Annotated in this window: 29 protein-coding genes and 2 pseudogenes (1 of these 31 running past the window's edge); 8 read left to right on the top strand and 23 right to left on the bottom strand. The window is 41.2% G+C overall.

The features are described 5' to 3' along the window. Positions 1–166: 166 nt before the first annotated feature. The 9 genes and pseudogenes from HCG69_RS14490 to HCG69_RS14535 form a co-directional block, all read right to left on the bottom strand. A pseudogene (locus tag HCG69_RS14490) lies at positions 167–343 on the bottom strand (glycosyl hydrolase family 43); the annotation flags it as partial. Positions 344–399: 56 nt separating this feature from the next. Then, entirely contained in the window at positions 400–3,408 is a 3,009-nt protein-coding gene (locus HCG69_RS14495; protein ID WP_221650618.1) for a chondroitinase family polysaccharide lyase, read from the bottom strand. Between the two features lie 16 nt (positions 3,409–3,424). After that, the gene (locus tag HCG69_RS14500; RefSeq protein WP_221650619.1) at positions 3,425–5,932 is read right to left on the bottom strand and encodes a glycoside hydrolase family 3 N-terminal domain-containing protein; all 2,508 of its coding nucleotides are present in this window, start codon (positions 5,930–5,932) and stop codon (positions 3,425–3,427) included. Between the two features lie 98 nt (positions 5,933–6,030). Then, positions 6,031–8,334: a glycoside hydrolase gene (locus HCG69_RS14505; protein ID WP_221650620.1), complete on the bottom strand. Its 2,304-nt coding sequence runs from the start codon at positions 8,332–8,334 to the stop codon at positions 6,031–6,033. Positions 8,335–8,420: 86 nt separating this feature from the next. Further along, a pseudogene (locus HCG69_RS20730) lies at positions 8,421–8,837 on the bottom strand (glycoside hydrolase family 3 N-terminal domain-containing protein). Between the two features lie 257 nt (positions 8,838–9,094). Beyond that, entirely contained in the window at positions 9,095–13,105 is a 4,011-nt protein-coding gene (locus tag HCG69_RS14520) for a two-component regulator propeller domain-containing protein (protein WP_221650621.1), read from the bottom strand. A 129-nt stretch (positions 13,106–13,234) separates the two neighbouring features. Beyond that, positions 13,235–16,276, bottom strand: a complete 3,042-nt coding sequence (locus HCG69_RS14525) for a chondroitinase family polysaccharide lyase (protein WP_221650622.1) — start codon at positions 16,274–16,276, stop codon at positions 13,235–13,237. A 27-nt stretch (positions 16,277–16,303) separates the two neighbouring features. Next, positions 16,304–17,839, bottom strand: a complete 1,536-nt coding sequence (locus HCG69_RS14530) for a sulfatase-like hydrolase/transferase (protein WP_221650623.1) — start codon at positions 17,837–17,839, stop codon at positions 16,304–16,306. Between the two features lie 227 nt (positions 17,840–18,066). Beyond that, positions 18,067–22,137 carry a two-component regulator propeller domain-containing protein gene (locus HCG69_RS14535; RefSeq protein WP_221650624.1) on the bottom strand — a complete coding sequence of 1,357 codons (4,071 nt, stop codon included), beginning with the start codon at positions 22,135–22,137 and terminating at the stop codon, positions 18,067–18,069. 73 nt (positions 22,138–22,210) lie between these two features. On the opposite strand from HCG69_RS14535, the gene HCG69_RS14540 reads away from it, so the two are divergent. Together HCG69_RS14540 and HCG69_RS14545 are read left to right on the top strand one after the other, a co-directional pair. Then, the gene (locus tag HCG69_RS14540) at positions 22,211–22,852 is read left to right on the top strand and encodes a carbohydrate-binding family 9-like protein (protein ID WP_221650625.1); all 642 of its coding nucleotides are present in this window, start codon (positions 22,211–22,213) and stop codon (positions 22,850–22,852) included. 595 nt (positions 22,853–23,447) lie between these two features. Continuing rightward, complete coding sequence (locus tag HCG69_RS14545; RefSeq protein WP_221650626.1) at positions 23,448–24,221, top strand: hypothetical protein; 774 nt, start codon at positions 23,448–23,450, stop codon at positions 24,219–24,221. A gap of 665 nt (positions 24,222–24,886) precedes the next feature. Here the strand turns inward: HCG69_RS14545 and HCG69_RS14550 are convergent. The 5 genes from HCG69_RS14550 to HCG69_RS14570 all read right to left on the bottom strand — a co-directional run bounded on the left by HCG69_RS14550 (position 24,887) and on the right by HCG69_RS14570 (position 32,841). Continuing rightward, on the bottom strand, positions 24,887–25,816 hold the full coding sequence (locus HCG69_RS14550; RefSeq protein ID WP_221650627.1) for a site-specific integrase: 930 nt from the start codon (positions 25,814–25,816) through the stop codon (positions 24,887–24,889). 339 nt (positions 25,817–26,155) lie between these two features. After that, positions 26,156–26,926 (bottom strand): acyl-ACP--UDP-N-acetylglucosamine O-acyltransferase, encoded by a 771-nt coding sequence (lpxA, locus tag HCG69_RS14555; RefSeq protein WP_221650628.1) that lies wholly within the window; start codon positions 26,924–26,926, stop codon positions 26,156–26,158. 49 nt (positions 26,927–26,975) lie between these two features. Next, complete coding sequence (locus HCG69_RS14560; protein ID WP_221650629.1) at positions 26,976–28,361, bottom strand: efflux transporter outer membrane subunit; 1,386 nt, start codon at positions 28,359–28,361, stop codon at positions 26,976–26,978. Between the two features lie 98 nt (positions 28,362–28,459). Next, a complete protein-coding gene (locus HCG69_RS14565) occupies positions 28,460–31,663 on the bottom strand; it encodes an efflux RND transporter permease subunit (RefSeq protein ID WP_221650630.1) in 3,204 nt (1,067 codons plus the stop codon). 29 nt (positions 31,664–31,692) lie between these two features. Further along, a complete protein-coding gene (locus HCG69_RS14570) occupies positions 31,693–32,841 on the bottom strand; it encodes an efflux RND transporter periplasmic adaptor subunit (protein WP_221650631.1) in 1,149 nt (382 codons plus the stop codon). A gap of 1,203 nt (positions 32,842–34,044) precedes the next feature. Between HCG69_RS14570 and HCG69_RS14575 the strand changes: the two genes are divergently transcribed. Further along, positions 34,045–35,916 carry an Ig-like domain-containing protein gene (locus HCG69_RS14575; protein ID WP_322933374.1) on the top strand — a complete coding sequence of 624 codons (1,872 nt, stop codon included), beginning with the start codon at positions 34,045–34,047 and terminating at the stop codon, positions 35,914–35,916. Beyond that, positions 35,870–36,736: a DUF3108 domain-containing protein gene (locus tag HCG69_RS14580; protein ID WP_002558658.1), complete on the top strand. Its 867-nt coding sequence runs from the start codon at positions 35,870–35,872 to the stop codon at positions 36,734–36,736. The genes HCG69_RS14575 and HCG69_RS14580 overlap by 47 nt, the downstream gene beginning before the upstream one ends. On the opposite strand, the gene HCG69_RS14585 is transcribed toward HCG69_RS14580, so the two are convergent. Further along, on the bottom strand, positions 36,723–37,130 hold the full coding sequence (locus tag HCG69_RS14585) for a PaaI family thioesterase (protein WP_221650633.1): 408 nt from the start codon (positions 37,128–37,130) through the stop codon (positions 36,723–36,725). The genes HCG69_RS14580 and HCG69_RS14585 overlap by 14 nt on opposite strands. Positions 37,131–37,349: 219 nt before the next feature. On the opposite strand from HCG69_RS14585, the gene HCG69_RS14590 reads away from it, so the two are divergent. After that, on the top strand, positions 37,350–38,555 hold the full coding sequence (locus HCG69_RS14590; RefSeq protein ID WP_221650634.1) for a glycoside hydrolase family 88 protein: 1,206 nt from the start codon (positions 37,350–37,352) through the stop codon (positions 38,553–38,555). Between the two features lie 122 nt (positions 38,556–38,677). Next, positions 38,678–40,222: a sulfatase gene (locus tag HCG69_RS14595; RefSeq protein WP_221650635.1), complete on the top strand. Its 1,545-nt coding sequence runs from the start codon at positions 38,678–38,680 to the stop codon at positions 40,220–40,222. Positions 40,223–40,461: 239 nt separating this feature from the next. Here HCG69_RS14595 and cysS read toward each other — a convergent pair whose 3' ends face one another. From cysS to HCG69_RS14615, 4 genes are all read right to left on the bottom strand, one after another. Continuing rightward, positions 40,462–41,937: a cysteine--tRNA ligase gene (cysS, locus tag HCG69_RS14600; RefSeq protein ID WP_221650636.1), complete on the bottom strand. Its 1,476-nt coding sequence runs from the start codon at positions 41,935–41,937 to the stop codon at positions 40,462–40,464. 58 nt (positions 41,938–41,995) lie between these two features. Continuing rightward, on the bottom strand, positions 41,996–42,811 hold the full coding sequence (locus tag HCG69_RS14605) for a Cof-type HAD-IIB family hydrolase (RefSeq protein WP_221650637.1): 816 nt from the start codon (positions 42,809–42,811) through the stop codon (positions 41,996–41,998). A 329-nt stretch (positions 42,812–43,140) separates the two neighbouring features. Continuing rightward, a complete protein-coding gene (locus tag HCG69_RS14610; protein ID WP_221650638.1) occupies positions 43,141–47,448 on the bottom strand; it encodes a pectinesterase family protein in 4,308 nt (1,435 codons plus the stop codon). 154 nt (positions 47,449–47,602) lie between these two features. After that, positions 47,603–50,650: a DEAD/DEAH box helicase gene (locus tag HCG69_RS14615; RefSeq protein ID WP_221650639.1), complete on the bottom strand. Its 3,048-nt coding sequence runs from the start codon at positions 50,648–50,650 to the stop codon at positions 47,603–47,605. 54 nt (positions 50,651–50,704) lie between these two features. On the opposite strand from HCG69_RS14615, the gene mnmA reads away from it, so the two are divergent. Further along, on the top strand, positions 50,705–51,772 hold the full coding sequence (gene mnmA / locus HCG69_RS14620; protein WP_221650663.1) for a tRNA 2-thiouridine(34) synthase MnmA: 1,068 nt from the start codon (positions 50,705–50,707) through the stop codon (positions 51,770–51,772). Between the two features lie 244 nt (positions 51,773–52,016). On the opposite strand, the gene HCG69_RS14625 is transcribed toward mnmA, so the two are convergent. Beyond that, on the bottom strand, positions 52,017–53,528 hold the full coding sequence (locus HCG69_RS14625; protein ID WP_221650640.1) for a GH3 auxin-responsive promoter family protein: 1,512 nt from the start codon (positions 53,526–53,528) through the stop codon (positions 52,017–52,019). A 136-nt stretch (positions 53,529–53,664) separates the two neighbouring features. Here HCG69_RS14625 and HCG69_RS14630 point away from each other — a divergent pair, with 136 nt between their 5' ends. Continuing rightward, on the top strand, positions 53,665–54,678 hold the full coding sequence (locus tag HCG69_RS14630) for an ATP-dependent 6-phosphofructokinase (RefSeq protein ID WP_221650641.1): 1,014 nt from the start codon (positions 53,665–53,667) through the stop codon (positions 54,676–54,678). A gap of 5 nt (positions 54,679–54,683) precedes the next feature. Here the strand turns inward: HCG69_RS14630 and HCG69_RS14635 are convergent, their stop codons facing one another. The 3 genes in view from HCG69_RS14635 to fabF are tightly spaced (at most 4 nt apart) and all read right to left on the bottom strand, a layout consistent with a single transcriptional unit that may run on beyond the window. Continuing rightward, the gene (locus HCG69_RS14635; protein WP_221650642.1) at positions 54,684–55,631 is read right to left on the bottom strand and encodes a glycosyltransferase family 10 domain-containing protein; all 948 of its coding nucleotides are present in this window, start codon (positions 55,629–55,631) and stop codon (positions 54,684–54,686) included. Beyond that, entirely contained in the window at positions 55,628–56,527 is a 900-nt protein-coding gene (rnc, locus tag HCG69_RS14640) for a ribonuclease III (protein WP_221650643.1), read from the bottom strand. Before rnc ends, HCG69_RS14635 begins: the two co-directional genes overlap by 4 nt. A 4-nt stretch (positions 56,528–56,531) precedes the next feature. Next, positions 56,532–57,671, bottom strand: the 3' portion of a protein-coding gene (gene fabF / locus HCG69_RS14645; protein WP_221650644.1) for a beta-ketoacyl-ACP synthase II. The gene runs 123 nt beyond the window's last position; the window shows 1,140 of its 1,263 coding nt (coding positions 124–1,263); its start codon lies off the right edge, out of view — the gene reads right to left on this strand; it ends in the stop codon at positions 56,532–56,534.

Raw genomic sequence — 57,671 nt, forward strand, 5'->3', positions numbered from 1 at the left:
CGCCCAGCGGCAAGGGGCGGGACCACCCGTCCCGACGAGCGTTGGTTTTCAGTGTTTACAAACATAGTAACTATTATTTTATAAATGATTTAATGTTCTTTTGAGTAGTAGAGTTTTACTTTTCTAAGATCAGTTTGAAAAATTGCGGCTTTGGTAAAAATGACTTTTACTTCATAATCGGAATTACCATATTCCATGACCGTGTTGCATTTTCAAATCCTCCGGGACCATCCATCGTTGCGAAGAATATATAAGCCGGTTTACCATCCTCAAACAAAATGAAGGGACGTTCCAGTTGCCCTTGGGTAGTTACCGTACCATCCTCCCATTCCAGTGTTTTGGACAACAAAAGATACACAATAAATAGAAGGCCGTTTTTCATACTTAATCTCCTTCGTTTTATTTCTTATGAAGTTTAACTTCCAGGCTTGCTGCATCTGTGCAGGTAAACTCTAATACTGTTTTTTTAGTATCTGATGAGACTGTTTTACACCCGGGAGTTTCATTGATTTCCCATTTGCCTTTTAGTTCGATACGGACGGGGATCGATTGGCTTGGATTTCCTATCCAGGGACGGGAGTAAATACTGCGTTCGATGCGTTTTCCCTGCTCATCGTATATATCATCAGAAGGCCCCCGATAGAGTGCCAGGTCGGGTTGGCATACGGTAAGTACCGTTTCCTGCTTATGCTCGCGTAACATGATGAGACAGGAGGTATCTACCTTTTGTATGAGACCTTTCGGCAACATATCCGGAGTTTCAAATAAGATATAGGAAGTAGTATTACTCTTCAGATCGCGTACGATATGTGCATTACGATCTTTTTGAAGTACCTTATAAGATGGCTTTTTAGCGAAACTGCTTATCTCTGTCTGGGTTGTCTGGGGAAGAATCGCATATTCATAGGAGCCTCCTTTGGGTGCTTTGCCATGATCGACAGTTAGTGATACCCAGTCTCCTTCGGTTTTCTCTCCGGTATTTTGCTTACTTGAGTATTGCGGAAAGTTTTTTTCGAACTTGGCAATGACAGGAACATAATAACCTGTTCCGATGTGATCTATCCAGTACTTTCCATTTCCTTTGTAATTTTTCCAGAAATTGTGTTCGGCCTCATTTTTTACTGCAAGCTGGAAGATGGTTGTTTCTGTAGGATATTCATTGTTTGTATTTTCAATATCCGAGCCAAGGCATACAATCACTCCGTCAAAGAAATGAAAAGATTTACGGGCGCGGTGTGAGCCATTGTATTTATCATGTTCATGAAGCTTCATACCGAATGCTCCGTTCCGGTGTTCCTGTGAGATACCTCCTGCAAACGCTTCATCCGAATATAGCATTTCTTCATATCCCGAAAACACGTCTACATTAAGAATGTTGGCTTCCAGCTGATCTACCGGGAGATGAATGGCTGTAGTTCCTGGGATACGTCCCCAGTCAAAACCTTCTTCCTGCCATCCGCCGCTGGTAGACGATACCTCTTCTCCTTGAGGAGCAGTCATGATTTGCAGACTGCCGTGTGCCAGATAACGTCCGAAAAGGTTTGCACCACGATAGTGCTCGGCAGCCCATAGATAACGCGAATGACCGCGGGCTACTGCCGACCAGTTATTACGACGTTGTATGGATACACAAGCGTATCCCATTGCTTTATTTCCTTCAGGATCGGTTTCGGCATAGTATCCTTTATCTTTCAACACTTTTTCCTGATGATTGTTTTTTAAATCCCCTTTAATAAGACGTAAATAAGCTGTCGCCATTTCACGATCAATCTCATCGGTTCCATCGGGTGAACCGGCACGTGCCATAGTGGCATAATGGATGGGAGACAGTGCTTCCTTTCCACTGGGATGACGTCCGGACATAGATAAAGGCAAATGACGCTTATTACAGTAAAAACGCATCGTAAGTAATACATTTTTCACAATCTGATGTGCCTCGGGGGATACTGCAAACGGAGTACCATGCAATATATAAATCATATTGGTGACTCCTCCCAAGGCTCCGATTCCATAAGCCGGATAATTATTACAATGATGATAAGCGGAACCATCTTCTTTGAATACTTCGGTCAGTCCCTGAGATGGAAGACAACCATTATTAACCCAACGGGAGAAGCATTTCAGATATTGCACTTTCTCAGGCGTATCCTCCATAATCAATATCCCGGCAAGCCGGCCTACACTCAACGTGTTGAAAATGTCGGCATTCTCACCCTGGCTTTTAGGCATGTGAAACGTTTCGTTACACATCGAGTACCACTGCATGGTTCTTCCTGCCGCTTTCTGTCTTCCTGTTTCATGTAAGACACTTTTCATTAGGAAATAGGCTGTAAAGAAGTTACGGAAACTATATCCATGAAGCGTAAGGGTACCCAGACAACTTCCATAGTCCCATCCTTGGTCGGTCAGATGATCATACATAGCAAGAAACATCTGTTTCAATTCTTCTTTTTCCATTGGAATCAATGTATTGTTATAAGCTACAGCAATCCGATTCATCAGGTTAAAATAACCTACAGCATCCATATTAAGGGCTGCCAAGTTGTTCCAATCAGGTAAAATGCGTCTGAAAGCATTGCTTACGGCAGCCCCGTAATAGATGGGACGACCGATGACAGAACCGTTTTTATAGGTAATATTATACAAAGAGTAAGTATCTCTTAAAGTTTTCATTACATGCGGAGTAACTTCACTCGAAGGGCAAATGAGTCCGAGAAAACGTTCTTCAATTACTTTCATATGCTTCTTTTGAACGTCGCTGATTACGGTTTCAACTGGTATATCAGGAACTAACGTAGCACGTTTTGCAAATGATCCCCACGAACTGTTGGAGTTTTTATTGATAAATGGCACTTGGAGATCGGCAGTAGGGCAACGATGATCTATTTTAGCTGCTGTCAGGAGATGATCGATGTATAGTTCACCGGCAACACCGGGGGCCGTAATTCGTATTTCATTCATTCCTTCTTCAGGCTCTCCTTCCATATCTCTTTCGTAAATAACCCAGCCCGTACGCCATCCGTTGAAACCGAGCTTATACGGGAAAGAACAACATTCTTTACCGTTTTTCAGGAAAACGAAACGCAATTGTCCATTCACTGTTTCTTTTCCGTATATCCAAACCATAAAAGTTGACAAGAACTTATCGACGCCCGTCGGATCTTTCGGTTCAAAGCCAAGCTCTTTTTTTATTGAAAGCACTCCGTTGGGCTGAAATTTCCATAGTAAAGAGCTTTCCCCATCTTTATAATGATCGCTGGAAATAGACACTTCGGAATCAGAGGCCGTAACAAAAACAGGTACTCCCTGATCTTCAAATGACAGCAACCTCTCATGTTTAATAAATTGTGCCGGCACTGCCGTAGACATAAGCAGGTACAATATTAACAAAAAACTATTTTTTTTCATGTGTATAGATATATAATTACTGATTCTTATACTGATTCTTACCTTCTTTATCGGGGTCGCGCATCATCAACTTATGGTACGTGTCTTTAGTTACCACTTTCTCTTTTTTCTTATAAGTCTTTGCACCGTTGGTAACAAAAAAACTGTCTTCCAATCGGATATCTTCAATAGAGGCACCAATCATCACTTTGAATTCTCCCGATTCCACCACTTTCTGGTTTTGAAGATTAATGAGTTTCAAATCGTCCGGTACAATACTGAAACGAACCACTTTAGACTCGCCCGGTAATAGATGCACACGTTCAAAGCCACGGAGGTTCTTTTCATAAGTAGTAGTGGAGCTTATCACATCATTCAGGTAGAGTTGTACCACTTCGTCTCCCGCCACTTTTCCAGTATTGGTAATGCGACAGGAAATATTTACATTACCCGTCTTGGATTGTATACTATCGATAGCCAAAGCATCATATTCAAAAGTCGTGTACGACAAACCATACCCAAAGCAATAAAGTAATCCGCAAACACAGGCATTCGGGTAGCTTAATGGAGGCTCGTCATTAGCTCCCGGCTTGCATGGAACATTCATAGGTAATTGCCCTATCGATCGGGGCCAAGTACTATTCAATTTCCCTCCGGGATTATACTCTCCCATCAAGGTTTCCGCAATAGCCTGTCCGCCTTGTGCACCGGGATAAGGTGCGGCCAGAATGGCCGATGCATACCTGTCGGCATAATTAATGGTAGCCGGACGACCCCATATCAAAACCACTACTACAGGTTTTCCGGTTTCAATAACCGCCTCGAGCAATTGTTCCTGATGACCGGGTAAATCGAGGCTGGTACGTGTACGGCTTTCACCGGAAGTTGCTGTCCCGTCACCCAATACAAGTACGGCCACATCGCTTTGTTTTGCCAATTCGACAGCTTCGGCAATGCTTTCTTTCTCTTCTTTGGATAAGGGCTGCGGAAACAATTCGCTCTCAGGCCAACCTTCATTTACCAAACCAATACCTAACGTATAATTAACTTCAATGTTTTTTTTATCACAAATATTTTTCAAACCGTCATAAACACTTACAAAATGAAAATCCATCGGACCGTAGTGTGTCGGTACGTAATTGCAAGTATTGGCATTAGGCCCGATTAAAGCTATCTTCTTAATATCGGAAGATAACGGCAATGTATTATTGTCATTCTTTAGCAATACCATACATTCGCGTGATGCCTGCAAAGCAGTCTCCATGTGATCATCACATTTCAGCAAAGCCTGTGCTTGTACGGCATCACCGGTATATGGTTGATCGAACAATCCGATCCAGAACTTAACATATAGCACCTGAGAAACCAGCTCATCCAGCTTTTCGACCGACAATCGCCCCTCTTTTACTAAAGTGCGAATGTGATTGATGTATACATCCGGACTATCAAAACGGGTACGGACATTCAGTCCGGCCTGCAAGGCTCGTAAAGTAGATTCTTCCAAGTCTTCACATACATTGTGGAAGACAGTCATACGTTCAATGGCATAGCTATCGGAAACTACATATCCTTTAAATCCCATTTCACCCCGTAATTTTCGGGTCAGGAATTCATAACTTCCGGCTATCGGATCACCATCATAGTCATTCAGAGCGCACATCACACCGAGAGCACCGGCTTCCTGAAATACTTTACGGAAGGGATATTCGTGGATATAATACATCTCTGAAGGAGTAATGTGCGGATCTGTACGCGTGAAATACTGTCTGGCAGCCTTACAATCGCCATAACCGACAAAATGTTTGGGAGTTGACACCACGCGCTGGTCCTGGATTCCTTTCGCCATTTCCACTCCCATACGTGCCACCAGATAAGGGTCCTCACCAATCGTTCCTTCAAAACGTCCCCAACGCTGATCGCGAACCACATCCAGAATGGGAGCATATACATTGGTATATCCCAGTGCGCGTGCTTCTTTACCCTGAATAGCCCCTTGTAAATAAGCTATCTTTTTATTCCAAGTACATCCTAACGCATTCATAGACGGGAAACTGGTGGCATGCCGGGCAGCTAGACCACGAATGCCTTCATTTGTAAAATCCACAGGTATGCCTAAGCGGGTGTACTCAACGAAAAAGCGCTGTGTTTCGCGGATGGCATTTGCCATATTGTACGGAGAAGAATTTTCCTTGATCATCGGCTTGAGAGAAATATGCTCATCGATATTGCATATTCCGTCTTTGAATATCATATTTTTCCATTCGGCCGTAGGCAGACTGTCTTTCAGGCATTTGCGATGCCCATAATAAGTAGCCAATTGGCAAGTCTTCTCTTCCAAAGTCATCTGTTTCAACAGGTCCTTGATACGATTCTCGATCGGTTGTTTCGGATCTTCATAAACATCGAGTTTTCCATTTTTATTAAAATCGATCCAACCTTTATGATACATTTGTTTTTTAGGAGGATACAACTTTGTTGATTGAGCCTCCACCCAAACTGCCGTCAACAAGAGTGAAGACAGCATTACTAATTTAAGTTTCATCATACTATATATTTTGTACATTAATAATCACTATATACCTACACATCTACATATAAAAGTAATCAGATATAGTAGAAGGGAGAACAGCAAGCACTATGTCTCTACTTCCCTGACAAATCGAAATACAGAACTCCATTTCCCGCCGTCGCCACATAAATACGTTGCTGGTTGGCATTGGTAACAACAGATAGAAACCGGGCACAACCTATGGAATAATCATATATATCTTTCCACGAACCGCCATTATCGTAGCTAATCCATAAAGCGGTATCAGTATCTCCTAACGGATGATTAGAGCAACCCAGCGCCATTAGTTCTCCACCTTTCTCATCACGATTTATCGACATAGAAGATGCATTACAATTCTTGTTGCCTCCCAATTCTATTTGTTGCCAGGTGATTCCAAAGTCACTGCTTTTCCATAAACCTTTATTCCAAAATCCGGCATAAACAACTCCTGCACGATATGGGTCGGCATAAACAAATTGCAATATCTCATTTTTCTGTTTGTCAAAAGGAAGTCCACCTCCTATATTTTCCCAATTATTTCCTCCATCAAGCGTGCGATAGATTCCAGTGGTCCATTCCCCGGCATATATTACACCTGCTTGTTGAGAATCAATGGCCAACATTTGCCCTGTACCACATCCATTTTTATATTGATGATTCACAATTGGAGTTAAGTCCCTATCAATCTTAAATTCATCTTCAGGAACCGATTTCAGATTAATAAAGGGATTAGTGTCAGTTGTATTCCATGTTTCTCCCCAATCATTCGAGACATAGACACCAGGATGATATTGCGAATTGGAATCTCCCTCAACATATGCCCAAAAACGCCCTTTTACAATAGGATCTTCCTTTATATCCTGAATAAAATTTTTATTTTCCATCTCCCACTTCTTCTCCGCACTCTTTCCATTATCTTCACTCTTGTATAATCGAATGTACTCTCCCTTTCTCTCATCTACAAAAAGCAACAGGTCTGGATTGAACCGAGACAGACAGACTGTACGTGCCGGACCGTAATTAGCAGGAATAGTTGAAAAGGTTTTGCCACAGTCGGTAGATAGAGCCGGAGCGTGGTCACATACCCCTGAAATGAGTTGATCGGGACGGGAGGGATGCTGCAACAATGTCTCGCAACAGATAATTCCAATTCCCTTAAAATAATTGCCACAATAGTTTTTGCCTAGATCCTCAGTAACCGTTATCCCCCACCAGTTGGCAATGTATAGTTTGTTTGGATTAACGTTATCCGGCAGAATATGCGATATGCGCGAATCACCCAACCTTCTGGTATCATTTCCATGCCAAGCGGGGAAACATGACAAATTTTCAGAACTACAATTTGGAGAAATTAATTGCCAAGTACGTCCCTTATCGGCAGAACGATAAATGGGAATATCTGCCTTTCCCGATGGTATCATCTCAGCAGCATAGAATACGGACGGTTCAAGGGAAGATTGTACCAAAGTACGATAACAGTTTTCTGATGGTAGATCGGAGATGAGTTTAAATGATTTTCCACCGTTCTCGCTACGATATACTCCCACATCTGCCGTAAATAACACAGTGTTTCCATGATCAGTAACAATTATCTCATATATAGCAGCTAATTTATTACTCTCATATAAAACTTGCCAACTTTCCCCGCAGTCGTTTGACGTATATATACGAGTCTTTTTATTTCTCCTAAAATCTTGTAGTGATTTGGGATCTTCGCTAAATCTATAAGATTTAGGATCATTACTATATTTATCGGAGATTGTACACACATAAATACGATTATCACAGAATTGTACAGAAGACATACGCTCTCCTTCTAACCCTTTGCAGGTCCATGTCTCACCATTGTCATGGCTCATCCAAAGGCCTTTGGAGAAACTTCCTGCTACGACCTCACCTTTTCTGTCCGGATTGAAAACAATAAGCTCTCCAAACATACGTGTCGGGCCATTACCGTAATAATCGAGTCCATCTTTTACAAGATACCAACTTTCTCCTCCATCATCAGAACGGTGAATACGTCCTGTGAAGCGAAAACTGCGCACATCACCGGATGCGCGTAGCAGTCTTTTATTATCGAATGGATCTATAGCGAGAGAATGGCAATAATGATCACTCATCTTATTCATACCGGAATTCTTTACAGCCCAGCTTTTACCACCATCCACACTCTTAAAAATACCGGCAACATCACTTCGAGCATACAGTATATTACTATTCAGAGGATCTTGTACAATACCGGTTATATATCCACCACCACCCATATCAGACTGATAAACAGTGATATTCTGATTCCCTTTTTTATAAGTACTAAGTTTCACAGATGAAACCTGACTATAACTTAATGATGAATAGCAAGTCAACAACACTATTATTAAAAATGATTTAGACTTCATATTTCTATATTTTATTCAAATTACAACCAACTGTATCCTATTATTCACTTATACTTTCCGATCTATTAATCTTACAAAATCAATTGTTAATTAAAGATATAGCTTTTACCTTCAATTGCATTGTATGTAGCCATCAATGACTTGGACTTCGCTTCTATAACAGCTGCCCGATAGGGTACCATATGTAATTCATGTAGTTCTCTTTCGTTCAAAGCGATATTCCCGGTATCACATCCTCCATCTGCTACGAAATCTGTTAAAAGATGTTTGGGATTACAGATTACTCCGTTCCCCTGTACACCTTTTATAAATTCAACACCAAATCAAGCTGCCAAATAAGAATCTTCCCCGTACGTCTCTTTCATTCTTCCATGACGCGGATCACGTGCAAGGTCTAAAGTTGGAGATAATACCTGACGAATCCCCCGACTATAGGTCTCTTTTCCAATAGCATTTCCTATCCTACGGATCAAATCTAAATCCCAAGTACCAGATAGTACAATAGGCTGTGGATAGGGCCATGTAAAGCTTCATCATTAATTATAACAGGAATCCCCAACCGGGTTTCTTCAATTGCTACTCTTTGAATTTCATTCTTTATCGTATTTTAATTTACTGCCATTTGCGAATATGCAAAAATACACATAGGAAAAGATTAAGAACACCTGTGTCAGTACAAAACAGGGGTAGGATAAGTACAAAATCACCCATTTCAACGATATTGCATGAGATTAAAGCGTATTATAGAACTAAAATCATTCTAATCATCTTTACGGTAATTTAGCGGAGCTACATGGTATCGGTCTTTAAAGCATTTAGTAAAATATTTGGGAGAACTAAATCCAAGTCGATCCGATATCTCCGAAATAGCTAATTCCTGACTAGATTTGAGCATTATAGCAGCTTTCTTGAGACGGTATGTCATAATAAATTCATAAGGCGTTTGTCCCGCAATGGCTTTCATCTTGGTGAAAAGTTTGGTACGTGCCATCCCAAGCTCAGAAGCAAATGAGTCCATATTGAATTCAAAATCATCCAAATGCTGCTCTACGACCGCTACTGCTCTATCTAAAAATTCTTTATCAAAGGCATTTGTTGCAAGCACCTGAGCCATAGCCTGAGGCTGTTTGCTGAATTTTTCCTGAAGCATAATCCGATTATTGACAAGATTATTGCATCTGGAAAGAAGAATATTAACATTAAACGGTTTTGTGATATAGTCATCCGCTCCTATCCGTAATCCTTCCAAATTATTTTCTACGGTTGTTTTAGCTGTTAGAAGAATAACCGGAATATGGCACGTGTCTAAATCTTTTTTTATAATCTGACATAATTCAATTCCGGACATCCCCGGCATGACGATATCACTAAGCACAATGTCGGGCATCTCACTACGTAATATTTCCAATCCTTCCAACCCGTTCGAAGATGATAGAACCATATAAAACGGTCTAAAAATCTGAATTAACATATTTCTCAAAGAGAGATTGTCCTCAATAATCAATATCTTAACGCTACTCGTATTTACTTCCTCTACATTATTATCAGAAGATACTGCATCTTCCTGTAACAAGAGTGATTGGAATGACTCCGGCATAGAAATTTGTCTTAAGTAATCGATATTTTCCTCCTTTTCACCGATCTGTTCTTTCTGAAAATGATTATTTCCAATCTTAAGATATATGCGAAAAGTCGTTCCCATTCCTAATCCTTCACTTCGAACTTCAATTCTACCATGATGTAAATCAACAATACCTTTTGATAGAGCAAGTCCAATGCCTGTCCCCTGAAATGAAGAATCTTGATCTACTTGATAAAACCTATTAAATATTCTATCCATATCTTTCGGAGCAATGCCGACACCGGTATCGATAATTTCAATAACAACTTCCTCGTTCTCCTTCTGAATCGAAATTTTGATATCTTCACCTTCCTTCGTATACTTAAAAGCATTTGAGATGAGGTTGTTGAATACTTTATGCATCTGTTTGGGATCAAACCAGACTTTCAAGTCGTCTACTTCTTTACAGAATTGAAAATGAATACGCCTATGTAAGGCATATTCATTAAAAAGTAAATAGTGCTCATATAAAAAACTAACTATATTACTCTCAACTACCTTAATCTTCAAATACCCTTGATCTTGCTTTCTAAAATCAAGTAGCTCGGTTAGTAGCTCTCTTAGATGCAAGCAACTTTTGTATATACTTAAAATTTTATTAAATCCGCCCGGAACCAGTGAACGTGTTTGTAGAAGTATCTCTATCTGTCCGATAATTAATGTCAAAGGGGTTCGGAATTCATGTGAAATATCTGTGAAGAAACGCAACTTAGCCTGATTTAGTTTCTCAAGATCTTCTGTATGCTTTTTCTCATATTTAAGAGATTCTTGCAATTCAATACGCTTTTTATACACGCGAACCAGATAAAAACTTAAAATTGCCAGGCAAAAAAAGTAAGCCGAATAAGCCCATATCGTTCGGTAATAAGGAGGTAAAACTTCTATCTCCAAACGGCTTTCTGGTACCAAACTACTATTTTCACCTTGAGCCTTCACTACAAGGACATATTTACCTGGAGACAAATTTTCATAGGTTACTGTATTTTTACTACGCATACTTGTCCATGATTTGGAAAATCCCTCTAAGAAATACACAATATCCTCTCTGTAAGAAGGCAGATAGTCAGTAAAAGCGTATTCGATATCAATTCTGTTTTGATGGGATTTTAATACAATGCGCTTAGTTAAAGACAAACTTTGTGATAAAATGCCGTCTTGACCATTGACAGCAACTTTCTCTCCATTAATAAAAAGTTGATAAGGCAAAATGGAATATGAATGAAAAACAGGTTTAAGGCGTTCGGGCTTAAAAGAAAACATACCGTCTACTCCCCCAATGAATATTTCTCCATCACTTGTTTTACATAACGATTTCTTCCTTACATCAATCATGGGAAGTCCATTTTCCTTGCCATAGTTCTCTGCCCGTTTTTCTTTTAAATTAAAAATCGAAAAACCGTGGTCAGTAGTTAGTAACAACTCATCTTGCGAAAGTTCACATATATTATAAATGATATTACTGGCAAAGTTATTATTGCGTTTATCAAAATTCTCAAAACTGTCGGTAAGAGGGTCATATAAGTCAAGTCCGTTCTCATTTGTACAAAACCAAAGTCTTTTCCGGCTATCTTCAAAAATATGGTTGATAACCGTACTACTTATGCTATTTGCTTTGGGACTTGAAACATATCTTTTCAACTTCTTTGTAGAAAAATTATAGGCAAAGATACCTTCCAACTCGTCACTACCTGTAATCCACAACACTCCCCGAGAGTCGATTTTCAATTCAATAGCTGAATGTAAGCCCGAATCGTATAATATTATTTCTCCTTCTGTAGTTTCTGAATCAAACATGAATATGCCTCGGTTAGTAGCCAGTATTAATTTGTTTTGATATGGAACTATCGTTCGAATTACATTTGACGGTAATGATTTACTATCGTTCGGATCAGATAAATAATGAGTAAAATGTCCTGTAGTAATATCCAGCTTATTCAATCCACCCAAGTGGGTACCAATCCACAAAACGTTTCTGTTTCTATCGTAAAAAAGTGCCTTGACATTATTATGCGACAGGCTATTCGATACTTTAGTGGACTTATACCAAGTAAATGTATTTGTTGTCCTGTCGAATTTATTAAGTCCTCCACCTTCCGTACATATCCATAAATGATGCTCTTTATCTTCAATAATTTGCCCAACAACTTGGAAGCTAAGTCCTTCTGATTCAATTAAAGATGTATTATACTTTGTATATATCTGATTATTCGGATTAAAATAATTGATTCCGCCATAATAAGTGCCGGCCCAGATCGTACCTTGCTCATCACACAGTAAACTCCATATGGAAGGGTATGAGAGCGCTGTCCTTTTATCACTTTTGGTATAACTTGTAAAAGTTTCCGTTTCGTTATGATATAGATTTAAACCATTAAATGTCCCGACCCAAATATTTCCTTTTTTATCTTCACAACATTTATAGACAAAATCAGAGCTGATCGAAGACGGATCATCCGTTTTGCAACGAAAGTTTTTAAGTGTTTTTCCTTGTAACATATACAAACCATGTTCCCATGTTGGAATCCAAAAACGCCCGGAGCTATCTTTCAACAAATCACAAACTCGTGCATGAGGAATCAAATGGTTTATTTTACTATCTTTACCTACTATATAAATTCCTTTATTCATAGTACCAATCATAATTGAATCGTTTTGCAAACAAATATGATTAATTAATGCGTCTTTATCCGGTAAACTATAATAAAGTTCGAACTCTTTACCATTATATTGATAAATAGAATTCTTCATACTGATATATAGTGCCTCTTTATAATACATGCCTAATACATTATTATAAATTAAGGTCGTAAAGGTTTCTTTTTTTATATCAAACGCAGATACCCCTTTACTCGTCATAAAAAAGACAGTCCCTTTCCTATCGCCTACAATCTGGGCTACATGGTTATAATGCAAGCTGTTTGAATTGTCTTTATCGTATTGATAGACATTAAAGTTTCTTCCATTATATAAATTAACACCATTACGTGTGCCTATCCATATGAATCCCCGTTCATCCTGATACATAGACATGACCGAATTATTAGATAAACCATCCTCAGTAGTAAGATGATTAAACGAAATTTCTTCTCCCACTCCCTGTAAAGAGAAGATGAAAGAAATAAAGATACTTACTAATAATCTTTTATGCATAAGTTTATGAGAGTAGATCAGGTATTAATTCATACTAACTATACAATTTTAAATAGTCATTTTAAATTAGTTTATACAATGTACTACTTCTTTAAACTCCCGTTTATAGTATTTATTGGGAATTAGTTCTTATTCCTTTTTAATTAGTTTAACTTCCAGATTTGCTGCATCTGTGCAGGTAAACTCTAATACTGTTTTTTTAGTATCTGATGAGACTGTTTTACACCCGGGAGTTTCATTGATTCCCCATTTGCCTTTTAGCTCGATACGGACGGGGATTGATTGGCTTGGATTTCCTATCCAGGGACGGGAGTAAATACTGCGTTCGATGCGTTTTCCCTGCTCATCGTATATATCATCGGAAGGCCCCCGATAGAGTGCCAGGTCAGGTTGGCATACGGTAAGTACCGCTTCCTGCTTATGCTCGCGTAACATGATGAGACAAGAGGTATCTACCTTTTGTATGAGACCTTTCGGTAACATATCCGGAGTTTCAAATAAGATATAGGAAGTAGTATTACTCTTCAGATCGCGTACGATATGTGCATTACGATCTTTTTGAAGTACCTTATAAGATGGCTTTTTAGCGAAACTGCTTATCTCTGTCTGGGTTGTCTGGGGAAGAATCGCATATTCATAGGAGCCTCCTTTGGGTGCTTTACCATGATCGACAGTTAGTGATACCCAGTCTCCTTCGGTTTTCTCTCCGGTATTTTGCTTACGTGAGTATTGCGGAAAGTTTTTTTCGAACTTGGCAACGACAGGAACATAATAACCTGTTCCGATGTGATCTATCCAGTACTTTCCATTTCCTTGGTAATTTTTCCAGAAATTGTGTTCGGCCTCATTTTTTACTGCAAGCTGGAAGATGGTTGTTTCTGTAGGATATTCATTGTTTGTATTTTCAATATCCGAGCCAAGGCATACAATCACTCCGTCAAAGAAATGAAAAGATTTACGGGCGCGGTGTGAGCCATTGTATTTATCATGTTCATGAAGCTTCATACCGAATGCTCCGTTCCGGTGTTCCTGTGAGATACCTCCTGCAAACGCTTCATCCGAATATAGCATTTCTTCATATCCCGAAAACACGTCTACATTAAGAATGTTGGCTTCCAGCTGATCTACCGGGAGATGAATGGCTGTAGTTCCTGGGATACGTCCCCAGTCAAAACCTTCTTCCTGCCATCCGCCGCTGGTAGACGATACCTCTTCTCCCTGAGGAGCAGTCATGATTTGCAGACTGCCGTGTGCCAGATAACGTCCGAAAAGGTTTGCACCACGATAGTGTTCGGCAGCCCATAGATAACGCGAATGACCGCGGGCTACTGCCGACCAGTTATTACGACGTTGTATGGATACACAAGCGTATCCCATTGCTTTATTTCCTTCAGGATCCTGTTCCGGACTAAATCCTTTAGCAGTAAATAGATTTCTGAAGGATTCTTCTTGTTTGTTGCATTTATACGGTGCTTCTGTAAGGCGTAAATAGGCATTGGCCATATCTGTGTCGATATCTTGTTTTCTGTCAGGGGAGCCTGCCAGAGCCATTAGAATATAATGCTCGGGAATTAACTCTCCTTTCCCATTGGGATGACGCCCGGACATTGAGAGAGGGAAACTACGTTTGTTACAATAGAAACGCATGGTGAGAAGTACCTCTTTTACTGTCTGATGAGCTAATTCTGATACTGCAAAATTGGTATGACTTAATAGGTAAATCATGTTGGTAGCTCCGGTAAGACCACCTGTTGCATAGGCCGGATAATTGTTACAATGGTGATAGGCGGAACCGTCTGCTTTGAAGGCATCATTCAACCCTTCAGCCGGTAGACAACCATTATTGAGCCATCGTGAGTAGGATTTCAGATACTGTACTTTCTCAGGAGTATCTTCCATGAACAGGATGCTGGCGATGCGTCCGGTACTGAGTGTATTAAAGAAATCAATATCGATACCTGCTGTTTTCGGTTTATTATATACATCGTTTACAGTCGAATACCAAAGCATTGCCTTTTCTGCTTCTTCTTGTTTTCCTATTTCCCGGAATACCTCTTTCATCAGAAAATAGGCTGTAAAGAAAGGACGGAAACTATAACCGTAATGGGTGATATTACCCAGACAACTGCCATATGCTATCCCCTGATCGGTAATATGATCATACATTGTAATAAACATTTGCTTGAGCGCGTCTTTGTCTTGAGGATTTATTGCATTGTTATATGCCACGGCGATTCTGTTCATCAAACTAAAGAAATTGCTAACCTCCATGTTATTAGCGGCTATTATATTTCCTTTCCAATCCGGCAGAATGCGTTCGTAAGCTTCGGCTGCACGTCCGTAAAAAAGAGGAAGTCCGGAAACTTTGCCATCTTTGTATGTTATACCATAGGAGTCATATGCTTTGCGCAGGTTGACTATCGTCTGAGGAGTAACCTCACTTGGAGGACAGATTATTTCCCGCAGACGATTTTCTATTACTTTTATTTCCTTATGTTGCAGGTTACTAACCGTCTTTTCCAGTGGGATATCCGGAGTTAATTGAGAATATTTTAATGCAAATAACCAATGATTACCGGTTTCTTTGTTAACAAACGGCACTTGTAAATCGGCAGTTTGATAACGATGATCCATTTTAGCGGCTGTGAGCAAATGATCAATGAATATTTCGCCCGGAACATAGGGAGCGGTAATGCGTATTTTGTTCATTCCCTCTTCGGGGGTCCCTTGCATATCCCGTTCATAAGATACCCAGGCAGCCCGCCATCCATGGAAATTCAATCCGAAAGGGAATGAAGTACATACTTTTCCATCTTTCAGAAATTCGAATTGCATAGTTTGGGCTATTGGCTTTTCATTGTATATCCATACCACAAAGACTGACAGGTATTTATCAACTCCTGTCGGATCTTTCTTTTCGAATTTCAGATCTTTATCAATGGTGATACTGCTCCCTGGCTGGAATTTCCATTGCAGGGAGTGCGTACCGTCTTTATAATGTTGGTCGGAGATGGATAGACCGGAGTTTGTACCGGAAATAAATGAAGGTACTTCTGCCGATTCGAAAGACAGAAGCCTGTCATGTTTAACTATTTGTGCTGAAAGCAGGATAGGTGTAACCGCCATTATGGTAGCACAGATACCATTTCTGATAGATTTGTATTTTGTCATATGAATTGTGTATTAAAAATAAGATCTTTATTTCTTTACTTCTTCTAATAAAGCAGATAACTCTTGCACTATTTTGGGATGTTCGTTTGCCACATTCTGTCTTTCGGAAGGATCAGATGACAGATTGTATAGTTGAGCACGTTTATCATTGCCTAATTCCATTTTTGTCCAGTACTCGATAGCCGGTCCATCACTGGGTTCAATGTATTTCCATTGTCCCTTGATGATAGCAAGTGTATTATTCAGGTTTTGCTGTACAACGTAGTCACGGTTAGCAGCTTCTTTACCTAATAACACTCTTAAATGTTCCTGACTATCAGGAGCAGCCCCCTTTCGCAAAGGCTGTTTCAGTAAAGAAGCAAGAGAGGCATAAACGTCTATTTGGGAGAAAAGGGCTTGTTGTTTACTTGGTTTGATGCCTGCCGGCCAGCGAACGATGAATGGAATGCGTGTACCAGCTTCATAAGCACTGTATTTGCCACCTCTGTAAATCCCCATAGGGGTATGACCGTTCAGCATTTCAAGAGCCTGGTCTTGATAACCGTCATCAATGACGGGACCATTATCGCTTGTGAAAATTAGCATTGTGTTGTCTGTAAGGTTCAAGCTGTCCAATGTATTCATGATTTCACCGATTGTCCAGTCCAATTGCAGAATAACATCACCGCGGGTACCTAATCCACTTTTACCTGCAAAACGAGGGTGTGGAATGCGGGGAACATGTACATCCTGTGTTCCCATATACAGGAAGAACGGTTCGTCTTTATGTTGTGAAATGAAGTTTTTAGCTTTGTTGGTAATGATGTCGGCAATATCTTCGTCTTTCCAGAGAGCCGATTTTCCTCCTGTCATCCATCCGATGCGGGGAATACCATTAATAATTGTATTGTTGTGCCCTTGGCTGGGTTTGAGTGTAACCAACTCTGGATTTTCTTCACCTGTAGGCCAGTTACCCACTTTATGATTATAGCTGACTGTAATCGGGTCGTTCGGGTCGAGTCCTACTACCCGCCCATTCTCTACGAACACACAAGGTACACGATCTACGGTAGCAGGAATTACAAATTCGTAATCAAAACCGATGTCTTGTGTATTGGGTGATATCTGTTTATTGAAGTTGGTTCCTCCTTTGGGACCTAGTCCGAGATGCCATTTCCCTATTACACCGGTAGTATATCCTGCATCTTTCATCATGTCGGCCATCGTGACACAAGTAGTATCAATAATTAATTCGGAGTTTCCCGGAGCAATTCCTGTGTTTTCTTGTCGCCAGGGATACATGCCTGTTAATAGTCCGAACCGGGAAGGAGTACTGGTGGCGGAAGTTGCATAGGCATTGGTGAACTGTACACCTTGTCCTGCCAGCCGGTCAATGTTAGGGGTACTAACTTTGGTTGCTCCGTAACAACTAAGATCACCAATGCCAAGATCGTCAGCAAAAATATAGATAATATTAGGTTTTTGTTGCTTGTTATTTCCAGTTTCTTTTTGGGCACTGACTCCACAACTCGTTATCAAAGTGATACCGGAAAGTAGAGGTAAAGTATACAATACCTGTTTCATGGTTTTTATTGTTTAAGGATTTCTACAGTGCAAAGATAGTCCTCATGAAACAAGATAGTGGATAATGTTGTACGGATAAAGGCAAGAAAAGTACATAATGGGGAGTGATAAGCGATTAGGGATGGGTGATTAGTGGTTAGTGATTAGTGATAAGTGATTAGTAGGCTGCACAATTTTCCTGTATGGTACTAATCACTTATCACTAATCACTAATCATTAACCACTAATCACTCTTCTTCTTCGTCGTCTTCTCCTTCTTCTCCTTTTCGATAATTCATCGGACTGACGTGATATACATCTTTAAAACATTTACTGAAATATCGCGATGAAGAGAACCCTACTTTATCCGAAATTTCTGTAATGTTCAACTCTGGATTGTTCCGTAACATAACGGCACCTTTTTTCAGACGGATGGTAAGTATGAAATCATTGGGAGTTTGTCCGGTTACGGCTTTTAGCTTACTGAACAGGTTGGTACGTGCCATTCCCATTTCACGGGCAAAGGTATTGACATTGAAAGTTGAATCATCCAGATACTTTTCTATAATTTCCATAGCACGGTCCAACATCTCCTTATCCATAGGATTTGTGGCCAGAATCTGTGCAAATGCCTGAGGCTGTTTTGTAAACTTCTCCTGCAACTGAATACGAGAATTGACAAGATTATTGCAACGTGAAACTAATATGTTGATATTGAATGGTTTTGTGATATAATCATCAGCTCCAAGACGTAATCCTTCTACAGTATGTTCTACGGCAGTTCTTGCTGTAAGTAAAACGACCGGGATATGGCAGGTATTAAACTCGCCTTTGATCTGTTTGCACAATTCCGTTCCGGACATACGAGGCATGACTACATCACTTAACACGATACCTGGCATTTCCTTCTGTACCAGTTCCAATGCTTCTACGCCATCCGATGCAGTAATAACCTGATAGAAAGTTCGGAAGAGTTCTGCCAGCATTTCACGAATAGATGCATCATCTTCCACAATCAGCATTTTAATATCTGATGGGTGAGTCGGAACGATGTCGTTGTCTAAAGCTGCTTCTGCCATTACAGCGGCAGTACCTGGCTGTACGGGTTCCTGCTGTTGTATGATCTCTTCTTTCAGGGAAATCTGCTCTTGTTCAAAGTGCCCGTTGCCTAATTTTAATGTGATAATAAAGCTACTGCCTTTACCTTTTTCACTTTCTACGGATATTGTACCGTGATGTAACTCAATGATACCTTTGGTTAATGCCAGTCCTATTCCGGTTCCGGCACCTACTGCTAAAGTGTCAAGCTGCTCAGTCTGATAGAAGCGGTCGAATATTTTATCTATCTCGGCAGCATCAATACCCGAACCTGTATCTTGTATTATGATGACAGCATTGCCGTTTTGTTTTTTTACACAGATAGAGATCGTGTCTTCTTCCTTAGTATGCTTTAATGCGTTGGAGAGTAAATTGTTGATGACTTTTTGCATCTGCTTCTGGTCATACCATACTTCAATGTCTTCCTCCTCTTTTTTAAATTTGAAGTTGATTTTTTTGCTGCTGGCATACTCTAAAAATAATAAGTAGTTTTCATAAAGGAAAGTAACCAGATTATGCCTGCTTACTTTAATCTTCATATGTCCCTGTTCCTGTTTACGGAAATCCAGTAACTCTCCGATTAACTCGCGCAATTGCATACTGCTTTTGTAAATCCTTAAAATTTTATTATACACAGTTGGAGTAAATGTCTGTATTTGTAACAGCGTTTCTATCTGCCCCACAATAAGTGTAAGTGGTGTACGGAATTCATGAGAAATATTAGTGAAGAATCTTAGTTTGGACTGATTTAATGATTCCAGATCTTCAATATGTTTCTGTTCGTATTTGAGAGATTCACGCAAACGGATTCTCGATTTATAAACCCGGATAAGATATAATAGCAGACTACCTGTTAACACAACATAAATAAGGTACGCCCACCAAGTCTTATACCATGGTGGAAGAATATGAATTTTTAGCCGGATTGCTTTGATATCTTCCCGCTGGGTCTTTACTATAAAAGTATACGTACCGGGATTCAGGTTGGTGTATGTGATGAAGTTTTGACCGCGTTGTACACTGTTCCATTCATTGGAAAATCCTTCGAGACGATAAAGTATTTTATCCCGGTTGGCAGGAATATAGTTCGAGGTGGCATATTCGATACTAAACATATTCTGATTCGCCTGTAGGGTAATCTCGGGAGTATAAGATAAAGAGTATTGCAAGATACCGGTTTCGTCATCCGGAGCAATCTCTTTTCCGTTGACGACGAGACGTGACAGGAGGATATTGTATGATTTTGGGGTAAAAAACAGAGCTTTTTCGTGAAAGGATATCATTCCCTGTACACCACCCAGGAATACTTCTCCGTCACGGGTGATATACAGTGCATTCTCATTCACAGCAGTTAAAGGAAATCCGTTTTCAATGCTGTAATTGTGGAATCTTCGGTTAGGAACATCAAACTGGGAGAATCCTTGATTAGTAATGAGCAGCAGGCAGTTTTTTTCAAAAGACGATTCATGTATTTCGTAGATACAATCACTGGAGAGGCCGTTTTTCTGCATATCGAAATTCTCAAAACTATCTGTTTCCTTGTGATACAGATCGAGCCCGCTGCCTGATGTAGAAAACCATAAGTTGCCCTGGCTGTCCTGCATGATACTGTTTACATTGTTGTTACTGATACTGTTTGTATGATTGTCGACATCGTTCGGAATTGTTGGGTCATGTCGGTAATTGGTCAGTTTATCTGTATCAAACCGATAGGAATAAACGCCTTCGCCTGTTGCAGCAATCCAAAGTGTACTGTCTCTATCAACAAATAAATCGGCCACCATTTTTATAGCCTGTCCTTCTCTGGTATCTTTGAAGAGTTGCTGGCAGGTTTCTGTTTCCGGATCAAATAGGCATACCCCGTTTTGTGTACCCACAATGAGCTGATCATGGAAAGGAGTTATATCCCGGATGATGTCTGAGGGTAATGAGTGGGGATCATCTTCTTTCATTCTGTAATGAGTGAAGCGGTTCGTACGTAAATCCAGTTTATTAAGTCCGCCTAAGTGGGTTCCGAACCACATTCTTTCACCCTTTTGATCATAATAGATCGCTTTTACGTTATTATGCGAAGTACTGTTGCGTCCCTCTTCGTGGCGTAACCATCGGAAAGTCCCTTCTTTTCGGTAATAGACATTTACTCCACCTCCTTCTGTACATATCCATAAATTTCCATCCTTATCTTCTATCATACGTCCGATGATAGAACTACTTAGGCCATCCCGTTCTGTATCGGAAGCTTTGTATCGGGTATAAATTTCGTATTCCGGATTGAAATAATTTACTCCTCCGAAATAGGTACCGAGCCACAAGGTACCCTGGGCGTCCTTTACAATGCACCAGATAGAAGAGTGCGTGAGGCTTTCTGTTTCATGGCCTGCTGTATAAACGTCAAAACGGCCATTCTTCTTTTGATAACGATTCAGCCCATTAAATGTACCGATCCAAATATTTCCATTGTTATCCTCACAACAATCTCTGACAAAATCAGAAGAAACACTATTTGGATTTAACGGGTCGTGACGCATATTGTGTATTGTTCCCCCTCTGTCGATGTGATATAATCCGTATTCCCAGCTTCCGATCCATAGCTCTTTTGAAGAATCCTGGTAAATACTTGTTATATTTCCCTTTTCAATGGGGTGGGTAAGTGTTTTGTTTTTGTCTAGTTTGTAAACGCCGCTGTTTTCGGTTCCCATCCATAGATTACCTTTATCGTCAAGATGGAGGCAAACGATAGAAATATCTTTTCCTGCCAAGTGGTAAGTAAGATCAAAGTTCCGTGTCTCCTTATTGAATACATATACTTCATCCTTTTTACCGATAAAAAGACGTTCGTTAAAATAAATACTTGTGACTTTTCCTTGCAATAAAGTGGTAAACTTTTGGGTGGTAAGGTCGAACTCGGCTACACCTTCCGTACATAGCACATAGACTTTTCCTTTCTGATCTCCTGTAATACGAAGAATGGTATTACAGAACAAACTGTTAGGATTGTTTTTCTGTAGTTTGAATGTTTTTATATTATTACCATTGTAACGGTTCAGCCCTTCACGTGTGCCTATCCAGATTCCCCCTTCTTCGTCTACATAGAGACTGTTCACAGAAAACTGAGATAACCCGTCATCAGTAGTCAGATGACTGAAAGTTATGTTTTGTTTCTGAGCAAGAACGGTGACTGTATTAAGTATAACTAAGAATAAAAGGATGAATTTTTTCACTTTTTGCCGGGTTTAAGGTGAAACTAACCACAAATATATTACTTTTGTTTGACTTATAGAAATACATGAAGCTATGAAAGTAAAAAAAATTAGTGTAGCCAACGTGGAAGTCAGTTCACTTCCTAAATTGCTGGATGAAGAAAAGATTGGATTCCAGCCTATTAATCAAGTGAATTGGACAGAATATCCTTATTGTCCGAAAGTAGAATTTCGGGTAGCTCATACAGAGAGTGCCATTTTGCTGCATTTTAAAGTAACAGAGGCCAGCGTGCGTGCCCGCTATGGCGAAGATAACGGTTCGGTGTGGACTGATTCCTGTGTGGAGTTCTTTTCTATTCCTGCCGGCGACGGAATCTACTATAATATTGAATGTAATTGTATTGGGACTGTTTTGATAGGGGCCGGTCCACAACGTAACAACCGTGAACATGCGCCGGTAGATGTAACGGCTCAGGTACAGCGTTGGTCAAGTCTCGGACGTGTACCTTTTGAAGAGCGGGTAGGAGAAATAACCTGGGAGGTTGCCTTGGTTATTCCTTATACTGCATTTTTTAAACATCAGTTAACCTCACTGGATGGTAAAACAATAAAGGCGAACTTCTACAAATGTGGTGACGAACTTCAAACTCCGCATTTCCTTTCCTGGAATCCTATCGAGATAGAGAAACCAGATTTTCATCGTCCCGATTTCTTCGGTACATTGGAAATGGAATAAACAAGAGTGTTTATCTTCTTCCACCTGTTTTGAACGAAACGGCTAATTCCCTTAAAGTTCATAACAGGTGGAATTTTTTTTGTTCTGCATTTATTTATTCTTCTGAAACTGCTGATGGTATCCACATAGCATATAATCTAAAATATAAAAATAGTATATTATTATGTCTATAAATGCATGCATTTAATATGTTGTTTATTAATGTGATATGGATATTGGTATGCTCTTGCTGTATTTATAACATCCGGATGTTATAATGGGAAACATCTGGATGTTCTAATATTCCGCTCCTTGAGTTCTTTTTATATCAAAGTTACTGTTTGTATGTATACAAGTGTACTGTTAGTGGTAGGAAATATAGTATAGGTTGGATCTCTTTATATAGGGAGAAACATTTATAGATTTGTATTGAGAAATATAACCGAACAGTGATAAGAAAAAATATATATAAGAATTTATTTTATATTGTTGACTATTAGAATATAATAATGAGAATTTTCTTACATTGTTGTAATAAAAAAAACTATATTTGAGAATTGTTAGAGTGGAAAGTACTTACTTCTTATTATTGATGTTTAATTTAAAATTGAATATTATGAGGTGTTCATTTTATCTTTTAATGTTGTGTACAGTTTGCTTGGTGAGTTGTGCTACTGGAAAACAAATGGTTTCCAGTGTAGTTCGTAATGCAGAAACAGGAGATGCTGTGAAAGAAAAAAGCATATATGTACCAAAGGGTACAGTCTGCATTATACATAATTCTAATTTTAAGGAGGATAGTAATGGAGAAATTCTATACTCTATGTTATTAAACGCTTCTGATCGTAAGAAAAAAGGTAGTTATGTTATTTCAATAGAAAATGGATCTTTGTCTCATCGCTTATTGAACGAGCTGGAAAAATATATCGATGAACAGAGAAACAGAGACTGTTCTTCGATTTATACAAGAAAAAACACCAACAATAAAGATAGTTTGTTATTGGCTATAGCTGAAAAATATCAGCCTGATATGGTTATTATGTTGGCTGATATGAAAACTGTAATGCATGTTGGCGGTAAGAAAGTAACCGATGACGGCTCTTTGAATGATCCTATTACTTCTTATTCTGGTTTTGAGGTTAATAATGTAGGTCAGACATATACTTTTCCAAAGGGTGAGCAAGACTTATTTGTAAGTACGAATGTTGTATTGGAATGGTATATATATGATTCAAGTTCACACAAGACGATTCGGCTAGATCAGAATTTAGATAATTTATGTAAAGAATATTATGCCCATGGATTTGCATATAAAGAGATTGATGATCTCACAACAGTTGTTTTGAAAGAAGTAATGAAGGAGTTTACTAAAATATTACGTATGAAATGAGTCACAAATTGATTAAGAAGAAGATGCATCCGACTTTTATGTTGATAAACAATTAGAGTATGTAAGCATCTTCTTTTTTTCTGATTAAAAGATACGGACGGTTGTGATTATCCCTCTTTCTTTTAGCTCTGTTAATATTTGGGCTTCTTTACTGCTGCGGGCTCTGGATCTGTGAGCAAGGCTATAAACCCGCCAGGGAGTAGTATTAAATGTAGCTGCGATGTTAATATACTCCTTTCTGTTGCTCGAAAATAAAAAACTACCAAACCATGTTATCATAACTCCTGTCTGTTTTGCTTTTTTGTTAATAATATTATTTTCAGGTTATAGTTCTGTTACTTTGTAGGTAACAGAAAAAAGGTAAAACAGGAGCTCTAAAGCGTTTTGAGTAGCCGTTTTTTTAATTATTTATCATTTGCATAGAAGTAGATGCAATAGTAATGTAGTCCATATTTATTCGGATAGATATGGTGATGTTATTCTTTTACATTATAAGGTTGTTTTATGAGTAGTTTGGGTGAAATGTTCCTCTATTCTTAATTTTTGATTTATATTTCCTTGTTTTGATAAAAAAATAGGAGGATTATTTTGTTCATAGGAAAAATATTTTAATCTTTGTACCAATATATATATTCTGTTACCTACAAAGTAATAAGGTCAGCAGTTCATGGATTGAGGTGTATTACTGACGAAATGATTTTCCTGTTTGCTGCATCTATTTTTTCAATATTGAAGGGCTTCAAATAAGTCTCCGTAACTGTAATTGATGAATGTCCCATTGCTTCTGAAATAATTCCGGGATGGATTTCATTATAATAAGCCAGGGTAGCCCATGTGTGCCTTGCGGTATATGAACTCAGGCGTGTCCTGAGCCGAAGCACTTCTGTTAGAAGAGAAAGCTGCTGATTGAATGTGCGTAGTGTCCATTGATATTCATGGTAAGCCTCTGTTGTACCTTCTTTATGGGTCAGAAATGGAAACAGGTAAGGGGAATGTGGATTTGTATCCATATATTCCTCCAGAATACTCAATGCTTCCTGAGGTATTTTTACGGTTAGTTGTTTACCCGTTTTGCGGCGACGGTAGGTGATGATGTTGCCATTTAAGTCTTTTTTGTGTAAGTTCACCAAATCTACAAAAGGTAAGCCACGCAGCATAAACATAAGAATGAATAAACCGTGCGTACGGGAAAGGTGGTGGGGTGTTTCATCTGTATTCCAGCTATGAAGTATTCGGGACATATCTTTGATATTCAATGCTTTCTTTCTGTCTGCCCGTGTTCCTGTATAAACCTGCTTGAACAAGCGCGGAACGTAGGGAGCCAGATGCTTATCGACAGCACGGTTGTAGGTGGCCCGTAATGCCCGTAGATACGTGGACACTGTATTCCAGCTTCTTTGTTTTTGCCTTAAATATGATTCAAAGCCTTTCAATAATTCCGGTGTAATTTTTTTGAAAGGTATTGTGTTGCTATGGCAAAATCCTATAAAACTATTTAAACTGCTTTTGTATATATGCGCGGTCCCGTGATTATTATTATTCTCAAAGTTATAGATTACAGAGCGCATGAAAAATACGAAATCTTTTTGTTTCATTCTTTTTGATTATTAGTTTATAAATGATCAGTGAAATATCTCTTCTGTTCTTCTTTTAAATCTATCTGTATATATTTACATATTACATAGATAAAAGAGTGTAGAGAACAAATTCAGATGAAAGTTATTCTTATTTTTCAGACTCCTTAGCTAACGAAGAAGGCTTGTTAACTTTTATTTGATATAATATATCTGCATTAGAGAGGAAAGTGGAGGAATTCTGATGGAGGATCTTATGGTGGTAAGTTTATATGGATGATTGGTGATTAAAAGAAGAAGGTTCTGTCTACCCTTTTAAGGGCAAACAGAACCTTCTTCTTTTAAGTATATTTTTCAGGCTTATTTTACAATACCTCGTTCCGATCCTTTCACGAAGCTAACGATGTTTTCGATTTCTTCGCTCATTGGTACCTGATCTATGATTTTCTGTACAGCATCAGTCAGGCTGAAATTACCTTGGTAAATCAAACGGTAGGCATTGGCAATATGGCGTAAAATTCTCTCCGAAGTATTGTGGTGTTGAGTCAGTACTACAGCATTCACCCCATGATAAGTAGTTGGATTACCTGACATAATAATATATGGAGGAACATCTTTTGAGATGCGGCATCCGCTTTGGATCAATGTCCAGCTACCTACATGACAATACTGATGGAGGATAACGTTACCACTTAGGATAGCACAATCGTCAAGTGTACATTCGCCGGCTATTGTTGTTGCAATTCCTGCTACGCAATGGTTGCCTATCTGAACATCGTGACAGATGTGAACCTTATCCATGAGGAAGTTCTCATTTCCAATTTTTGTAGCATTGCCTGCAAAGGTTGCACGGCTGATTACTACATTTTCACGGATATGATTGTTGTCACCAATAATCAGATTGGTTTCTTCTCCCGTATAGTGGAAGTCCTGAGGTTCTGCACCGAGTACTGCATGGTGGTGTATCTTATTACCTTTACCCATACGTGTTCCTTTCAGAACACTGGCGTAGGCCATGATTACACAGTCGTCCCCGATTTCGACATCTTTTTCGATATAGGCAAAAGGTTCGATAGTGACATTTTTTCCAATTTTTGCCTCGGGGTCTACATAAGCTAACGGACTAATCATATTATTTACGATTTAATTATTAACGATTTACGATTGAGGAAACGTTTCCTCAATCTTCTCTTCCACCACCCAATGCACGATACAGGCTTACTATAGCCTGCATGCTGTCGAAGCTGTCAGATACCTGCGACAAACGTGCGCTAAGCAGTGATTGCTCTGCTGACAGTACTTCAAGATAAGTAGACGTGCCTAATTTAAACAATTCTTTTGTATATTCAGCACCTTTCTCTGCAGATTCTACCTGAAATTTACGTGCAGAGGTTTTTTCGGCTGTTGTTTGATACAAAGAAAGGGCATTACTAACTTCGCTTCCGGCATTCAGCAGAGATTGCTGAAAAGCAAGTTTTGCTTCTTCCTGTTGTGCTTTGGCTATTTTCAAACGGGCAATATTACTACCACGATAGAATAGAGGCTGTGTCAGTGAACCAAGAGCTGAAGCAAGAAGTTTACCCGGATTGACAATCATACTCCCCGCACTGTTAGTCCAACCGGCAGAACCGCTGATTGTAATTTGCGGATAGAAAGCAGCACGAGCTGAATTGGTGTTATAGTAAGTATTGGCCAATGCCATTTCAGCAGCTTTCACATCGGGGCGGTTCGATAATAACTGGAGAGGTATTCCTACTGAAAATTCAGAAGGCAGTTGCTGTTCTTCAAGTGTACTGCGTTTGACGGTTTGCGGAGCTTGTCTGAGCAACATACAAAGTGCATTCTCTGTTTCACGAATGCTCTGACGGATAGCAGGAAGGGATGCCAATACTTGTGCATAAGCCGTTTCGCTTTGTGAAACAGCAGCGGCATTGGTCATTGCTGCATCTTTCATGGCACGCATTGTTTCTACATTGCGCTTCATGATGTCGGCTGTTTGTTCGGAGATGTCCATCTGACGGTCGAGCATTAGCAATGTATAGTACGTATTGGCGATACCGGCTATAATTTGTGTCTGTACAGCCTGGCGGTAAGCCTTGGTTTGTAATAGGGTAGCTTGTGCACCACGTTTGGCATTCAGCAATTTTCCAAACAAGTCAATTTCCCAGCTGGCTGTTACCGGCAGCGAATACGTCTTGGTGGCAGCACTTTTATCAAAGCTGCTGATTGTTCCCTGTGGCGACAGTGCTAACGAAGGAGCATAAGCCAGACGTGAAGTCATTAGCGCATTTTTGGCTTCTTCTACTTTCAGGATGGCTGTCTGGAGGTCGGTATTATTGGCTAACCCTTGCTCGATAAGTGTTTGCAACTGAGGGTCAGTAAACACTTCTCTCCAAGGCAGATTGCCGAAGTTGGCAGTATCTGAGGCCAGTGTATCACCGGTAGCTACCGTGTCGCGATACAAACCGGCAGTCAGTATGTCTTCGGGCCTGTCATACGATTTATAGATGTGGCAGCTGCTCAGAAGAGCAGTTGCACACAACATATATATAATTTGTTTCTTCATTCTAATCTTATTTAGTAGTTGGAATTTAGAATTTAGTAGTTAGCAGGAGAAGAATGGGGTTCTTCTAACTTCTAACTGCCGGCTTCTAACTTCTAATCTTATTTAGCATATTGTTCAATTTCTGTTTCAGCATCTGAATTGTCGATATCTTCCCATTCCATCGGTTTGATTTTCTCCTGTAAGTACTGGAAGATTACGAACAATGCGGGTACTACAAATATCTGGCAAATCATACCAATCAACATACCACCTACGGCAGAAGCACCTAATGCACGGTTACCATTGGCACCTACACCAAAGGCGAACATCATAGGAAGCAAACCTACTACCATAGCCAATGAGGTCATCAGGATAGGACGAAGACGCGCACCGGCACCTAATACTGCAGCCCAGGTAATACTCATACCCATCTTACGACGGTCGAGGGCAAACTCTACAATCAAAATGGCGTTCTTTGCCAACAGACCGATCAACATAATCAAGGCAATCTGCATATAGATGTTGTTGGTCGCTGCCCCAAGTATCGGGACAATGTTGTTGGCAAGCCCCATCAGATGTACGAAAATGAAACTACCGGCCAGACCGAATGGTACAGAAAGCAATACTGACAATGGCAGGATATAACTTTCATACTGGGCACTCAACAGCAAGTAAACGAATACGAAGCAAAGGATAAAGATCATTGCCGTTGTACTGCCGCTTGAACTCTGCTCTTCACGGGTCATACCGGAGAACTCATAGCCGAATCCGGTTGGCAGGGTTTGTTCTGCTACTTCCTGCATAGCTTGAATAGCCTGACCACTACTATAACCATCAGCCGGGTTACCGTTGATCTTCATGGACGTAAACATGTTGAAACGGGTGATATTATCCGGTCCGTATACTTTCTTGATAGTCATGAACTGGGTGATGGGAGCCATTTCATTTCCGTTACGCACTTTGATTGATTTCAAAGACTCCAGATTGGTACGACTGTTAGGATCCGCCTGGATCATTACACGGTACAACTTACCGAAACGGTTGAAGTTGGATGAGTATAGACCACCATAATAACCTTGTAGGGTCGTTAGGATTGCATTCGGAGTCAAACCTGCTTTTTTACAAGCTGCCGCATCAATATCAATCATGTATTGCGGGAAGTTCGGATTAAATGAAGTTTGTGCCGAAGCAATTTCAGGGCGCTCTGTCAACTTGGTTATAAAGTCTTGTGCCACCTCATAGAATTTGTCCAGGCTACCCCCGGTCTTGTCCTGCAAGTTCAACTCAAAACCGTTGGATACACTATATCCGGGGATCATAGGAGGTGCAAACAGCAAAACGCGTGCATCTTTTATTACCTTACGGGCTTTGAGGTAAAGCATACCAGAGACAAAGTCGGAACGCTGCTCAATGGTACGGTCATCCCAGTTTTTCAACTTACAGATAAATGAACCGTATCCCGGTCCTTGACCTGCCATGAAGCTGTATCCGGAAATCATCGTACGGCTTTCGATAGCGGGTTCGGAAGCAAGCAGACTGTCTATTTGCATCAATACCTGTTCGGTACGGTCTTGTGATGTACCGGGAGGAAGATCGACAACTGCCATAATGGTACCGGTATCTTCATTGGGAACCAGTCCGGTAGGAGTGATCTTCATAAAGAAGAGCAGCAAGGCGATACCGGCTACTACGGATCCTATTGTCAGCCAGGGCTTATGGATGAAGTTCAGCGTACCTTTCTTGTACTTCTTTAATATCCCGTCATAATAAACATTGAATGCAGTGTGGAAACGGCTGACGAAAGTGGACTTCTTTCTTTCTTCCGGATCATGAGGCTTCAACAAGATAGCACATAATGCCGGAGTCAGTGTTAATGCGTTTACAGCAGAAAGTCCGATTGCAATCGCCATGGTAAGACCGAACTGGCGGTAGAATACACCGGATGTTCCCGACATAAAACTAACAGGGATAAACACGGACATCATTACCAGCGTAATAGAAACAATGGCACCACCCAATTCACTCATGGCGTCAATGGAAGCAAGACGGGCTGATTTGTAACCCTGGTCCAGCTTGGCATGAACGCCCTCGACGACGACGATGGCGTCGTCGACCACTATGGCAATGGCGAGCACCATGGCGCAAAGGGTCAGCAAGTTGATACTGAATCCGATGATATAAAGTACGAAGAATGTACCAATCAAGGCTACAGGGATGGCAATGGCAGGAATCAATGTAGAGCGCAGGTCTTGCAAGAAGATGTATACCACGATGAACACCAGAATAAAGGCTTCAATCAGCGTTTTGATTACTTCATGAATGGAAGCGAATAAGAAGTCATTGGCATTCTGCGAAATGCTTACTTTTACGCCCGGAGGCATTGTTTTCTCTGCATTTTTCAGTAAAGTTTCGCAATCCTGGATAATCTGTGTTGCATTGGAACCCGCTGTCTGGAAGATAATGGCAGTTACACTCGGATGACCATTTGTTTTATTGGCAAACCCGTAAGTCAGACGTCCCAATTCAACGTTGGCTACATCCTTGAGGCGTAATACTTCACCATCGGCAGTGGCGCGGATGACGATATTCTCAAATTCTTCCTGGCTTTGCAGACGGCCTTTATACTTCAATGTATATTGGAAAGTCTGGTTACCGCGTTCGCCCAGTGAACCCGGGGCAGCTTCGATATTTTGTTCTGCCAGGGCAGCGGAGATGTCAGTCGGCATCAAGTGATATTGAGCCATTATTTCCGGTTTCAGCCAGATACGCATGGAGTAGTCAGACCCCATTACCATGGCGTCACCTACCCCCGGCACACGCTGTACTTCCGGAATAACGTTGATTTTGGCATAGTTCTCAAGAAACTCATTGTCGTACTTGTCATCTGAACTATAGAGAGAGAAGACAAGCAACATACTGGTTTGCCGTTTAGAGGTGATAACACCCACCTGTGTAACCTCTGCTGGGAGGAAGCCCTGAGCTTTGGCAACACGGTTCTGCACGTTCACGGCAGCCATATCCGGGTCGGTTCCCTGTTTAAAGTAAACTTCAATGGAGGCATCTCCGGTGTTAGTTGCCGTAGAAGTCATGTACATCATGTTCTCCACACCATTGATCTGCTCCTCAAGCGGAGCAATCACACTGTTCAATACAGTCTGTGCATTGGCTCCCTGATAAGTCGTGCTGACACGTACAGTAGGAGGTGCGATGTCCGGATATTGGGAGATAGGCAGTGATATAAGGCCTAAGATACCCAGAATTACTATCAGGATGGAGATGACCGTTGATAGTACCGGACGGTTAATAAATCTATCTAATTTCATATTTTAATCTTCTGATTTTACATGTTTACTTATTTCTTCTGCTCTAATGATGCTTTGAAATGTTCGGCAGACTCTTGTGGAGTAAGCGGCTTGATCGTTGCGCCGTCTTTTAGTGTACTTACGTTTTCCAATACGATTTTATCGCCCGCATTCAGTCCTGAAGTAACAATGTAATTTTGTCCGTCATCAAGATTGAGTACTTTGATTTCTGTATTCTTAACCGTGTTGTCGTCTTGCAGTACATACACAAATTTCTTATCCTGAATTTCATAAGTTGCCTTTTGCGGAACAACAAGTGCGTTGGGTGAACTATAAGGGATAAGGATACTGCCTGTTCCTCCTGTTCTCAGCAAGTGGCCTTTGTTGGGGAAAGTAGCACGAATGCTTACCGCACCGGTATTCTGGTCAATAACACCACTGACCGTTTCTATTTTTCCACTGTCACCATACAGGGTACCGTCTGCCAAAGTCAGCTGAACGGGTGGGAAGTTGTTCAATGCTTCCTGTTGAGAGCCATCTTTGCGGATTAAGTTGAGCAATTCTTTTTCTGTAAGTGAGAAATAGACGTACATTTCAGAAATATCCGAAACAGTGGTCAGCGGAGTTGCACTGGAACCACTAACCAAACTTCCTACACGGAAGGGGATAGAGCCTGCTACACCATTAGACGGGCTGGTGACACGGGTATATGCCAGGTTTTGATTGGCACTGATTAACTGTGCTTCGGCAGAAGCCAGTTGTGCTTTGGCAGAAGCCAATGTGTTTTCGGCCATTTCCAGGTCATAATCACTGATGATGTTTTTTTTGTTTAATTCCCGTTTATTCTTAACTGTGATTTCCTGGGTAGCTACGTTTGCTTTTGCAGTTTGTACTGCGGCCTTAGCTGCACGTGCGGCTGATTCGTATTGTACCGGGTCAATGACGAACAACACTTGTCCTTTTTTTACCATTGAACCTTCGTCGATACAAAGTTGAGTGATGAAACCAGACACCTGTGGCCGGATTTCAACATCTTGTTTTCCTTTAATAGTAGCCGGATAAGAACTCGTCAGATTAACTGTTGTCGGTTGCAATGCCTGCACTGCACATTCCGGGGTTCCTCCCAAGTCAAAACCCTTTTTGCCACAACTCGACAAGAGGGCCAAACAAAATGCAAATAATACAATTCTACTTTTCATACTTCTATATTCAGTGTTTATTGATAAATTTTCTACAAATAGTGTGCTCATAAGTATTATTAGGGATAGAAGGAGAAAACTGAGACTCTTCTCTTTAGTTTTTCGCTGCAAAAGTACTTTAAATTCTTATATAAATGTTCGATAACCGACTCTTTTTTAACTATGTTTTTCTCTTATTAATATAGGTATTGTCTGAATGGTACATTCATTGGTAAATTATAACATTTAAAGACTTGTCGGGGTTGTATTACTTTGATTCTTTGTTAATAAAACAATAAAGTTATGTGGCCAATATGCCAATGCGCCAATTAGCTACACTGTATTGCTGAAAGACATTGCCAAATTAACACATTGGCAAATTGTTCATTATTGATCGGTTTTGAATATATTTCACCACAGGGTAACACGGAGATCCACAGAGTTTAAATCTTTATTGAAATGCAGATGATCGCAGATTTTCGCAAAGGGAAACAAAACTAAGATAAAGAACTACAGTCTTTTAATCTATCTGTGTTTATCTGTGTTAATCCGTGTTTCATCAGATAAATAGTACTCTGTGAAACTTTGTGTTACTCTGTGGTGAGTTTCGCTCATATCTGTACGGTTTTGAGCTTAATGGCGTTTGTCATTGCTATCAGTCTCTTTCTCCGGTATTGATAAAGCTCTATCTCGTAGAGTAACGTATGAAGCCTCGGTGTGTAACATTGTTTTAGATGTACATGTAAAGCAGTACGACATGTGCATGTGGGACAACACGACATGTGCATCTCATGCTGCTTTACATGTACATCTAAAACAAGACTACTCACCGGGGAAAGGAACGTTCCTTCCTGAGAAAGACAAAGTACAATACCGAACAAGGGGATCGATATCGTCTATGGATACTTCCGCTACCGAAAAGATTGGGCCATAAGCTTCGTCACTGTACAGTTTTAAGTGTATTTAACCGCAGAGGATACAGAGGGCACAGAGTTTAAAAGAAACCTGGATGAACGCAGATTAAAAGACTGTGGATCTTTATCATACATTCGTTTTCCTTTACGAAAATCTGCGATCATCTGCGTTTCAACGAATCATCGCTTGTCGTACCTCCCCGTGCGGGAAGCACTATTACTTGAACATTTTCCTTTAAATAAGTGTAAAGTATAGTATTTATTCTCTGAGAACCTTTATTTTTGCATCATGTTAAGAAAAGAATATAATATGAAGAGGCTTATTCGCAAGGTATTGGCTGTGGTTACGGTGATAGCTGCTCTCTATTCGTGTGCCAGTATAGGAAGGCCCGATGGAGGACCACTTGATGAGACTCCTCCCCGTTTTATTGGCAGCACGCCTGCTGCAGGGGCACTTAATAATACAAAAACAAAAGTATCACTTTCCTTTGACGAATTCATTAAGCTTGAGAAAGCGAATGAAAAGGTCGTGATTTCTCCTCCTCAGGTGCAGCAACCGGAGATAAAGGCATCAGGAAAGAAGATAAGTGTCAACCTGCTTGATTCTTTGAAGCCTAACACAACTTATACAATTGATTTCTCGGATGCTATTGTTGATAACAATGAAGGCAATCCGTTAGGTAATTTTGCCTTTACTTTCTCTACCGGAAGTGCGATTGATACGATGGAAGTATCCGGAACATTGCTCGAAGCTTCCAATCTGGAACCTGTTAAAGGAATGCTGGTAGGTATGCACTCCAATCTGTCTGATACTGCATTTACGAAACTTCCTTTTGACAGAGTAGCCCGTACGGATAGCCGTGGACATTTTACGATTCGTGGTGTTGCTCCGGGGAAATATCGCATTTTTGGTTTGATGGATGCCGACCAGAACTTTGCTTTCAGCCAGAAGAGTGAAGCACTTGCTTTTAATGATTCGCTGGTTATTCCCCGCTGGGAAGAACGTATACGTCAGGATACTACCTGGGTGGACTCTCTTACCATCGACACGGTCGTAGAAAGGAAATATACTTATTATTTACCGGACAATGTGATTCTGCGTTCCTTTAAGGAAGATTTGTTTTCACAATATCTTGTGAAAAACGAACGGTTGACTCCTGAGAAGTTCACGCTTTACTTTGCAGCAAAAGCAGATACGCTGCCTGTGTTGAAAGGATTGAATTTTGATGAGAGGGATGCCTTTATTATAGAGAAGAATCTGACTAATGATACCATTCACTATTGGGTGAAAGATTCGTTACTTTATAAACAGGATACTTTATCTTTGAGCCTGAATTATTTGTATACAGATACACTTAATCAGTTAGTACCCCGTACGGATACTCTTAACCTGGTGGCGAAGACTGTGAAGAAGGCTGTGGACGAACCTAAGAAAAAGAAGAAAAAGAAAGGTGAAGAAGAGGAACCGGAGCCAACCAAGTTCCTGCATGTATCTACGTATATCCCGTCTACAATGGACGTATATGATTATATCTCACTCTCTTTTGACGAGCCGATAGCTTCATTTGATAGTGCAGCTATTCATTTGAAACAGAAGGTAGATACCCTATGGGAGGATATCTCCTTTACCTTTGAACAAGATTCGTTGAATCTACGTAAATATAACTTGTATTATGACTGGGAGCCAGCGCGGGAATATGAGTTCTCTGTAGATTCTACAGCTTTTCATGGCATCTACGGTTTGTTTACAGATAAGATAAAACAGAATATAAAAGTTCGTTCGCTGGAGGAATACGGGGCCATCTATTTTAATGTTTCAGGATGTGACTCTATTGCATTTGTAGAACTGCTTGATACGCAGGATAAGGTGGTGCGAAAAGTCCCGGTTGTCAATGGGCAGGCCGACTTCTATTTCTTGAATCCGGGTAAGTATTGTGCCCGTTTGATAAATGATACGAATGGGAATGGTGTATGGGATAGCGGTGAATACGAGACAAAGCGTCAGCCGGAAATGGTGTATTACTATCCCCAGATACTCGAACCTAAAGCCAATTGGGAGGTTGAACAGACCTGGGATGTAAAGGCTCTTCCATTAGACAAACAGAAGCCGGATGAACTTAAAAAGCAAAAACCAGATGAAGACAAGAAAAAGAAAGATAGAAATAACAATCGCCGCAATTAGTAAACGGATAAATTTAGCATGGCTTGTGCTGTTGGTAGGGCTGTGTTGCTCTATGCCTGCTAAGGCCCAGTGTGAAGCACCCAATGAAGCTTTTAAATCTGGCGAACATGTGATGTACGATTTATTCTTTAACTGGAAATTTGTATGGATCAAAGCAGGGATAGCCAGTCTTACAACGAATGCGACCACTTATCATTCCAAACCTGCTTACCGGTTTAATCTTTTATCCATAAGCAGTAAGAAGGTTGATTTCTTTTTTAAAATGCGTGATACGCTGACGTGCATTGTCGGTGAGAAGCTCGAACCCCGTTATTTTCGGAAGGGTGCTGAAGAAGGTAAGCGCTATACAGTGGATGAGGCCTGGTTCTCTTATAAAGACGGCTTATGTTTTGTCAATCAGAAGCGGACTTACCGGGATGGTGAGATAGTGGAGACGGAATATAGTGACAGCCGTTGTGTTTTTGATATGCTTAGTATTCTGGCACAGGCTCGTTCCTACGATCCAAAGGATTATAAAGTAGGGCAAAAGATCAACTTCCCGATGGCTACAGGACGTAGGGTAGAGGAGCAGACGCTGATCTATCGTGGAATGAAGAATATCACAGCAGAAAATGATACTACGTATCGCTGCCTTGTTTTTTCGTTTGTAGAATACACTGATAAAGGCAAAGAGAAGGAGGTCATTACTTTTTATATTACGGATGACAAGAATCACCTCCCTGTCCGTTTAGATATGTTTCTGAATATCGGATCGGCCAAAGCTTTTCTGAAGAGTGTTTCCGGGAATCGCTATCCGTTGACCTCAATCATTTCAAAGTAAAAGGTACTTGCTGATCTTTGCGGAATACACTTGATTCAAAGGTGGCAATTAGTTCGTTCTGCTGATTGGTAATATCTATCTGATAGTATCCGGTGCTTCGTCCGATGTAGCGTTCGCGGGCTTCGGCGTAGAGTGTATCGCCTTCACCACTGGCGCGTAAAAATGTGATATTGGAGGACAGAGAGAAAGCAAGTTGCCCATGCGAATTGGCAGCAGCTGCCAGGGCGAGGTCGGCAAGTGTGAAGATGGCTCCTCCTTGCGTGCGGTTGCCTGCATTGAGATGTTCTTTTTTAATTTCCAGTCTGGCTTTACTGTATCCTTCGCGTACTTCCATTAGTACAATGCCTGCCCTTTCGGCAAATAGGTCATTTTTGAAAAACTCTTGTGGTGTCATAATAACTAATTATTCTATGTGTCAATATGCCAATTGGCTGCGCAATAATACCGTACGCCAATTGGCACATCGGCATATTTTAGTATATTGGCACATTATTTTCTGCAAATGTACCAAAAATGTCTCTTAATTGGATGATTTAGGTCGGTCAAATCTGTAAGATTGCCTTATTTTTGCCACCATGAAATTAATTACTTTACTAATATAAATCCATGTATTATGAGAACTATTTTGAGTGCATTGGGGCTTTCCCTTCTGGTCTTGACGAGTTGTAACAGCCAAAAAACGGTTGAAAAGGACTTTATTCAGGATAACATAGACAATGCGGTAGCACAAAACACAATCCAGACCGATATCATTGAAAAGTCGGGTAAGATTTTAAATCCCCGTACAATTGATGAAAAGGGAAATATAGTCTATATCCCTATTGACGACTGGTGTTCGGGATTTTATCCTGGCAGTATGTGGCTCACTTATGAGCTGACCGGAGATAAGAAATGGTTGCCTCTTGCAGAGAAATATACAGAAGCTCTTGATTCAGTAAAGCATTTGAAATGGCATCATGACGTGGGCTTTATGATTGGATGCAGCTATCTGAACGGTTACCGTCTGGCTGATAAAAAAGAATATAAAGATGTAATTATTGAAACCGCCCGGTCATTGTCTACCCGTTTTCGTCCGAATGCCGGTGTAATTCAATCATGGGATGCTGATAGAGGTTGGCAAGGAACGCGTGGCTGGAAATGCCCCGTTATCATTGACAATATGATGAATCTGGAACTGTTGTTTGAGGCAACTGCTCTTTCGGGTGATTCTACTTTCTATAATATCGCAGTAAAACATGCCGATACTACCATGGCTCATCATTTCCGCCCTGATAATAGTTGTTATCATGTGGTTGATTATGATCCGGAGACGGGTGAAGTGCGTAAAAGGCAAACTGCACAAGGGTATGCTGATGAATCGTCATGGGCTCGTGGACAGGCATGGGCACTTTATGGATATACTACTTGTTATCGTTATACACATGATAAAAAGTATCTTGATCAGGCGCAAAAGGTGTATAATTTTATCTTTACCAATAAGAATATGCCGGAAGATCTTGTACCGTACTGGGACTTTGATGCTCCTAATATTCCGAATGAACCACGCGATGCTTCTGCTGCTTCCTGTACGGCTTCAGCTTTGTATGAGCTGGAAACTTATCTCCCGGGGAATAATTATAAGGCAACAGCCGATAAGATAATGGAAAGTCTTGGCTCGCCGGCTTATCGTGCGGCAGTGGGTACAAACGGTAACTTTATCCTGATGCACTCTGTAGGTAGTATTCCTCACGGTGCCGAGATTGATGTTCCGTTGAATTATGCCGACTACTACTTCCTCGAAGCGTTGATACGTAAAAGAGAAATGGAAGGGGGGAATTAATTAGTAGTTAAGTAGTCAAGTAGTTAAGTAGTAAGTAGAAGATAGTATCATACTTACTACTTAACTACTTGACTACTTACTACTTATTAACTACTTACTACTTATTAACGACTTATAGAGCTATGAACAATCGAGTAAACTTATTATTTGGCGGATTGAGTTTGCTTGCTTTGCAGGGTTGCAAAGCCCCGCAAGTAGAGCAAGCCGGACATCCCAATATTATCTATGTTTTTCCGGACCAGTATCGTAATCAGGCTATGGAGTTCTGGAATCAGGATGGATTCCGGGAGAAGGTAAACTTCAAAGGTGACCCCGTACATACCCCCAACCTGAATGCTTTTGCCCGCGAATCGGTAGTGCTGACTTCTGCACAGAGTAACTGTCCGCTGAGTAGCCCGCACCGGGGTAGTTTATTGACGGGTATGTATCCAAATAAAAGTGGTGTACCATTGAATTGTAACTCCAGTCGTCCTATCAGTTCACTGCGTGAAGATGCAGAGTGTATAGGCGATGTATTCTATAATGCCGGATACGACTGTGCTTACTTTGGTAAACTCCATGCTGACTTTCCTACACCTAATGATCCGGAGCATCCGGGAAAATATGTAGAAGAGCAGCGGCCGGTATGGGATGCTTATACTCCCAAAGAGAGGCGCCACGGTTTCAATTATTGGTATTCATACGGCACGTTTGATGAACATAAAAATCCTCATTACTGGGATACGGATGGCAAGAGACATGACCCTAAAGAGTGGTCACCTTTGCACGAGGCCAAAATGGTCGTTTCGTATCTGAAAAATGAAGGCAATGTACGTGATACAAAGAAACCATTCTTTATTATGGTCGGAATGAATCCGCCCCATAGTCCGTATCGTTCACTCAATGACTGTATGGAAGAAGACTTTGATTTGTATAAAGATCAGCCTTTAGATAGCCTTTTGATTCGTCCCAATGCGGATACAAAGATGAAGAAGGCAGAGTCTGCCCGTTATTATTTCGCCTCAGTGACGGGGGTAGACCGGGCCTTTGGTGAGATACTGGACGCATTGAAAGAGATGGGGCTGGATAAGAATACAGTCGTTATATTTGCTTCCGATCATGGTGAAACAATGTGCAGTCAGCGTACGGATGATCCTAAAAACTCTCCTTATGCGGAATCGATGAACGTTCCGTTCCTGGTGCGTTATCCAGGTAAGATTCAGCCACGTGTAGATGATCTGATGATTTCCTCACCGGATATCATGCCTACTTTGTTGGGATTGTGTGGCCTTGGAGACTCTATTCCGGCTGAGGTACAAGGACGTAATTTTGCTCCGTTGTTCTTCGATGAAAAGGCGGATATTGTGCGTCCCACAGGAGCTCTTTATATTCAGAATCTGGATGGAGAGAAAGATGAAAACGGATTGGTTGTGTCGTATTTCCCATCGTCAAGAGGTATTAAAACAGCACATTATACACTGGCTCTCTATATCGACCGTGATACAAAGCAGTTGAAAAAGAGTTTACTGTTCGATGACTTGAAGGATCCTTATCAGATGAATAACCTTCCGCTGGAAGAGAATCAGGAAATAGTGAAACAACTCTGTACAGAGATGGGGGCTATGTTGAAGGAGATTGATGACCCTTGGTATAGAGGACAGATACTTTCTGAACTGATTTCTTATTAATGATGGAATGTTTCATCTTGTTTTATCGGATTGAGAATTTTGTTTCAATACGTTGAGAAAGTTTTCTCAATAGGTTGAGAATTTTTTCTCAACAGGTTGAAACACTTGTTTCATATCGATTGAGAGTGTTGTTTCATATGTATTGAAACACTTATTGATAGGTATAAAGAAAGAGGTCAGAACCGTGATAACTACCGGTTCTGACCTCTTTCTTTTGCTTATATAAGGGGTAAGAGTGATTACTTATTCAATCTCCACTCAAATCCGTCTTTAGTATCTTTCACTTCAAATCCCAGTGCCGTGAGTTCATTGCGAATAAAGTCCGAAGTAGCCCAGTCTTTGTTGGCTTTCGCTTTTACACGCTGTTCCAGTAGCATATCAACCACTTTTCCATAGGCAGCTTCACGGCTATCTGATGCCCCTGCTTCTTCTTTCAGACCAAGAATTTCAAAACTGAACAGATGGAATGTCTCTTTCAACTCTTTCAGGTCTTCGGCAGATATGGTATCGTTGCCGGCAATGATATTGTTGATCATCCTGGCCCCTTCAAACAGGTTGGCAATGACAATCGGTGTGTTCATATCATCGTTCATGGCCTCATAGCATTTGGTGCGCAGTTCTTTTACATTTACTGAAGAACCGGTTGCGGGAACAATCTTTTCCAGATTGTCGATCGCTTCCAACAATCGCTGTAATCCTTTTTCTGATGCTTGCAGAGCCTCATTGCTGAAGTCTACCGTGCTGCGATAGTGTGCCTGCAAGATGAAGAAACGGATGGTCATAGGTGTATATGCCTGTGCCAGTAATTTGTGGCTACCGGTAAAGAATTCGTCCAGCGTGATGAAGTTGCCGAGAGATTTACCCATCTTCGTCCCGTTGATGGTAATCATGTTGTTATGCATCCAGTAATGTACCATATCGTCACCTTGTGAAGCAACAGATTGAGCAATCTCACATTCGTGGTGCGGGAATATCAGGTCCATACCTCCTCCGTGGATATCGAAATGTTCTCCCAGATACTTGCGTCCCATAGCTGTACACTCTGCGTGCCATCCGGGGAAACCGTCACTCCAGGGTGAAGGCCAGCGCATGATATGCTCCGGTTGTGCTTTCTTCCAAAGGGCGAAGTCGGCCGGATTATGTTTCTCGCTTTGTCCATCGAGGTCACGCGTAGTATTCAGTACATCGTCCAGGTTGCGTCCGGAGAGTTTACCGTAATGATAATCTTTATTGTATTTGGCTACATCAAAGTAGACGGAACCTTCGCTTTCGTAAGCATAGCCGGCTTCCAGGATTTTGCTAACCAGTTCAATCTGCTCTATAATATGTCCCGATGCGTGTGGCTCGATACTTGGCGGAAGGACGTTCAATGCATCCATCGCTTTGTGATAACGATTCAGGTAGTACTGTACCACTTCCATCGGCTCTAACTCTTCCAGGCGGGCTTTCTTGGCTATTTTATCTTCACCTTCATCGGCGTCATGCTCCAGATGGCCTACGTCAGTGATATTGCGTACATAACGTACTTTGTATCCCAGGTGTGTAAGGTAACGGAAAAGTACATCGAATGTGATAGCCGGGCGGGCATGTCCCAGATGGGCGTCTCCATATACGGTTGGTCCGCAAACGTACATCCCTACATGCGGAGCGTGTAAGGGTACGAACAGCTCCTTTTTCCTATCTAAAGTGTTGTAAATGGTCAGTTGATGTTCCATAACGTTTGAGATTTATTCAGTTTGAAACCACAAAGTTAGAATAAATAATTGATATTTCTTATTTTGCTGCTGAAAAGTATCTGTCTACGACAGCAGCTACACCGTCTTCGTCGTTGGAGAGAGTGATGTAATCTGCAGCTTTCTTTACCGGCTCCTGAGCATTGGCCATTGCTACTCCAAGCCCGGCAAACTTAATCATGCTAAGGTCATTATAACCATCGCCCACGGCTACCATGTCTTCCCGTTTCATGTCGAGCTTTTCCAATAATACGGTGAGTGATTGTGCTTTGTCGATGCCCAGTGGGACAAGTTCCAGAAAATAGGGTTCGGAGCGGTAAACACTGATCTGACCTTGTAACCGGATGGAAAGCTCGGACTCAACAGCTATGAGTTTGTCCGGGTCGCCTACGATCAGGCATTTAGGAACAGGAAGATGGATATCGGTCAGGAAGTCTGTACTTTTCCGCACCTCCATTTTGTTAAGGAAGGCTTCTTTCTTTACATATTCGTCTTCCGGGGTTTCGGTCACAATACATTCTTTGTCATAGGTCAGGATGGCAAGTTCATTTCTTTTGGCGCATTCGTATAGCTGGGGGATGACAGTATCCGGTAGTACATTTGCATAGAGTATCTCTTTGCTTTTCCAGTCAATGATTTCTCCGCCGTTGTAGGAGAGTATATAACCGTCGAACTGATTCATTTGCAGTTCATCGGCCAATGGAGCAATGCCGTAAGTCGGTCTGCCCGAAGCCAATACCAGCCGTGTACCTTGTTGTTGTGTTTGTATCAATGCTTCCCGGTTGCGGGGCGTTATTTCTTTTCGGGTATTGGTTAGTGTACCGTCAAGGTCGAGTACGAGGATTTTATAGTCCATCTTTCTGCTCAGTGTTTGATTTGAGGATGCAAAGATAATGTTTTCTGATTAGAAAGGAGCAAAATTCACCACAGAGTAACACAGAGTTCCACAGAGTTTAAATTTTTATTGAAACGCAGATGAACGCAGATTATCGCAAAGGAAAACAAATGTATGATAAAGAACTACAGTCTTTTAATCTTCGTTCATCTGTGCTAATCCGCGTTTCATCAGATAAATACTACTCTGTGGAACTCTGTGTTACTCTGTGGTGAAATACACTCAAAACCGTGTTAATCCGCGTTTTAATTAACCATCGTTTGCCGCACCGGAAGGTGCGGCAAGCACCACTATTTTACAAATTCTTTCACTGTTTCTATTGAACCGTCGCTATAGATGGTACGGAGGATGTTTAGTCCCTTCTCAGCTTTGTTAAGGCGGATACCGTTCACGTTGAAGTATTGACGTTCTACTACCTCTTTAGCTACAGTGCTCTGTTCGATACCGGTGGCATTACTGTTATTGGAAGGTTGTCCCAATCCACCCATTTGGTTGGCGGCGCGCACAGTAAATACATCATTATCGGTTGCATCTGCCGGGATGGCATAGCTGGTTTCATTTGTAAAGTCGATCACTTTTCCGTTTTTGCAGATAGCATAGCAGAATACATAATCGCTGGCATTCCAGGAGAGGGTAGAACCATTGACCGTCAGTATCGGGGCTGCTGCCTGTTCGGTTAATAAAGCCGGTTGCCAGGAGTCACTGCCACTCAATACATTCTCGATAGTAAAGCGGGATGCCTCTTCTTGAGTCAATACCGGGCTGTAAGGTATGCTTCCCCCTGTGTATTGAGTTTTACGGGCACTGCAATCAATAGCCATTCCGCTTTCGGTGTGGCTATTGTATTCAGCAAATAGTTTCGGGACAATTGTTTCACTCATGTCACTCCATCCTTCTGCTTTCGGAAGAACTTTCATGGTTGTGTTAATCCATACACTCATCGGAGCACCTTGCCAAGGACGTCCCAGGGCATAAGAACCTTTGTTTGCATCGTATCCGTCAATCGTACAATCATTGAATACATATCCCCATTCAGTATCACCTGCCGGAGCCGTGATACAGTTGCCCGAACGGTCTTCCAGATAAAGCAGTGTACGGTTGAAGAAGACATCGCCACCACCGCAGATAAAGTCTACCGTGCCATGAATTTCGCTGTCTTCAAAATACGAACGCATACGATTGTTGTTTGAGTAATATGTATCCTGATAGCTCAACATACGTACGTTTTTATATACGTTTTTGTTTCCTTTGTCTTGCAGGCAGACAGCACGTCCGGTACTTCCCTGATAATCATAATCGTTTTTCAGTGTGAGGTCCTGCATGTAGATATTTTCTCCTGTGGGGCGTAGGGTAGCTGACACGGAGATACCTTCTACCGGTGCTTCATTTACGATAACTGTGTTTTCCATGCTTTCACCGATCAGTGAAATGTTGGATTTCACGTCTGTCAGGCAAAGTTCTCCTAAATCGTAAATTCCATCGTGCAGGAAGATGCGGAAACGCTCTCCTGATGTAGAGGCTTCATTCCCTTTAGCCAGTGCTTCGAGCAGTTCTTCTGCATTGCTGACGATGGCGTCATACCTGCCCGGAGTCACTACCGGAGGTGCTATCGTTGTGAATTTGAGAGTGATATTCTCTTTTATCTTGTTATCGAAGAAGTCGGATATACTGTTGGCCGGCAATGTGAAAGTGTAAGTTGTATTGTAATCCAGACCCATGTATGGGAATGTAATGGTTCTGCCTGCTACAGACGGGGTCAGTGTTTTGTCTCCCAACGTTGCTACAGTTCCCTCAGCTATTTTCACTTTATTATCGAATGTCAGTACAATACGGCCCGTAGCAGAAACCTCCTCAGCATTGTTTGCGGGGAGAGAAGAGAGCAATAGGGGCGCTCTTCCCGGATCAACTCCTTTTTGTACTCCGGTGATGTAGATAGAACCGATTGCCGTACCATCATTTTCTGATGCGGTACCTACAATCTCAGAACTGTAATCGGGAATCCAACGGAGATACAATGATGCGGCATTATTACATGATTCGGGCAGTGTAGCTTCCAGCGGTGTCCATGCCTTAGCACCCGGTAGAGTAATGCGGGCTGCTTCTGTGTAGTTGGTTCCGTCCAGAGAGTATTCTAACTTCTGTACAGAATATGCGTTATAGTTGTACAGCATTCTGGAAGTTACCTTGATATCAATAAACTCAGAAGCATTTATACGGGTTTCATAGTAATATTTATCAGAGATGTTCTTCCAGTTTACAGCGGCAGATTCACCTTCGTAGTTCCCTGACTCTTTTGATTTGTCGAGCCATGCTTGAGTTGTTCCGTCTTCTTTGCGTAGAATGAGCGTTGTAGCTTCATTCTCACCTGTAGAAGCGAAGTCTGCCGGACGGCTGCTGTTGCCTTTCCGAACAAAATCCCATCCTACAATATAATCGGCAGCACTGTATACTGCAACGAACTCTTTGTCACTGTCCATTCTCACAGGAAGTTCATAACCCATCTCTCCGCTTTTCCAGTTCAGGAATGTGAGGATGTGGTTTTCTGTAGCAGTAAGAGTGACCAAGGTACCTTCTTCATACATGTTCTTACCATTTACAACAGTGGCATCAGGAGTGGCTGTTACCATGTAATTGTTTGCTCCGCCTTCTGCACTTGTTGCAAGTGAATAAGTAGCTACCGGTTCAAATACGGCCGTAATGACCATATTTTCGTTTAATGTTTGTTTGTAGGATGCTTCTGTAGAGAGAGTGTTTTCTGCTGCATCTGTCCATTTCACGAACTTGTAGCCGAAGTTCTTTCTAGCCGCCAGCGTTACTTCTGTACCTTCGTCATACTGGCTGCTGGATGGAGAAACGGATACATTTCCGGCTTCTTCGGGAGAAACTTTCGTTGCTAATGTTACTTGTTTGGCAGTAATTTCAACATTTGAGTAAATCTCCAGTTCGAACATATAAGCATTCTGAGTAGGAGCGAGGTTGGTCCAGCGGAGCTGTACGTTTTCCTCATTTATGGTGCATTCTACCCATACTCCCTTTGCCGGGTCGGCAAAGGCATCGGAGAGTACTACCCAATCGGTATCAGTTGCATTTTTCTTTTCCAGTTTGAATCCACGTTTACCACCGGTAGCTCCGTGGAAATAACGTACTTTAGTGATATTGCTGAATGCGGATGTTGTGATAACTCCGGACAGATTCTTTTCGGACATAGCGTATCCTGTCAGGTCACCGAATTTATCTACATTCTGTCCTTGTGGTGAAACGGTAACACCATTGAATGTGAAAGTCACTGCTTCGTTACTGAAAGTAGTTGTTTTTTCTACGCTTACATCACCGGAATTAGAAGAAACGGCTTCCCAGTCAGTGAAATCTGTAGCAATAACAGGACGTTCCTGAATATTGGACTCAGCTTTCGGATATACTATTTTGAAATATCTGAAGTATCCTCCGTCACCTATAACAATGTCAATTGTGTTATCACTACCTCCATACGTATAAGTTGCTATATTGCCGGACAATTGATAGTTTGTATCACCGGCAATTGTAGTGGTAGTAGTTGGATTATACGATTCGAGAGATATAACTGCGTTTTTAACAGCCGGGAAAGTAAGAGTAGTTCCTGCATTCATTTGTGCCCAATCTGTCCGGCCCACATTATTAATTTTACCGGGTTGGGTGTTGAAGTCGATTCTTACATCAATTACGTTACCATTAACTACGGCTTGTGATACATAAAAACCGGCTTTTCCTTCATAAGCCATTTCCGGCGCACCATTCTTTTGTTGAAAGTCCCAAACGATGGTTACTTCATCATCACGGTCTTCCAATGATACGGTGTTATCTGTAAATATAGGTATCAAAGCAAGGTCTGCTACTACTGTAACTTCTTCTCCCGGTTTGTAATTTAGAGTACCATCTGTCCATGCAGTAAGTGTCTTGCCTTCTACATACATTGTTCTGTTCAGAGGAAGAGTATAGGTTGCTCCTGTTTGTACTTCTGCTTCTGACGGAACTATTCCGGCATTACTATATTCGCCTGCTGAGAACGTTATTTTAGAGTTTGCAGGAACTTCATTAACTGCTTCAATAGCGAGATATGGGATGTAGTTACCTCCTTTTATTGAGAGAGTAGTTGGCTCTCCATTGTAATAAGCTTCGGCACAAGTCTGATCGTTGTGATAGCATTTCCCGTTGTTGGTATTCATAGTTGCCACTTTTGCCCCACCAGTATCCGTAATGGTGACGTCACTACCCCATGCACATGTACCGATAGAGATTTTCACCGGGCCTTGCACTTTTACGGTAGCTGTACCCGGATTGAAACCATGCTCGTTGCTATGATATTTGTAGTTGTTCAGTATGATATTGGCAGTTGCGTCGTCTGCTGCCACACGGGTTGGGGTGCCGTCTTCGGCAATGGCTATACCGAATGTTACCTGGGTTTTGTTGTTGATTTCTTCGTCGGATAGGAAATTTCCGTTCATCAAATTCAGCTTGATGTCTTTAAAACCGGAATCTCCTTCTGTCCTCGTTGAAGCCTTTGCAGATAAACTGCTTATAAGGCATACGAATACAAGAATGGTGTAATATACATTTCTCATAATACAAGAATGGATTAAAGTTAATACTATATTTCTGAGCGACGAATATAGTACAAACTGTAAACAAGGCGGTTACCTGTTTTCCGATTAAGTCAGATATTACACAAGATAGAACAGTTTGTCTATCTGTCCGGTTAAAAAATACAAGTCTGGTTCATTCCAGAAGCCCGATCCATTCCTGATCTGTCAGTACAGGCATCGACTCGCTGTCGGTGATAAATGTCTCGGCAAGTTTGCGTTTATCTTCTTGTAACCGGATGATTTTCTCTTCAATGCTGTCTTTGGTGATAAAACGGTAAGCAATGACCTGCTTATCTTGCCCGATTCTATGTGCGCGGGCAATGGCTTGTGCTTCGGCTGCGGGATTCCACCATGGATCAACGATAAATACATAGTCCGCTTGTGTAAGATTGAGTCCCACTCCTCCGGCTTTGAGAGAGATGAGAAAAGCACGTATCTCCTCTGTCTGAGAGAAGCGGGCTATTTCTTCCGGGCGATTGGTGGACGAACCGGTGAGGAGAGCGTATTGCCAGCCACGTTTGCGGAATTCTTCAGCGATCAGTTCCAGATGCTTTACGAAAGATGAAAATATCAACACTTTGTGCCCTTCACTGTAGAGAGTTTCATAGATGTCAATAATTTGTTCCAGTTTGCCCGATTCTGTGTTAGATTCGGGGAATATCATTCTGGGATGACATGACAATTGGCGTAGCCGGGAGATGCCATTGAGTACAGTGAGCTGTTGGTGCTGTTTTTTATTAAGCTGCAACAGTGTATTGCGCAGGCTGTTTTTCTCCTGTTGGTAAACTTCGTTTTGCTTTTTGGCCATATCACAGTAGATGATTTCTTCCGTGAGTGGTGGTAACTCGGGAGCAACTTCCCTTTTACTTCTGCGCAGGATGAATGGGGTGATGAGTTGGCGCAGGCGCAATTCCATACGGCTGGCTCCTTGCTTGATCGGGTTGATGAATTGTTTGGTAAACGCACTCTCATTTCCCAAAAGTTCCGGCTGAAGGAAGTGAAACTGTGCCCATAAATCTTTTAGTGAGTTTTCGATAGGTGTACCGGTCAGTACCAGTCTACGATGGCTGCGTAGTTGGGTGGCACATCGGAAAGTGAGTGAGTCGCTGTTTTTTATATTCTGGCTTTCGTCCAGTACGATGTATTCAAAGTTGTACTGACGAAGAATATTTATTTTATTGCGCATGGTACCATATGATACGAATATCAGTTGAAAGCGGTCGAAAAACTGTTCCGGGTGCCCTGATTTAAAATAACTGTTACTGTTAAATTCTGCCATTGACAGATTGGTAAAACGGGTCGCCTCACGTTTCCAGTTGTGCAACAGAGAGGTAGGAACAACGATGAGTGTACTCGGTTTTCTGGTGATCTTACTACTACTTGCCGAAATTATACAGCCAGGAAGCGTATTTTCTGCTGTTAAATCATCGAAAAGACTAAATTGCCCCATTCCATCGGAAGTGTGTGACTCCTTTTTTAACATGAAATTACACTCCTGCTTTACTTTGATTACACTTTCTTGTAAAGGATTAACACTTTTATCACCTTCTGCCGGATAGCTCTTATTGCTGTCAGCGTTATAGATCTGTTGTAATAAGGTGAGTGTCTGGAGTGTTTTTCCCAGACCCATATCGTCTGCAAGGCAACCTCCGAATCCTTGCTCATAGAGGTGCATCATCCATGCATATCCTTTATATTGGTAAGGACGTAACCGGGCTTTCAATCCTTTAGGGATTGGATATTCCTGTTGAGGCTGAAGAGGAAGGGGGGCTTTATGGGTATTACTTTCCAGAATAGAACTAACGACTCCTATATAGGGGTGCTTGACATAAATTGTTTTTCCGCGTGTCATACCTAGTTCCATCAGATTGGCGTACTTAGTGAACCACTCTTCCGGAAGTAAAATGATACGTCCGTCGGGGAGTGTATATTCATGCCTGTCTTCAAGAATGTGCTTGCGAAAGCGGCTGAAAGGGATACGTAGCTCACCGATGACAGCTGTGATGTGGAGCTCAAACCAATCCGGACCGTCATCAAAACTTTGCTCAATCCGGATTTCATCCAGACTATACGGCCTGTCTTGAATACCACTTGTCAGTACGAATGATTCCTGTAACATTGTACGGTGATGAGCGATCCATTCGTGGATACTTTTTTCCGGTACGTTTTCGGATAGTTTGAAGTGTGAATCGCTGATTGCTTCCAGTCCTGCATTCTGCAACAATTGTATTGCTTTCTTTTCAGTATCGGGAGTTCTCCTGAAATAACGTATGATACTTTTCCCTTCCAGTGTTTCCCGAAAAATGAATCTCCTTATTCCGTCAGCCGGTTGCGAACTGAATACTTGGTCTCCATAGCGGAAGTTTAATCGTAAGAGTGGCGTATTATAGATGGTATCTTCTATATATAGCAAGCATTCGCATATCCTCTTTTCTTTTTTGATTTCTAATCCTTGTACATCGATATTATGATAACGGGCTACAGGAATGAGGATGTTATCGATATACTTCTCCGTAAGCGAGGCATCTACACTGATGTGCGTTTTTCTGGTGAATGGCAAGAGGCGCGAACTCTCAATATGTTGAAATATATAGACTTCCATACCCAGTAATAATATAGCCGGATTAGAAGTTAGAGTAGTGACCGGTTTTAACTCAGTAAGAGGTATTGCTTTACCTTCATTATAACATTGCAACTGATAATTGAAAGACTGCTCGTTGACTTTAAATGAAAAGTGAACTTCTACATCCCTTTTGTTTATATGATATGCATGATGTGGATAGAGTAGTTTGCTGCGGCTTTGTTTTTGATATAAGGGTAAGTTATAGGTACGTATCAATTCCATCATCTCCTGTAACTTCTTCTCGATGAAAAGGCGGATATTTCTCAATTTTTCCGGTTCTTCGGTCAATCGGCGTAAGAATTTGGGAACGGTTTTATCCTTCGAGTAGACAGTCATCAGATATTTCTCTGTATAGTGTGAAGCTATTTCGATGGCCTTTTGTTCTGTTTTACTCATTTGTGCCATGGCCTTGGGAGACAGGTGGAAAGCTTGTTCTACTAAACAGAGTTCTTCTCTTTCAGAAGAACTTTCGGCAACGTATGGGAGGAGGAGCGTACCTAATGTCGGATGTTCTGAAAGGACAATGATGAATAGGTTATGTGATGATGATTCTCTCATTCTGTTTAGTTTGAAAGGGTAAAGATACGGGAATTTGTTTAATTTTGCGGCATGATGGATCAAAAGAAACGTGTGTTGTTGGGAATGAGCGGTGGAACCGATAGTTCGGTAGCCGCTATATTACTACAGGAAGCCGGCTATGAAGTGACTGGAGTGACTTTCCGCTTTTATGAACTGAATGACTCGGTTGAATATCTGGAAGATGCCCGTACGTTGGCAGGTCGTCTGGGCATTGAGCATATAACTTATGATGCCCGTGAAGTTTTTCGTGAACAGATCATAACTTATTTCATTGATGAGTATCTGTCAGGGCATACCCCGGTGCCTTGTACGCTTTGCAACAATTATTTAAAATGGCCTTTATTAGCGGAGTTAGCCGATGAAATGGGGATTTTTTATATTGCTACCGGGCATTATGTGCGAAAGATGTTCTTGGAAGAAAAATATTATATTATTCCGGCTATTGATTCCGATAAAGACCAGTCATTCTTCTTGTGGGGGTTGAAACAGGAAATATTGCAACGCATGTTACTTCCGATGGGAGAGATGACAAAGCCTGAAGCTCGTACCTTGGCTGCGGCACGGGGTTTTGAAAAGGCAGCGGTCAAGAAAGACAGTCTGGGAGTTTGTTTTTGTCCGATGGATTATCGAAGCTTTTTAAGACAATATCTGTGTCATACCTCTGCTACTACAAAGGTTCAAAAAGGGAAGTTCCTCGATGAAAAGGGCAATTTTATTGCCTGGCATGAGGGGTATCCGTTTTATACTATCGGACAACGCCGTGGATTAGGTATCGACTTGAATCGTGCTGTGTTTGTAAAAGAGATACATCCGGTGGAGAATACAGTGGTACTATCTTCATTGCAGGCTCTTGCTAAAACAGAGATGTGGCTGAAAGATTGGAATATTGTGGATGAATCCCGCTTGATTGGCCCGGAAGACATTATTGTGAAGATTCGCTATCGGAAACAAGAGAATCATTGTAAGGTGCAGATCACAGAGAAAGGACTCTTATATGTACTTTTGTATGAACCTCTTACAGCCATTGCACCTGGTCAGGCTGCTGCTTTCTATAAAGATGGCTTATTGCTGGGTGGGGGAATTATAGTAGACTCCAAATAGATGAGGCAGTTACTTTTCTAAGGCTTTTGCAAGATAGGTATGTATTGAACTTATAGAATGTCGTAACCGGACGATGATCGAGATGTGCATGTCGTACTGTCTGACATGTACATCTCGTACAGTACGACATGTGCATCTTGTGCTGTACCACATGTACATCTCGAACATTGTTCTTTACCGGGAAAAGAATTGCTTGGCGTATACAAAAACTGCGTACATCCCGGATGCACGCAGCTCTATGTTGTTATGCTTTATTCAGTTCCAGCATTTCTTCTATATATTCCCTCGTATTGCTTAGCCGGGGGATCTTGTGCTGTCCACCTAATTTGCCTTTTTTAGCCAACCAATCATGGAATAACCCTTTGCGGGCTACGATAACCTCCAAGGGTTGCAAAGCGATATCCTTCCAGCGCTTTGCTTCATAATCAGAGTTTACTTCTTTGAGAGTAGTATCCAGTATAGCAGCAAAATTCTCGATGGAATCGGGCATTTTTGCAAATTCTATCAGCCATTGGTGGCGGCATTTGGCGTGCTCGTCCATGAATACCGGTGCTGCGGAATAATCACTTACTTGCGCTCCTGTCATAGCACAGGCTTTGATCAATCCCTTTTCTGCATTGTCCACTATTAACTCTTCTCCAAAGGCATTGATGAAATGTTTGGTTCGTCCGGTAATGATGAACTTATAAGGATTCTTACTGGTGAATTTTACTGTGTCACCGATCATGTATCTCCATAATCCGCAGGAGGTGGAGATTATCATTGCATAATTTTTGTTCAGTTCTACTTCTTCCAGACAACAGGTACGCGGAAATTCTTTGCCAACCTCTTCGAGAGGCATAAATTCATAGAATATTCCATAATCAATCATTAGCAGCATAGCGGGATCGGAGAGGTCATTCTGTGTTCCGAAATATCCCTCTGAGGCGTTATAAGTTTCTACGTAATGCATCTTCGGAGATCGGATGACTTGCTTGTATTGCTCACGATAAGGGTTGAAAGCTACGCCGCCATGGAAGAATACTTCCAGATTGGGCCATACTTCTTCCAATGACTCTTTACCTGTCTTTTGAAGGATGTTTTTAATTAATACCAGCATCCACGACGGTACTCCGGAGAGGTTAGTCACATTGGCAGGAATCGTACTGTTGGCAATCGCTTCTATTTTGGTTTCCCATTCACTCATCAGAGCTATTTTCTTACTGGGAACACGTATCAGATTGATGAGAGGGCTTACATTTTGTATGAGGATGGCAGATAAATCGCCTACAAGACTGTGGTTGGAGTTTAGGTTAGGGCTATGGCTTCCGCCGAGAATTAATCCTTTTCCTGAAAAAAAACGGCTTTCCGGATTTATCCGGAAGTAGAGGGCAGCTGCATCTTTTCCTCCACGGTAGTGAATGTCTTGCAGGGCCTCTTTGCTTACGGGAAGGAATTTACTCTTATCGTTGGTGGTTCCCGAAGACTTGGCAAACCAACGAATTTCCGAAGGCCAGAGCAGATTCTGTTCTCCTGCACGAAGACGCTCTACGTAGGGCTTTATCTCTTCGTAGGTCTGTACAGGTATGCGATTTTTGAAGTCTTCGTAATTTCGGATAGATTTATAATCATACTTCTTTCCCCATTCTGTGTTAGCGGCCTGGGTGACGAGACGTGTCATAACACGGTGCTGTATCTCGCCAGCCTGACTGGCATAGAGGTCTATTTCTTTTAAACGGGAATTGAACGCCTGCTTTATAATCTTTGTGATATTCATTTCTCTTTTAAATGGGTAATGTTTAAGCCTACAAATGTAACCTTATTTATCTTTTTTTTCTATCTTTACGACGGAAATAATAGTTAAAAGTTAAAAGACGGGAGATTAGTTCCGAACTTTAGAACAAAAAACGGCGATGAGAATTGGTATTTTAACTTCGGGGGGCGATTGTCCCGGCATTAATGCTACGATTCGTGGCGTGTGTAAAACTGCCATAAACTACTATGGTATGGAAGTCGTCGGTATTCACAGTGGTTTTCAGGGCCTTCTGACTAAGGATGTGGAACTAATAACCGATAAATCCCTTTCAGGTTTGCTGAATATGGGTGGTACCATTTTGGGGACTTCCCGTGAGAAACCATTCAAAAAGGGAGGCGTAGTAGCCGAGAATGTTAATAAACCGGCTTTGATCGAGCAGAACATAAAAGAGATAGAGCTTGATTGTGTGGTTTGTATCGGAGGTAATGGTACACAAAAAACTGCTGCCAAATTTGCCGCTATGGGGTTGAATATCGTTTCTGTGCCCAAAACCATTGACAATGATATCTGGGGGACAGATATTTCCTTCGGCTTTGATTCTGCAGTAAGCATCGCTACGGATGCTATTGACCGTCTGCATTCTACAGCCAGCTCACACAAACGTGTGATGGTAATTGAGGTGATGGGACATAAAGCCGGCTGGATTGCCCTATACTCTGGGATGGCAGGTGGTGGTGATATTATTCTTTTACCCGAAATTCCTTATAATATAAAAAATATTGGTGAGGTGATCCTGAATCGTCTGAAGAAAGGGAAACCTTACTCTATTGTAGTGGTTGCAGAGGGCATCCAGACTGATGGACGCAAACGTGCTGCGGAGTATATTGCGCAGGAAATAGAATATGAAACAGGCATCGAAACGCGTGAAACTGTTTTAGGATATATCCAGCGTGGTGGTTCGCCTACTCCTTTCGACCGCAATCTATCAACACGTATGGGGGGACATGCAACAGAGTTGATAGCCAACGGACAGTTCGGACGTATGATATCCTTAAAAGGTGATGAAATTTCATCTGTTCCTTTGGAGGAGGTAGCCGGGAAATTAAAGCTGGTTACAGAAGATCATGATCTGGTGATTCAGGGACGGCATATGGGAATCTGTTTCGGATAAAATACTCATTTCGAAGAAAACCATTTCAGCGGATTGATCCGTTTGCGAAATAATTTATCTCTCATCATGCGGTGCAATCTGTATTGATAAGTTTGGATATATCCGTGAGTTGGAATATATCTGCTTTCGGATAGAGGCTTTTCGAAGATATTATCGAAGAAAGTTATCAGTTGTTCTTCCCAGTTTAGATAATTCTCCTTATTAAACCAGGGAGTAGATAATAGAGAAAGGTACTCATCATCATTCTGATCCAGTCGGACAATGTGCTCTACTGCTTCTTCCAAAGAAGAATAGCTGGAGACATTGATAAAAGAAGCCGGGTTGAAATCTCGGTCAATAAGTTTATTACCCCAGTAGATAGGTACGGAGTTAACAAGCATCGGCTCCATGATTTTTTCAGTGGTATAACCGTCACACATGCTATTTTCAAATGCAATATTGAATTTGTAGTCCTTGATAAAAGCAGTTTTATCGGGAACCGGACCTCCTACATTATTTTTATAGCGACCTCCCGAATCCACTTGTTTGTATTCTGACAATAGTTGGAAAAAACGTTCTCTTTCGGGAGCTCCTTTGGCATTAGAAACTACGAAACTACAGAATTTACGGTTAAGAACCACTTCGGGAACTATCACTTTGGGAGCTGCTAATTGCTGTACACCATATGCTGTGTAAAAAGGTATACGTATATATCTGTCACCGAATGATAGGAAGTTAAAGCCAATGGCATAGTCGCAGATATTGAAATCTGGTGTGATGTTTTCACCGGAGTAGAATATTTTAGTACAATTGTGATAATCTATATTTTCATATCCAAAGACTGAAAAGAACAGATAATCAGGAGTATCACTAAGCTCAATCCGATATTTCTTAGAAATTATATCTGCTATGAAGTTGTGTTGGGGATCAAAGTTTTCCCAGAAATCAACGAATTTTACTTTTATGGTTTTCATGTTGTTTCGGATAATTCATGCTCTTCGGTGAGCTCTTTCTGTGTGAGACTTTCTGTTACTGTAATTATTTCTGGTTCTTGTTCTGGTATTTCTGCTGTCGCCTCTTCTGTTTCTATTACTGCTGCTGTTGATTGTATTTTGGCTTCTTCTATACTTGCCATGAATTCAGGCGTCTTTATTTTTTTTAGGGCCATTTGTGCAGCATTTTGTTGGGACTCTTTTTTAGAATAGCCTGTTCCGGTTCCGGCAGGTATACCCTCAATATGTACTTCTGTCTGGAACACAGGATTGCTTTCTTTGTCGAAGAATTGTTCTATAAGTTCAAAAGAGACTTCAACCTTGTTTTTCTGGCTCCATTCAATCAGTTTAGATTTGAAGTTTACTTCTTTGCGTGACAATTTATCCAGATCAATATACGGATGTATTATTTTCTCTTCAAGAAATAACTTACAACGTTCGTATCCCTGATCAAGATAGATGGCCCCGATAAAAGCTTCAAAGGCATTGCCGTACATATAACTGTTGTGAGATGAAGAGCGGGTGGAATATTTAATGAGTTTGTCAAGGCCGATTTGTACAGCCAGTTTGTTCAATGTTTCGCGTTGAACGATTTTTGAACGGGTATTGGTCAGGAAACCTTCCCTTTTTCCCTCGAAGTGTTTATATACGATATCTCCTACAATGGCGTCAAGAATAGCATCACCCAAAAATTCCAGGCGTTCATTATTTAAAGGGCGTCCTTTTTCAGAACGGAGAGAAGTAGATTTGTGTAGAAGAGCTTGCTCGTAGAGATGGATGTTACGAGGATAGAATCCAAGTATTCTATAAAAACAAAGATAAGACTCTCTGTCCTTACAGAACAGCAGTCTTATCTTGTCTATTTGATTTCGTAGCACGGCTTTACTCTGCGTATTTCTTGAAGATGACACAGGCGTTATGACCACCGAATCCAAATGTATTGGACAAGGCAACGTTAACTTCACGTTTCTGTGCTTTGTTGAAAGTGAAATTAAGGTTATAGTCTATGTTCTCGTCATTGTCACCTTCTTCATGGTTGATAGTCGGAGGAACAATACCATTTTTGATAGCAAGAATACTTGCAATAGATTCTACCGCACCGGCAGCACCTAATAAATGGCCTGTCATTGATTTGGTTGAACTGATATTCAACTCAAATGCATGGTCACCAAATACTTCTTTAATAGCTTTAGCTTCCGAGATATCACCTACAGGAGTAGATGTTCCGTGTACGTTGATGTAATCAACTTCTTTCGGATCCATTTCTGCATCTTCCAATGCGTTCAACATCACTAACTTAGCGCCTAATCCTTCCGGATGTGAGGCTGTGAGGTGATGAGCATCAGCTGACATACCTACACCGGCAACTTCTGCATAGATCTTCGCACCACGTGCTTTGGCGTGTTCCAATTCTTCAAGAATAAGACAACCACCACCTTCACCCATAACGAATCCGTCACGGCTTGCGCTGAACGGACGGGATGCACTTTCCGGGGAGTCATTGCGGGTAGACAGTGCATGCATTGCATTGAAACCTCCTACACCGGCAGCAGCGATAGCAGCTTCCGAACCACCAGATACGATTACATTCGCTTTACCCAGACGGATAAGATTGAATGCATCGGCAATGGCATTAGTAGAAGTAGCACATGCAGAACATGTTGCATAGTTAGGACCGTGGAAACCATACATAATAGAAATCTGTCCGGCAGCAATATCCGAAATCATCTTAGGAATAAAGAACGGATTGAACTTTGGACCATTTTCCTGATGAAGAGCGTAGCTACTTACTTCTTCTTCAAATGTACGAATACCACCGATACCTGCACCGAAAATAACGCCGATTCTATTTAAATCTTCATTTTCGACATCAAGACCAGAGTCAGCAACTGCTTCTTTGGCTACTGCTACAGCATATTGTGTATACAGGTCCATTTTGCGTGCTTCTTTGCGGTCGATATATTTAGTTGCATCGAAGCCTTTTACTTCACATGCAAATTGGGTCTTGAATAGCGAAGCATC

This window comes from Bacteroides sp. K03, assembly GCF_019734355.1.
GTDB lineage: Bacteria > Bacteroidota > Bacteroidia > Bacteroidales > Bacteroidaceae > Bacteroides > Bacteroides nordii.

What these genes read in the sequence shown, in the direction of transcription:
- HCG69_RS14495 (WP_221650618.1), bottom strand. Translation starts at nt 3,408, where the DNA reads ATGAAAAAAAATAGTTTTTTGTTAATATTGTACCTGCTTATGTCTACG.
- HCG69_RS14500 (WP_221650619.1), bottom strand. Translation starts at nt 5,932, where the DNA reads ATGATGAAACTTAAATTAGTAATGCTGTCTTCACTCTTGTTGACGGCA.
- HCG69_RS14505 (WP_221650620.1), bottom strand. Translation starts at nt 8,334, where the DNA reads ATGAAGTCTAAATCATTTTTAATAATAGTGTTGTTGACTTGCTATTCA.
- HCG69_RS14520 (WP_221650621.1), bottom strand. Translation starts at nt 13,105, where the DNA reads ATGCATAAAAGATTATTAGTAAGTATCTTTATTTCTTTCATCTTCTCT.
- HCG69_RS14525 (WP_221650622.1), bottom strand. Translation starts at nt 16,276, where the DNA reads ATGACAAAATACAAATCTATCAGAAATGGTATCTGTGCTACCATAATG.
- HCG69_RS14530 (WP_221650623.1), bottom strand. Translation starts at nt 17,839, where the DNA reads ATGAAACAGGTATTGTATACTTTACCTCTACTTTCCGGTATCACTTTG.
- HCG69_RS14540 (WP_221650625.1), top strand. Translation starts at nt 22,211, where the DNA reads ATGAAAGTAAAAAAAATTAGTGTAGCCAACGTGGAAGTCAGTTCACTT.
- HCG69_RS14545 (WP_221650626.1), top strand. Translation starts at nt 23,448, where the DNA reads ATGAGGTGTTCATTTTATCTTTTAATGTTGTGTACAGTTTGCTTGGTG.
- HCG69_RS14550 (WP_221650627.1), bottom strand. Translation starts at nt 25,816, where the DNA reads ATGAAACAAAAAGATTTCGTATTTTTCATGCGCTCTGTAATCTATAAC.
- lpxA (WP_221650628.1), bottom strand. Translation starts at nt 26,926, where the DNA reads ATGATTAGTCCGTTAGCTTATGTAGACCCCGAGGCAAAAATTGGAAAA.
- HCG69_RS14560 (WP_221650629.1), bottom strand. Translation starts at nt 28,361, where the DNA reads ATGAAGAAACAAATTATATATATGTTGTGTGCAACTGCTCTTCTGAGC.
- HCG69_RS14565 (WP_221650630.1), bottom strand. Translation starts at nt 31,663, where the DNA reads ATGAAATTAGATAGATTTATTAACCGTCCGGTACTATCAACGGTCATC.
- HCG69_RS14570 (WP_221650631.1), bottom strand. Translation starts at nt 32,841, where the DNA reads ATGAAAAGTAGAATTGTATTATTTGCATTTTGTTTGGCCCTCTTGTCG.
- HCG69_RS14575 (WP_322933374.1), top strand. Translation starts at nt 34,045, where the DNA reads ATGAAGAGGCTTATTCGCAAGGTATTGGCTGTGGTTACGGTGATAGCT.
- HCG69_RS14580 (WP_002558658.1), top strand. Translation starts at nt 35,870, where the DNA reads ATGAAGACAAGAAAAAGAAAGATAGAAATAACAATCGCCGCAATTAGT.
- HCG69_RS14585 (WP_221650633.1), bottom strand. Translation starts at nt 37,130, where the DNA reads ATGACACCACAAGAGTTTTTCAAAAATGACCTATTTGCCGAAAGGGCA.
- HCG69_RS14590 (WP_221650634.1), top strand. Translation starts at nt 37,350, where the DNA reads ATGAGAACTATTTTGAGTGCATTGGGGCTTTCCCTTCTGGTCTTGACG.
- HCG69_RS14595 (WP_221650635.1), top strand. Translation starts at nt 38,678, where the DNA reads ATGAACAATCGAGTAAACTTATTATTTGGCGGATTGAGTTTGCTTGCT.
- cysS (WP_221650636.1), bottom strand. Translation starts at nt 41,937, where the DNA reads ATGGAACATCAACTGACCATTTACAACACTTTAGATAGGAAAAAGGAG.
- HCG69_RS14605 (WP_221650637.1), bottom strand. Translation starts at nt 42,811, where the DNA reads ATGGACTATAAAATCCTCGTACTCGACCTTGACGGTACACTAACCAAT.
- HCG69_RS14610 (WP_221650638.1), bottom strand. Translation starts at nt 47,448, where the DNA reads ATGAGAAATGTATATTACACCATTCTTGTATTCGTATGCCTTATAAGC.
- HCG69_RS14615 (WP_221650639.1), bottom strand. Translation starts at nt 50,650, where the DNA reads ATGAGAGAATCATCATCACATAACCTATTCATCATTGTCCTTTCAGAA.
- mnmA (WP_221650663.1), top strand. Translation starts at nt 50,705, where the DNA reads ATGGATCAAAAGAAACGTGTGTTGTTGGGAATGAGCGGTGGAACCGAT.
- HCG69_RS14625 (WP_221650640.1), bottom strand. Translation starts at nt 53,528, where the DNA reads ATGAATATCACAAAGATTATAAAGCAGGCGTTCAATTCCCGTTTAAAA.
- HCG69_RS14630 (WP_221650641.1), top strand. Translation starts at nt 53,665, where the DNA reads ATGAGAATTGGTATTTTAACTTCGGGGGGCGATTGTCCCGGCATTAAT.
- HCG69_RS14635 (WP_221650642.1), bottom strand. Translation starts at nt 55,631, where the DNA reads ATGAAAACCATAAAAGTAAAATTCGTTGATTTCTGGGAAAACTTTGAT.